53 protein-coding genes and 3 pseudogenes are annotated in these 56,451 nt (G+C 68.9%); 18 read left to right on the forward strand and 38 right to left on the reverse strand.

The features are described from left to right. Positions 1-16 precede the first annotated feature (16 nt). Both ABS361_20330 and ABS361_20335 read right to left on the reverse strand, forming a co-directional pair. Positions 17-994, reverse strand: a complete 978-nt coding sequence (locus tag ABS361_20330) for a DUF4892 domain-containing protein (protein XBY44338.1) — start codon at positions 992-994, stop codon at positions 17-19. Between the two features lie 126 nt (positions 995-1,120). Then, positions 1,121-1,633, reverse strand: a complete 513-nt coding sequence (locus ABS361_20335; protein XBY44339.1) for an RNA pyrophosphohydrolase — start codon at positions 1,631-1,633, stop codon at positions 1,121-1,123. Between the two features lie 393 nt (positions 1,634-2,026). Between ABS361_20335 and rsfS the strand changes: the two genes are divergently transcribed. The 5 genes from rsfS to ABS361_20360 all read left to right on the forward strand — a co-directional run bounded on the left by rsfS (position 2,027) and on the right by ABS361_20360 (position 7,357). Then, on the forward strand, positions 2,027-2,377 hold the full coding sequence (gene rsfS, locus ABS361_20340; protein XBY46969.1) for a ribosome silencing factor: 351 nt from the start codon (positions 2,027-2,029) through the stop codon (positions 2,375-2,377). A gap of 47 nt (positions 2,378-2,424) precedes the next feature. Continuing rightward, positions 2,425-2,907 carry a 23S rRNA (pseudouridine(1915)-N(3))-methyltransferase RlmH gene (gene rlmH / locus ABS361_20345; GenBank protein XBY44340.1) on the forward strand — a complete coding sequence of 161 codons (483 nt, stop codon included), beginning with the start codon at positions 2,425-2,427 and terminating at the stop codon, positions 2,905-2,907. 25 nt (positions 2,908-2,932) lie between these two features. After that, positions 2,933-4,519, forward strand: coding sequence for a peptidoglycan DD-metalloendopeptidase family protein (locus ABS361_20350; protein ID XBY44341.1), 1,587 nt, complete (start codon positions 2,933-2,935; stop codon positions 4,517-4,519). Between the two features lie 14 nt (positions 4,520-4,533). Then, complete coding sequence (locus ABS361_20355) at positions 4,534-5,853, forward strand: S41 family peptidase (GenBank protein XBY44342.1); 1,320 nt, start codon at positions 4,534-4,536, stop codon at positions 5,851-5,853. Between the two features lie 280 nt (positions 5,854-6,133). Continuing rightward, positions 6,134-7,357 carry a divergent polysaccharide deacetylase family protein gene (locus tag ABS361_20360; protein XBY44343.1) on the forward strand — a complete coding sequence of 408 codons (1,224 nt, stop codon included), beginning with the start codon at positions 6,134-6,136 and terminating at the stop codon, positions 7,355-7,357. A gap of 21 nt (positions 7,358-7,378) precedes the next feature. Here ABS361_20360 and ABS361_20365 read toward each other — a convergent pair whose 3' ends face one another. From ABS361_20365 to proB, 3 genes are all read right to left on the reverse strand, one after another. Next, positions 7,379-8,068, reverse strand: a complete 690-nt coding sequence (locus ABS361_20365; protein XBY44344.1) for a nicotinate-nucleotide adenylyltransferase — start codon at positions 8,066-8,068, stop codon at positions 7,379-7,381. A 68-nt stretch (positions 8,069-8,136) separates the two neighbouring features. Continuing rightward, a complete protein-coding gene (locus ABS361_20370) occupies positions 8,137-9,459 on the reverse strand; it encodes a glutamate-5-semialdehyde dehydrogenase (GenBank protein ID XBY44345.1) in 1,323 nt (440 codons plus the stop codon). After that, on the reverse strand, positions 9,459-10,580 hold the full coding sequence (gene proB / locus ABS361_20375) for a glutamate 5-kinase (GenBank protein XBY44346.1): 1,122 nt from the start codon (positions 10,578-10,580) through the stop codon (positions 9,459-9,461). The genes ABS361_20370 and proB overlap by 1 nt, the downstream gene beginning before the upstream one ends. 297 nt (positions 10,581-10,877) lie before the next feature. Between proB and ABS361_20380 the strand changes: the two genes are divergently transcribed. Next, complete coding sequence (locus ABS361_20380; protein XBY46970.1) at positions 10,878-12,605, forward strand: methanol/ethanol family PQQ-dependent dehydrogenase; 1,728 nt, start codon at positions 10,878-10,880, stop codon at positions 12,603-12,605. Positions 12,606-12,635: 30 nt separating this feature from the next. Here ABS361_20380 and ABS361_20385 read toward each other — a convergent pair whose 3' ends face one another. Then, the gene (locus ABS361_20385; GenBank protein XBY44347.1) at positions 12,636-13,589 is read right to left on the reverse strand and encodes a prephenate/arogenate dehydrogenase family protein; all 954 of its coding nucleotides are present in this window, start codon (positions 13,587-13,589) and stop codon (positions 12,636-12,638) included. Beyond that, on the reverse strand, positions 13,586-14,683 hold the full coding sequence (gene hisC, locus ABS361_20390) for a histidinol-phosphate transaminase (GenBank protein XBY44348.1): 1,098 nt from the start codon (positions 14,681-14,683) through the stop codon (positions 13,586-13,588). The genes ABS361_20385 and hisC overlap by 4 nt, the downstream gene beginning before the upstream one ends. Positions 14,684-14,991: 308 nt before the next feature. Here hisC and ABS361_20395 point away from each other — a divergent pair, with 308 nt between their 5' ends. Together ABS361_20395 and metW are read left to right on the forward strand one after the other, a co-directional pair. Then, positions 14,992-16,188: a homoserine O-acetyltransferase gene (locus tag ABS361_20395; GenBank protein XBY44349.1), complete on the forward strand. Its 1,197-nt coding sequence runs from the start codon at positions 14,992-14,994 to the stop codon at positions 16,186-16,188. After that, entirely contained in the window at positions 16,185-16,850 is a 666-nt protein-coding gene (gene metW, locus ABS361_20400; protein XBY44350.1) for a methionine biosynthesis protein MetW, read from the forward strand. The genes ABS361_20395 and metW overlap by 4 nt, the downstream gene beginning before the upstream one ends. 66 nt (positions 16,851-16,916) lie before the next feature. Here the strand turns inward: metW and ABS361_20405 are convergent, their stop codons facing one another. Both ABS361_20405 and ABS361_20410 read right to left on the reverse strand, forming a co-directional pair. Next, on the reverse strand, positions 16,917-18,236 hold the full coding sequence (locus tag ABS361_20405) for a pilus assembly protein TadG-related protein (protein ID XBY44351.1): 1,320 nt from the start codon (positions 18,234-18,236) through the stop codon (positions 16,917-16,919). A gap of 54 nt (positions 18,237-18,290) precedes the next feature. Continuing rightward, a pseudogene (locus tag ABS361_20410) lies at positions 18,291-19,090 on the reverse strand (class I SAM-dependent methyltransferase). Positions 19,091-19,269: 179 nt separating this feature from the next. On the opposite strand from ABS361_20410, the gene gloB reads away from it, so the two are divergent. After that, positions 19,270-20,064 carry a hydroxyacylglutathione hydrolase gene (gene gloB, locus ABS361_20415; protein ID XBY44352.1) on the forward strand — a complete coding sequence of 265 codons (795 nt, stop codon included), beginning with the start codon at positions 19,270-19,272 and terminating at the stop codon, positions 20,062-20,064. Positions 20,065-20,072: 8 nt separating this feature from the next. Next, entirely contained in the window at positions 20,073-20,522 is a 450-nt protein-coding gene (locus ABS361_20420) for a cupin domain-containing protein (GenBank protein ID XBY44353.1), read from the forward strand. 3 nt (positions 20,523-20,525) lie between these two features. Here ABS361_20420 and ABS361_20425 read toward each other — a convergent pair whose 3' ends face one another. Further along, complete coding sequence (locus ABS361_20425) at positions 20,526-21,398, reverse strand: EamA family transporter (protein ID XBY44354.1); 873 nt, start codon at positions 21,396-21,398, stop codon at positions 20,526-20,528. A 235-nt stretch (positions 21,399-21,633) separates the two neighbouring features. Here ABS361_20425 and ABS361_20430 point away from each other — a divergent pair, with 235 nt between their 5' ends. Further along, a complete protein-coding gene (locus ABS361_20430) occupies positions 21,634-22,521 on the forward strand; it encodes an EamA family transporter (protein ID XBY44355.1) in 888 nt (295 codons plus the stop codon). Between the two features lie 35 nt (positions 22,522-22,556). On the opposite strand, the gene ABS361_20435 is transcribed toward ABS361_20430, so the two are convergent. From ABS361_20435 to ABS361_20515, 17 genes and pseudogenes are all read right to left on the reverse strand, one after another. Continuing rightward, a complete protein-coding gene (locus tag ABS361_20435; GenBank protein ID XBY44356.1) occupies positions 22,557-22,994 on the reverse strand; it encodes a hypothetical protein in 438 nt (145 codons plus the stop codon). Next, entirely contained in the window at positions 22,981-24,087 is a 1,107-nt protein-coding gene (locus ABS361_20440) for an AMP-binding protein (GenBank protein ID XBY44357.1), read from the reverse strand. The genes ABS361_20435 and ABS361_20440 overlap by 14 nt, the downstream gene beginning before the upstream one ends. A 93-nt stretch (positions 24,088-24,180) precedes the next feature. After that, a complete protein-coding gene (locus ABS361_20445; GenBank protein XBY44358.1) occupies positions 24,181-24,690 on the reverse strand; it encodes a hypothetical protein in 510 nt (169 codons plus the stop codon). A gap of 153 nt (positions 24,691-24,843) precedes the next feature. Next, entirely contained in the window at positions 24,844-25,725 is an 882-nt protein-coding gene (locus tag ABS361_20450) for a 3-hydroxybutyryl-CoA dehydrogenase (GenBank protein XBY44359.1), read from the reverse strand. A gap of 347 nt (positions 25,726-26,072) precedes the next feature. Continuing rightward, positions 26,073-27,017 (reverse strand): electron transfer flavoprotein subunit alpha/FixB family protein, encoded by a 945-nt coding sequence (locus ABS361_20455; protein ID XBY44360.1) that lies wholly within the window; start codon positions 27,015-27,017, stop codon positions 26,073-26,075. A gap of 20 nt (positions 27,018-27,037) precedes the next feature. After that, positions 27,038-27,787 carry an electron transfer flavoprotein subunit beta/FixA family protein gene (locus ABS361_20460; GenBank protein XBY44361.1) on the reverse strand — a complete coding sequence of 250 codons (750 nt, stop codon included), beginning with the start codon at positions 27,785-27,787 and terminating at the stop codon, positions 27,038-27,040. A gap of 227 nt (positions 27,788-28,014) precedes the next feature. Further along, positions 28,015-28,743 carry a rhomboid family intramembrane serine protease gene (locus tag ABS361_20465; protein ID XBY44362.1) on the reverse strand — a complete coding sequence of 243 codons (729 nt, stop codon included), beginning with the start codon at positions 28,741-28,743 and terminating at the stop codon, positions 28,015-28,017. Between the two features lie 179 nt (positions 28,744-28,922). Continuing rightward, complete coding sequence (locus ABS361_20470) at positions 28,923-29,501, reverse strand: cob(I)yrinic acid a,c-diamide adenosyltransferase (GenBank protein ID XBY44363.1); 579 nt, start codon at positions 29,499-29,501, stop codon at positions 28,923-28,925. A 171-nt stretch (positions 29,502-29,672) separates the two neighbouring features. Next, complete coding sequence (locus ABS361_20475) at positions 29,673-29,864, reverse strand: twin transmembrane helix small protein (protein XBY44364.1); 192 nt, start codon at positions 29,862-29,864, stop codon at positions 29,673-29,675. A 117-nt stretch (positions 29,865-29,981) separates the two neighbouring features. Further along, positions 29,982-30,830, reverse strand: coding sequence for an SDR family oxidoreductase (locus ABS361_20480; protein XBY44365.1), 849 nt, complete (start codon positions 30,828-30,830; stop codon positions 29,982-29,984). A gap of 504 nt (positions 30,831-31,334) precedes the next feature. Then, complete coding sequence (locus ABS361_20485; protein XBY44366.1) at positions 31,335-33,014, reverse strand: acyl-CoA dehydrogenase family protein; 1,680 nt, start codon at positions 33,012-33,014, stop codon at positions 31,335-31,337. Positions 33,015-33,139: 125 nt separating this feature from the next. Further along, positions 33,140-33,439 (reverse strand): type II toxin-antitoxin system RelE/ParE family toxin, encoded by a 300-nt coding sequence (locus ABS361_20490; GenBank protein ID XBY44367.1) that lies wholly within the window; start codon positions 33,437-33,439, stop codon positions 33,140-33,142. Between the two features lie 6 nt (positions 33,440-33,445). Next, positions 33,446-33,625, reverse strand: a complete 180-nt coding sequence (locus tag ABS361_20495; GenBank protein ID XBY44368.1) for a hypothetical protein — start codon at positions 33,623-33,625, stop codon at positions 33,446-33,448. Between the two features lie 40 nt (positions 33,626-33,665). Beyond that, positions 33,666-34,550, reverse strand: a complete 885-nt coding sequence (locus ABS361_20500; protein ID XBY44369.1) for a DMT family transporter — start codon at positions 34,548-34,550, stop codon at positions 33,666-33,668. A gap of 223 nt (positions 34,551-34,773) precedes the next feature. Further along, complete coding sequence (locus ABS361_20505) at positions 34,774-35,577, reverse strand: Bax inhibitor-1/YccA family protein (GenBank protein XBY46971.1); 804 nt, start codon at positions 35,575-35,577, stop codon at positions 34,774-34,776. 157 nt (positions 35,578-35,734) lie between these two features. Further along, positions 35,735-38,310 (reverse strand): annotated as a pseudogene (locus ABS361_20510) (ABC transporter permease). Positions 38,311-38,362: 52 nt separating this feature from the next. Further along, positions 38,363-39,146, reverse strand: a pseudogene (locus ABS361_20515) (ATP-binding cassette domain-containing protein). Between the two features lie 233 nt (positions 39,147-39,379). On the opposite strand from ABS361_20515, the gene ABS361_20520 reads away from it, so the two are divergent. Further along, a complete protein-coding gene (locus tag ABS361_20520) occupies positions 39,380-39,976 on the forward strand; it encodes an arylesterase (protein ID XBY46972.1) in 597 nt (198 codons plus the stop codon). Positions 39,977-40,033: 57 nt separating this feature from the next. Here the strand turns inward: ABS361_20520 and ABS361_20525 are convergent, their stop codons facing one another. The 3 genes from ABS361_20525 to ABS361_20535 form a co-directional block, all read right to left on the reverse strand. Next, positions 40,034-40,357 (reverse strand): hypothetical protein, encoded by a 324-nt coding sequence (locus ABS361_20525; protein XBY44370.1) that lies wholly within the window; start codon positions 40,355-40,357, stop codon positions 40,034-40,036. A gap of 78 nt (positions 40,358-40,435) precedes the next feature. After that, positions 40,436-41,935: a phosphomannomutase/phosphoglucomutase gene (locus ABS361_20530; GenBank protein ID XBY44371.1), complete on the reverse strand. Its 1,500-nt coding sequence runs from the start codon at positions 41,933-41,935 to the stop codon at positions 40,436-40,438. Positions 41,936-42,074: 139 nt separating this feature from the next. Then, positions 42,075-43,226, reverse strand: coding sequence for a hypothetical protein (locus ABS361_20535; protein XBY44372.1), 1,152 nt, complete (start codon positions 43,224-43,226; stop codon positions 42,075-42,077). Between the two features lie 201 nt (positions 43,227-43,427). Between ABS361_20535 and ABS361_20540 the strand changes: the two genes are divergently transcribed. After that, complete coding sequence (locus ABS361_20540; protein ID XBY44373.1) at positions 43,428-43,712, forward strand: sulfurtransferase TusA family protein; 285 nt, start codon at positions 43,428-43,430, stop codon at positions 43,710-43,712. Between the two features lie 8 nt (positions 43,713-43,720). On the opposite strand, the gene ABS361_20545 is transcribed toward ABS361_20540, so the two are convergent. Both ABS361_20545 and ABS361_20550 read right to left on the reverse strand, forming a co-directional pair. Beyond that, on the reverse strand, positions 43,721-44,977 hold the full coding sequence (locus ABS361_20545) for a GTP-binding protein (protein XBY44374.1): 1,257 nt from the start codon (positions 44,975-44,977) through the stop codon (positions 43,721-43,723). 144 nt (positions 44,978-45,121) lie between these two features. Beyond that, positions 45,122-46,684 (reverse strand): D-alanyl-D-alanine carboxypeptidase family protein, encoded by a 1,563-nt coding sequence (locus tag ABS361_20550; protein XBY44375.1) that lies wholly within the window; start codon positions 46,682-46,684, stop codon positions 45,122-45,124. Positions 46,685-47,246: 562 nt separating this feature from the next. On the opposite strand from ABS361_20550, the gene ABS361_20555 reads away from it, so the two are divergent. The 5 genes from ABS361_20555 to ABS361_20575 all read left to right on the forward strand — a co-directional run bounded on the left by ABS361_20555 (position 47,247) and on the right by ABS361_20575 (position 52,001). Beyond that, positions 47,247-48,098 (forward strand): urease accessory protein UreD, encoded by an 852-nt coding sequence (locus tag ABS361_20555; GenBank protein XBY44376.1) that lies wholly within the window; start codon positions 47,247-47,249, stop codon positions 48,096-48,098. A 70-nt stretch (positions 48,099-48,168) separates the two neighbouring features. After that, complete coding sequence (locus ABS361_20560; GenBank protein ID XBY44377.1) at positions 48,169-48,471, forward strand: urease subunit gamma; 303 nt, start codon at positions 48,169-48,171, stop codon at positions 48,469-48,471. Between the two features lie 22 nt (positions 48,472-48,493). Beyond that, positions 48,494-48,799, forward strand: a complete 306-nt coding sequence (locus ABS361_20565; protein ID XBY44378.1) for an urease subunit beta — start codon at positions 48,494-48,496, stop codon at positions 48,797-48,799. 57 nt (positions 48,800-48,856) lie between these two features. Continuing rightward, entirely contained in the window at positions 48,857-50,569 is a 1,713-nt protein-coding gene (gene ureC / locus ABS361_20570) for an urease subunit alpha (GenBank protein XBY44379.1), read from the forward strand. A 205-nt stretch (positions 50,570-50,774) separates the two neighbouring features. Beyond that, a complete protein-coding gene (locus ABS361_20575) occupies positions 50,775-52,001 on the forward strand; it encodes an MFS transporter (protein XBY44380.1) in 1,227 nt (408 codons plus the stop codon). Between the two features lie 20 nt (positions 52,002-52,021). Here ABS361_20575 and obgE read toward each other — a convergent pair whose 3' ends face one another. The 6 genes from obgE to phaR all read right to left on the reverse strand — a co-directional run bounded on the left by obgE (position 52,022) and on the right by phaR (position 56,187). Further along, positions 52,022-53,065, reverse strand: a complete 1,044-nt coding sequence (gene obgE, locus ABS361_20580) for a GTPase ObgE (GenBank protein ID XBY44381.1) — start codon at positions 53,063-53,065, stop codon at positions 52,022-52,024. A 10-nt stretch (positions 53,066-53,075) separates the two neighbouring features. Next, the gene (locus ABS361_20585) at positions 53,076-53,630 is read right to left on the reverse strand and encodes a GNAT family N-acetyltransferase (protein XBY44382.1); all 555 of its coding nucleotides are present in this window, start codon (positions 53,628-53,630) and stop codon (positions 53,076-53,078) included. Next, positions 53,627-54,313: a GNAT family N-acetyltransferase gene (locus ABS361_20590; protein XBY44383.1), complete on the reverse strand. Its 687-nt coding sequence runs from the start codon at positions 54,311-54,313 to the stop codon at positions 53,627-53,629. The genes ABS361_20585 and ABS361_20590 overlap by 4 nt, the downstream gene beginning before the upstream one ends. A gap of 168 nt (positions 54,314-54,481) precedes the next feature. Then, positions 54,482-54,754 (reverse strand): 50S ribosomal protein L27, encoded by a 273-nt coding sequence (gene rpmA, locus ABS361_20595; GenBank protein XBY44384.1) that lies wholly within the window; start codon positions 54,752-54,754, stop codon positions 54,482-54,484. A 134-nt stretch (positions 54,755-54,888) separates the two neighbouring features. After that, the gene (gene rplU / locus ABS361_20600) at positions 54,889-55,200 is read right to left on the reverse strand and encodes a 50S ribosomal protein L21 (GenBank protein ID XBY44385.1); all 312 of its coding nucleotides are present in this window, start codon (positions 55,198-55,200) and stop codon (positions 54,889-54,891) included. Positions 55,201-55,611: 411 nt separating this feature from the next. Beyond that, positions 55,612-56,187, reverse strand: a complete 576-nt coding sequence (phaR, locus tag ABS361_20605) for a polyhydroxyalkanoate synthesis repressor PhaR (protein ID XBY44386.1) — start codon at positions 56,185-56,187, stop codon at positions 55,612-55,614. Positions 56,188-56,451 lie beyond the last annotated feature (264 nt).

Below are 56,451 nucleotides of genomic sequence, written 5' to 3' on the forward strand. Positions count from 1 at the left end.
GCAGAGCCGATGTGGATCAGCGCTTGACCAGCTCGACCCGGCGGTTCTTCGACCGACCGGTCTCGTCGTCGTTGGAGGCGATCGGCGCGGCCATGCCGGCGCCGAACGGGGTCAGGCGCTGCGCGGCAATGCCGTGGCGACCGGTCAGGTCGGCGACGACGGCGGCGGCGCGGCGCTTCGACAGGTCGACGTTGTAGTCGAAGCCGCCCTTGGCGTCGGTATGACCGGCGACGACCAGGGCGAGGGCGGGATCGGCCTTCAGCACCTTGGCGATCTCGTCGAGCGTCGGGCGCGACTCGGGCTTCAGTTCCGCCTTGTCGAAGTCGAACTGGATCCCATAGAGCCCGATATGGCCGGTCGCGGCGATCGACTGCGCCATCGCGCCGGCGTCGATGAACTGGATCTGGTCGCCCTGCATCGGCTTCAGGTCGGCGGCGGTCACGCGCACCAGCGGTCCGGTCTTCGAGGTGCCGACGAAGACGGCGGCGTAGACGTCGCCGGCGGGCCGGCTCGCCTTGGCGAGAAGGTAGCGCACGCCGTCGCCGTACCGATAGTTGACGTTGCCGTCGCCTGCGAAGGAGGCCATCCGGAAAGAGCTGCCGACACCCTTGAAGCAGGTCGCGTCGGCGCAGGCGAAGATCGGCTCGAAGCCTTTCGCCTTGAGCGAGGTTTCGTAGTTGCGCATGATCTCGAGCGCGGAGCGATCCTTCGGCGCGTCATAGCGGATACGGACGACCTTGCCCTCGACCTTGATGGCGTTGGCGTCGGTGAATTTCTCGCCATCGGCTTTCAGGTCGACGGGGCCGATCAGGAATTGCTGCTCGTCGAAGTCCGACGACGTGTAGCTGGTGATTTCGGCGCCGGCATAGCGGCCGACCAGCGGATGGTCCTTCGAGCCGGCGACATCCTTGGCGAAGGCCGACGCGGCGGAGACGGCGAGAACGAGCGCGGCGACGCGTGCGGCACGGCGACCGCCGGAAACGAACGACTTCATCTGCAATGCTCCAGGGTTCGACAAAACGTGCCGACACCATGATGCCATCAAGATGACGCGCGGCTGAACAGAAGCTTCACCACGTGAGGACGCCCCCTGCCGGCCGGCGTCTTGGTGCCGCCGTGCTCAGGGCGCCGCGAAGCCCCGGAACGCGTCGACGACCTTCTCATAGACCGGGCGCTTGAACGGGATGATCAGGTCGGGCAGGCGCTCCATGCGCTCCCAGCGCCATTCCGCGAATTCGACGTCGCCGGCCGGCGGGTTGGCGATGTCGATCTCGCGCTCGTCGCCCTCGAAGCGGAACGCGTACCATTTCTGCGTCTGGCCGCGCCACTTGTGCTTCCAGCGCTCGCCGACCACCGAGCGCGGGATGTCGTAGGCATACCAGTCGGGCGCTTCGGCGAGCAGGGTCGCGGAGCGGACGTTGGTCTCCTCCCAGAGCTCGCGCCGCGCCGCCTCCAGCGGATCCTCCCCCGGATCGATGCCGCCCTGCGGCATCTGCCATTCGTGGCCGGGCGCGACATGCTCGACCTGGCCTTCGTCGAAGCGGCGGCCGACCCAGACCAGACCTTGCGCGTTCAAGAGCATGACGCCGACGCAGGGGCGATAGGGCAGATCCTCGAAGGCGATCTCGGTCATCGTTGGCTCCGGTCTTGCGGGTTTCGGCTTCCGTCGGCGGCCTTGTCGAGGGCCTCCGCGGGTCGCGATCTCGTCTAGCCGATCCGCCGGCGCGGGTCACCTGAAAGCCTCGGCCATGCCAGATCGTGTGACAGAGAGCGTGGTTTCCGCGCATTACTGGCGAAAAAACGACTTGGTCGGTCGCCTGCCGTCGCGAGAGCGTCTTGAAACCATGGCGCCTCAGTCGCTATTCTGTGACGGTCGGAGCGATCCGATCGGCTTCGCGAGACCGGATCGTTCCGGTCGAGGCGGATGCCGCCCATGAAGGAGGTCACTCAGCTGACCATGGCAATCAGGTCGGAGGACGTGCGACCCGTCGCGGGTCTCGTCGATCCTTCGCGGTCCCCGGGCGAGATGCTCGATTCGGCGACCGTTTTGAAAGCCGTCCTCGCGAGCCTCGAAGACTCGAAGGCCGAGGACATCGTCTCCATCGACATCCAGGGCAAGTCGTCGCTCGGCGACGCCATGGTGGTGGCGTCCGGCCGGTCGCACCGCCACGTTGGCGCGATCGCGGACCGTCTCCTACAGGATCTGAAGGAGAAGGGCCTCCACGACATGCGCGTGGAAGGTCTGCCGCATTGCGACTGGGTGCTGGTCGACGCGGGCGACGTGCTGGTGCACGTGTTCCGCCCGGAAGTCCGCGGCTTCTACAACCTGGAAAAGATGTGGTCCGCCGAGCCGGCGGCGCCGCGTTCCCAGGCCTGAGACCGTCGCCGGACAAGGTCGTGCGACGGCGATAGGACGTTTTTCACTTGCGTATCCTCGTCGTCGCCATCGGCCGTATGAAAGCGGGACCGGAACGCGAGCTGGTCGACCGCTACGTCGAACGCGCGACCAAGTCCGGTCGCGTGATCGGGCTGGGGCCGGTCGAGGTTCGCGAGTTCTCCGAATCGCGCGCGCCCCGCGCCGACGACCGGCGCGACGAGGAAGCGCGTCTTCTGCTCTCGGCGGTGCCGGACAAGGCGACCCTCGTGCTGCTCGACGAGAACGGCCGCAATCCGTCGTCGGAGGAATTTGCCGCCGAGATCGGCCGCCGCCGGGATGCCGGCGTTCCGGCGCTCGTGTTCGCGATCGGCGGCGCGGACGGCCATGGCGCGGCGCTCAGGACGCGCGCGGATCTCACCATCGCCTTCGGCACCATGACCTGGCCGCACCAGCTCGTGAGACTGCTGCTCGCCGAGCAGGCCTATCGCGCGATCACGATCCTGTCCGGCCATCCCTATCATCGCTCGTGACCGCTTCGTGCGGGCTCTGGCCGGGATGCGTATGGTTGACGGAATCTTAACGCGTTCGGGCCGAGTTTCGGCCGGATGGACGGGCGCGATCGGCGAGGTTTCCGGCATGCGGCAGCGGCGAGCGGCGACGGCGAGGCGGGCGCGATGGGCGCGCCGGCTCGGCATCGCGCTGATCGCCGTGCAGGCGCTCGGGCCGGCGGCCCTGGCCCAGACCGGCGCCAAGCCGTCGGACCGCTTGCCGCTTCGCGACAGTGTCGCGCCCACGGATCCGACGCCGGGCGATCCCAAGTCCAACACTAGCCCGCCCCCGGCGGCATCCCCCGCGTCCGAGGCTCAAGCGCGCCGGCAGGCGGTCGAAACGGAGCTCGAGCGGATCACGCGCGACAGCGCGCTCGGCAAGGAGCGCGAGGCGCAGATCCGGCTCGAAATCGAGGCATTGGAGAAGGATCGCACGCGGCTCAACGAGCAGGTGCTCGCTGCGGCGGCGCGGCTGAAGGCGCTCGACAGCGATCTCGGCGCCCGCGAGACGCGCATCAAGGCGATCGCCGACGACGAGGCCAAGGTCAGGGCGTCGCTCGCCAAGCGGCGCGCCGTGCTGGCCGACGTGCTGGCGGCCCTGCAGCGCATCGGGCGCAAGCCGCCGCCGGCGGTGGTGGTGCGACCCGAAGACGCGCTCGCCTCGGTGCGCAGCGCGATCCTGATCGGCGCGGTGTTGCCGGAACTGCGCCACGAGGCCGAGGCGCTGGTCGCGGACCTCGAGAACTATACCAAGATCCGCGAGAAGGCGGTCGCCGAGCGCGACAAGTTTCGCGCCGATGCGACCTCGCTCGCCGAGGAGCGCGCGCGGCTGGAGACGCTGATGGAGGAGCGCCGGAAGGCGCGCGGCGAGCAGGAGCAGAAGCTCGCCGACGAGCGCCGCCGCGCCGAGGAACTGGCCGCCAAGGCCGGATCGCTCAAGGAGCTGATCGGCAAGCTCGAGACCGATATCGATTCGAGCCGCAAGGCTGCGGAAGCGGCCAGGAAGGCCGATGCCGACCGGCTGGCCAAGGGCGACGGAAAACCCGATCAAAAGACCGTGACAGCGTCGCTCGGCGACGCGGCCCGCCTTCAACCCGCCGTACCTTTCCCGGATGCAAAGGGTCTGCTGCCGTTGCCCGTCGGCGGGGCGATCCTGAAGAATTTCGGGGACGACGACGGAACCGGCGGCACGGTCAGAGGAATTTCCATCGCGGCGCGGCCCGAATCGCGCGTGACTTCACCTTGCGATGGCTGGATCGTGTTCGCTGGACCGTTCCGGTCCTACGGCAAAGTCTTGATTATCAACGGCGGCGGTGGATATCATATCGTTCTGGCTGGAATGGACCGGATCGACGTGGAAAACGGACAGTTCGTCCTCGCCGGCGAACCGGTGGGCGTGATGGGGCAGCGGCACGCCGCCGGAGCAGCAGTATCGACGTCCGGGTCACCGGACGGTGACAGGACGACCCAGCCGGGCGCCACCCAGCAGGGCTCCACTCAGCCGGTTCTCTACGTCGAGTTCAGGAAAGACAATACCTCGATCGACCCCGCTCCGTGGTGGGCTCGCTCGCGAGACGAAAAGGTTCGCGGATAATGCGCAAGCTGTCGATGTTGTTCGTGGGGGTCGCGATCGGTGCCGGTGCCGTGATCGGCGTCAGCCAAGGCAAGAGCCTGATCGCCGGCACCGCGAGCGCTGCCAATGCTGATATCTATCGCCAGCTCAACCTGTTCGGCGAAGTGTTCGACCGGATCCGGGCCGACTACGTCGAGCCGCCGGATGAGCAGAAGGTCATCGAGGCGGCGATCAACGGCATGCTGTCGTCGCTCGACCCGCATTCGAGCTACCTGCCGCCGAAGAGCTTCCGCGACATGCAGGTGCAGACGCGCGGCGAGTTCGGTGGTCTCGGCATCGAGGTGACGATGGAGGACAACGTCCTCAAGGTCGTGACCCCGATCGACGACACTCCGGCGGCCCGCGCCGGCGTGCGCGCCGGCGACATCATCCTGTCGCTCGACGGCGATCCGGTGCAGGGCCTGACCCTGAACCAGGCCGTCGACAAGATGCGCGGCCCGGTCAATTCGGCGATTACGCTCAGCCTCAAGCGCGAGGGCGTCAACGAACCGGTCGAGGTCAAGATCGTGCGCGACACGATCAAGATCAAGTCGGTGAAGGCCAAGAACGAGGGCGACATCGGTTATATCCGGATCACCCAGTTCACCGAGCAGACCTTCGACGGTCTCAAGGACGGCATCGACAAGATCAACAAGGACGTCGGCGGCGCGGACAAGGTCAAGGGCTATGTGCTCGACCTGCGTAACAACCCCGGCGGCCTGCTCGATCAGGCGATCGCGGTGTCCGACGCGTTCCTGGAGCGCGGCGAGATCGTCTCGACCCGCGGCCGCAACGCCGACGAGACGCAGCGCTACAACGCCCGCTCCGGCGATCTGACCAAGGGCAAGCCGCTGATCGTGCTGATCAACGGCGGTTCGGCCTCGGCCTCAGAGATCGTCTCCGGCGCGCTGCAGGATCATCGTCGCGCGACGGTGGTCGGTACGCGCTCGTTCGGCAAGGGCTCGGTGCAGACGATCATCCCGCTCGGCCAGAACGGCGCGATCCGCCTGACCACGGCGCGCTACTACACGCCGTCGGGCCGGTCGATCCAGGCCAAGGGCATCGAGCCGGACATCGAGGTGATGCAGGACAGCCCTGCCGACCTCAAGGGCAAGGACGACACGAAGGGCGAGGCCGGTCTGAAGGGCCACCTGAAGAACCCCGCCGACGCGGTCGAGGAGAAGTCCGGTTCGCAGGCCTACGTGCCGAAGGACGAAAAGGACGACAAGGCGCTCAACTACGCTTACGATCTCCTGAAGGGAATCAAGGTCAACAGCGCCTTCCCGCCCAATCCGAAGACGGCGATTCCGAACTGATCGTTCGGAGCCTCGCACGATAATCGGGACCGCCGGGCCGGGAACGGGTCGGCGGTCCTTTGATTCCGGGACTTTCGAGGCCGGGCGTCGGGATCGGCCGACCGCGCGAGGAGGGCGCGGGTCGCCGGGACCGGATGCCCGCCGATCGTCGATGCCGTTCGGAGCGGGGCGCGCGCTTCCGTGCGGCGCCGCGGTCGGCAGCGCGGGGGCCGGCGTCCGTGAGACGTCGGCGTCGGCTCGGCGGCGAAACTGGAACAGACCTGGGGCAGATCTGGAGCGCATGGCACGCGATCTCAACGAGCCGCTCGGCACGGCGAAGCGATTCAGCGGGTGGAAACGCGTTCCCTACGGCGTCATCGGCCTGTCGATCGTGGCACTGGTGGCGATGATCGGTGGCGTCTGGATCGCGCTGGTCAAGGATCCGCTCGGCGGCGAGCCGATGGCGGTCGTCCGGGTCGATCGCGGCCGGACCGGGATAGGGCCGAGCGACGTCGGCGTCAAGGACATGCCCGATCGCACGCGCAAGCCGGCCGCGGCCGCGCATGGCGGCGCCGAGACGGCGTCGGAGGCGACCGGTGGCGAGCATGCCGCAGCGCCGGCCGGCGCGGAGGCCAAGGCCGAGGCGGGCGCGCCGTCCGGGCAACTCGCGCTCGATCCGGAAGACGCGGCCCGGCGGGCGCCGGAGGTGGTCGAAGGCCAGCCGCTGACCACGACGCCGGTCGCCCGCGTCAGCGACAAGGGCCGCTACGGTATCCTGCCCAAGGTCGCGGCGGACGGCACGCGGCCGCTCGAAGTCTACGCGAGGCCGGCGCCGCGCCGGCCGTCGTCGCAGCCGAAGGTGGTCATGATCGTCGGCGGCCTGGGTCTCAGCCAGACCGCGACGCAGGAGGCGCTGCGCCAGCTGCCCGGCGGCATCACGCTCGGCTTTGCGCCCTACGGCGGCAGCCTCGATCGCTGGGTCGCGCGCGCGCGCCAGGACGGCCACGAACTGCTGCTGCAGATCCCGATGGAGCCGTTCGACTATCCCGACAACGATCCGGGCCCGCACACGCTGCTCGCCGGCGGGCCGGTCGAGCAGAACCCCGACAAGGTCCAGTGGCTCCTGTCGCGCGTGACCAACTACGTCGGCGTGATGAACTACATGGGCGGCAAGTACACGGCGACGGAAACGGCGCTGGAGCCGTTCCTGAAGGAGATCGGTACGCGCGGCCTCATGTACCTCGACGACGGCACGTCGAGCCGGTCGGTCGCCGTCCAGGTGTCGCGCAAGACGCGGACGCCGTTCGCGCGCGCCGATGTGGTCGTCGATCAGGTCGCGACCGACGCTGGTATCGACGCGCGCCTCGCCCAGCTCGAGCAGCTCGCGCGGACCAACGGCTCGGCGATCGGCGTCGCGAGCGCGTTGCCGATCACGGTCAAGAAGCTCGCGGAATGGGCGAAGTCGCTCGACAGCCGCGGCCTAGTGCTCGTGCCGGTGTCGTCGCTGGCGCGGTTCGCGGGGTGATCCGCCGCTGGCGGTAAGGCTTCAGAGCCTGTGGCCGTCGGCGCGCAGCGCCGAGGACGAGATCGGCACGCGCGGGGCATGCACGAAGACCCAGGCCGGCGCGGCGTGGTCGGCGAGCGAACGGGCATCGGCCTCCGCGAGGCGATAGCGGTCGAGCGCGCGGCCGGCCCGGCAGGACAGCGCGGCGAGCGTCGAGCCCGGGCGATCGACGATCGCGATCGGCATGGCGCTCGCGATGCGGCGCCAATGCTGCCAGCGGTGGAAGCTCGCCAGATTGTCGGCGCCCATGACCCAGACGAAGCGCACCTGCGGATGCGCGCGGACCAGACGGGCGACGGTCTGCCATGAATAGGTCGCGCCGAGCGAGGCTTCGAACGCGGTCACGACGACGCGGGGATTGTGCGTCAGTGTCCGCGCCGCGGCGATGCGGCGGCCGAGCGGGGCGAGCGCGCCGCGATCCTTGAGCGGGTTGCCGGGCGTCACCATCATCCAGACCCGATCGAGGCCGAGGCGGGCGAGCGCGGTCTCCGCGACATGCACGTGGCCGGCATGGGGCGGGTTGAACGAGCCGCCGAACAGCCCGATCCGCATGCCGGGCGTCGTCGGCGGGATGCGCAGGTCGGCCGCCCCGGCATCGCCGGAATAAAGCGCGGCTGCCGTCGCTCCCGTCGGGGGAGCGCCGGGCCTGTCGGAGGGCGGGGTGGCGGACATGGCCAAGTCGGAGCGGTCTCGGTCGGAGGGCGGCCGGTGTGGCGCAAGGAAAGAGCTCGAAACGCGCCTCAGGGGCGGGTCTGGCCGTCACCGTAGACGCAATATTTGAACGAAACGAGCTGGTCGACACCGACCGGCCCGCGCGCGTGCATCTTGCCGGTCGCGATGCCGATCTCGCCGCCGAAGCCGAATTCGCCGCCGTCGGCGAACTGGGTGGAGGCGTTCCAGGCGACGATGGCGCTGTCGACGCGGTTCATGAAGGCGGTCGCGGCCGCCTCGTCCTCGGTGACGATCGCTTCGGTGTGGTGCGAGCCGTAGGTCTCGATATGTGCGATGGCGGCATCGAGACCGTCGACCACGCGGACCGAGATGATCGCGTCGAGGTATTCGGTCGACCAGTCGGCCTCGGTCGCCGGCACGACGCCGGCGAGCGCGGCCGCGACGGCGCCGTCGCCGCGGATCTCGCAGCCGGCGGCGGCGAGATCTTGCAGGATCGGCCCGAGATGGGTCACGGCGACCGCGCGGTCGACCAGCAGGGTCTCGGCCGAGCCGCAGACGCCGGTGCGGCGCATCTTGGCGTTCAGCACGATCTGGCGCGCCATGTCGAGATCGGCGCCGGCATGGACATAGACGTGGCAGATGCCTTCCAGGTGCGAGAACACCGGCACGCGTGCCTCGGTCTGGACGCGCGCGACCAGGCTCTTGCCGCCGCGCGGCACGATCACGTCGATATTGCCGTCGAGCCCCGCCAGCATCTGGCCGACCGCCGCGCGGTCGCGGGTCGGCACCAGCTGGATCGCGTCGGGCGCGAGGCCGGCCTCGCCGAGGCCGGCGCGCATCGCCTCGACGATCGCGGCGGAGGAGCGGAAGCTGTCCGAGCCGCCGCGCAGGATCGCGGCGTTGCCGCTCTTCAGGCAGAGCGCGCCGGCATCGGCGGTCACGTTCGGACGGCTCTCGTAGATGATGCCGATCACGCCGAGCGGCGTCGCGACGCGGCGGATGCGCAGGCCGTTCGGCCGGGTCCATTCGGCGAGGATGCGGCCGACCGGATCTTCGAGGCTGGCGACCTCCTCGATGCCGGTCGCGACCGCGTCGAGGCGCGCCGGCGTCAGGGTCAGGCGGTCGACGAAGGAAGCGGCCATGCCCTCGCGCTTGGCATCGGCGACGTCTTCGGCATTGGCGGCCAGGATGGCCGCGGCGCGGGCGCGGATCGCCACAGCCATGGCCTTCAGCGCGGCGTCCTTCTGCGCGCGCGGGGCGACCGCGAGCACGCGCGCGGCCGCGCGGGCGCGCTGGCCGATCTCACGCATGACGGTCTCGACCGAACCGCTGCCGTTCAGGCCGCTGTCGTTCAGGCCGCTGCCGTCGATCACGCGGGCTGCATCCGCCATCACTCGCCCCTCAGAACCATGTCGTCGCGATGGATCATCTCCATCCGACCCGTATATCCCAAGATCGCCTCGATTTCATGGGTCTTGCGACCCAGGATCGCGCCGGCGTCGTCGGCATCGAAGGCAACGAGGCCGCGGCCGAGGAGTTCGCCCTCCGGGCCCTGGATCATCACCGTGTCGCCGCGGGCGAAGCGGCCTTCGACCCGCACGCAGCCGGCCGGCAGCAGGCTCTTGCCCTGCCTGAGCGCGCGCACCGCACCGGCATCGACCACGACGGCGCCGCGATCGTCGAGGCTGCCGGCGATCCATTTCTTGCGCGCCGTGACCGGGTTCTCCTCGGCGAGGAACCAGGTCGACGGCTCGCCCTTCGAGATGGCGGCGAGCGGGTTCATGCGCTTGCCGAGCGAGATCACCATCGAGGTGCCGGCGCCGGTGGCGATCTTGCCGGCCTCGATCTTGGTCTTCATGCCGCCACGCGACAGTTCCGAGCCGGCGCCGCCGGCGATCGCCTCGATCTCGGGGGTGATCTTCTCGACCACCGGGATCAGCGTCGCGTTCGGGTCGTCGTTCGGCGGGGCGGTGTAGAGCCCGTCGATGTCGGAGAGCAGCACGAGGCAATCGGCGCCGACCATGGTCGCGACGCGGGCGCCGAGGCGGTCGTTGTCGCCGTAGCGGATCTCGGAGGTCGCGACCGTGTCGTTCTCGTTGATGACCGGGATCGCGCGGCGCTCGAGCAGTGTGCCGAGCGTCGCGCGGGCGTTCAGATAGCGGCGGCGGTTCTCGGTGTCGTCGAGGGTGAGCAGCACCTGCGCGGCGATATAGCCATGGGCGCCGAGCACCTCCGAATAGGCGCGCGCGAGCGCGATCTGGCCGACGGCGGCGGCGGCCTGGCTCTCCTCGAGCTCGAGCGGGCCCTTGCGCAGGCCGAGCTTGCCGCGGCCCAGTGCGATCGCGCCGGAGGAGACCAGCAGCACCTCGCGGCCATCCTTCATCAGCGCGGCGACATCCGCCGCGAGGCTCGCCAGCCATGGCGCCTTGAGCTCGCCGGTCGCACGGTCGACCAGCAGGGCCGATCCGATCTTCACGACGATGCGGCGGTAGTCTTCGAGGCGGCGGATCATGGCAGAGGCAGTCTTCGGATGGGTCGGGGCTCTCGCGAGAGAGCGCATGGGCCGGGGACGCCACGCTTAGGCGCGATCGGGCCGCGGCGCAAGCGAGGCGGCATCGCAGCGGCCCGGCGTTGGACATGCTTCTCCATGTCGTTCCGGCGCCTTATTAAACGGCCACGTGTTGGTCGCCGATCCGGCCACGCTCGAACGGTCGTGGGGAGAGCTGCCTTGAACCGCCTGTGCGCCTTTATTTTGGCCCTCGCCGCAACGCTCTGCCTCGAAGGCGCATCGCCCGGCGCGGCCGGCGACCTGCCGGCAAAGCTCGCCGATCCCGGCCAATGGGCGATCCAGACCGGCGACTATGCGGCGACGCGATTCTCGAGGCTCGACCAGATCACCACGGCCAATGTGAAGGATCTCACACCGGTGTGGTCGTTCTCGACCGGCGCGCTCCGTGGCCATGAGGGCGGGCCGCTGGTCGTCGACGACGTCATGTATGTCCATGCGCCGTTCCCCAACATGATCTACGCGCTCGATCTCGACCACGACGGCCGCGTGCTCTGGAGCTACACCCCGCGGCAGGATCCGCAGACGATCGCGATCATGTGCTGCGACACGGTCTATCGCGGCCTCGCCTATGCCGACGGCCGGGTGTTCCTGCATCAGGCCGACACGACGGTGGTGGCGCTCGACGCCAAGACGGGCAAGGTGCTCTGGAGCGTCAAGAACGGCGACATCGCGCGCGGCGAGACCAATTCGGCGACGGTGCTGCCGATCCGGGACAAGATCATCGTCGGCATCGCCGGCGGCGAATATGGCGCGCGCTGCCACATCACGGCCTATGAGGCCGCGACCGGCAAGCGGCTCTGGCGCGCCTATTCGGTCGGGCCGGACGAGGATCTGCTCGTCGATCCCGACAAGACCACCGAGCTCGGCAAGCCGATCGGCAGGGATTCCAGCCTGAAGACCTGGTCGGGCGACCAGTGGAGACTCGGCGGCGGCTGCACCTGGGGCTGGTTCTCCTACGATCCGGAGCTCGACCTCTTCTACTACGGCGCCGGCAATCCCTCGACCTGGAACCCGATGCAGCGGCCGGGCGACAACAAATGGGCGATGACCATATTCGCCCGTTCGCCCGAGACCGGCACGGCGAAGTGGGTCTATCAGATGACCCCGCACGACGAATGGGACTATGACGGCGTCAACGAGATGGTGCTGTCGGAGCAGACGATCGACGGTCGGTCGCGCAAGGTGCTCAGCCACTTCGACCGCAACGGCTTCGGCTATACGCTCGACCGGGTGACCGGCGAACTGCTGGTCGCCGAGAAGTTCGAGCCGACCGTCAACTGGGCGACCAGGGTCGACATGGACAAGGCGAGCCCGACCTATGGCCGGCCGCTGGTCGACAAGCGCTACTCGACCGAGACCAAGGGCGAGGACGAGACCACGCAGGGCATCTGCCCGGGCGCGCCGGGCGCGAAGAACCAGGCGCCCTCGGCCTATTCGCCGCTGACCGGCCTCAACTACGTGCCGGTCAACCGGCTCTGCATGGACTACGAGCCGTTCCGCGTCACCTACACGCCGGGGCAACCTTACGTCGGCGCGACGCTGACGCTCTACGGGCCGAAGGAGGCCGACGGCCGGACCGGGCGTTTCATCGCCTGGGATCCGAAGACCGGCAAGATCGTCTGGGCGAAGGAAGAGCCGTTCTCGGTGTGGTCGGGCGCACTCGCGACCGCGGGTGGGCTCGTGTTCTACGGCACGCTGGAGGGCTATCTGAAAGCCGTCGATGCCAAGACCGGAGCGGAACTCTGGCGGTTCAAGACGCCGTCCGGCATTGTCGGCAATCCGATGACCTACACGCACAAGGGCCGGCAGTATGTCGCCGTGCTCTCCGGCGTCGGCGGCTGGGCCGGCATCGGCATCGCCGCCGGCCTCACCGACCCGCAAGACGGCTCCGGCGCGGTCGGCGCCTACCAGAGCCTCTCGAGCTACACCGCAATGGGCGGTGTGCTGACGGTGTTCGGGTTGCGGTGAGGGGGCGCCTTGCGGCCCTCGCGGCGGCGCTCAGGGCGCCGCCGCGTCTGCTTCTGCTGTGACCTTTTCCACCACCTGCCGGCCGAAGTCCGGGGCGGCGGTGTCCTGGCCGACGTCGATGATCGAGCGGCGGATTGCGCGGGTGCGGGCGAAGAGGTCGTAGAGCGCGTCGCCGTCGGCGTAGCGGATCGCGCGCTGGAGCACGAACAGATCCTCGATGAAGCGGCCGAGCATCTCGAGCACCGCGTCCTTGTTGTGCAGGAACACGTCGCGCCACATGGTCGGATCGGACGCCGCGATGCGGGTGAAGTCGCGGAAGCCGCCGGCGGAGAACTTGATGACCTCCGACTCGGTCACCTTCTCCAGGTCGGCGGCGGTGCCGACGATGTTGTAGGCGATCAGATGCGGGATGTGGCTTGTGATCGCCAGCACCATGTCGTGGTGCTCCGGCGTCATGGTCTCGACCTTCGAGCCCATCGCGGCCCAGAACCGGGCGAGCCGCTCGGTCGCGGCCTCTTCCGTGCCCGGCACCGGGGTCAGGATGCACCAGCGGCCGCGGAACAGCTCGGCGAAGCCGGCGTCCGGGCCGGAATGCTCGGTGCCCGCGACCGGATGCGCCGGCACGAAATGCACGCCTTCCGGAATGAACGGCGCCATCTGCTTGACGACGTCGCCCTTGACCGAACCGACGTCGGAGACGATCGCGCCCGGCTTCAGCGCCGGGGCGATCGCTTCGGCCACCGCGCCCGAAGCGCCGACCGGCACCGAAACGATCACGCAGTCGGCGCCGCGCACCGCCTCGGCCGGATCGGCGGAATAGAGATCGCCGAGGCCGAGCTCGCGAGCGCGGGCGAGCGTCTCGGGCCGGCGGGTCGAGATCGCGATCTCGCCGACCAGCCCGTAGGCGCGCGCGGCGCGGGCGATCGACGAGCCGATCAGGCCGATGCCGATGAGCGCCAGCTTGCCGAAGACGGGTTCCGTCACTTCAGGAACTCCGTCAGCGCGGCGATCACGTCCTCGTTCGCCTCGGCCGAGCCGATGGTGATGCGCAACGCATTGGGCAGGCCGTAGGCGTCCATGCGGCGCACGATGATGCCCTGCGACTGCAGGAACGCGTCGGCGTCCGGCGCGCGCCGTCCGTCGCGGTCGGGGAAATGGACCAGCACGAAGTTGCCGACCGACGGCGTCACGGTCAGGCCGATGGCGCTCAGCGCCTCGGTCACCTTCGGCAGCCAGGTCTCGTTGTGATCGCCGGCACGGGCGGCGAATTCGCGATCCTCGATCGCGGCCGCCCCGGCGGCGATCGCGGCGGCGTTCATGTTGAACGGCCCGCGATAGCGGTTCAGCGCATCGACGACGTGCTCGGGGCCGTACATCCAGCCGATCCGTAGGCCGGCGAGGCCGTAGATCTTGGAGAAGGTGCGCGCCATCACGACATTGTTCGACTGCGAGACGAGCTCGATGCCGCTCTCGTAGTCGTTGCGCCGGACGTATTCGGCATAGGCCGCGTCGAGCACGAGCAGCACGTGCGGCGGCAGGCCGGCGTGCAGGCGCTTGACCTCGTCGAACGGCAGATAGGAGCCGGTCGGGTTGTTCGGGTTGGCCAGGAACATGATCTTGGTCTTCGGCGTCACGGCGGCCAGCAGCGCGTCGACGTCGGCCGTGAAGTTCTTCTCGGGCACCTTGACCGGCGTGCCGCCGGCGCCGGTGATCGCGATCGGATAGACCAGGAAACCGTACTCGGAATAAACGCCCTCGTCGCCCGGTCCTACATAGATCGAGGTCAGGAGATGCAGGATCTCGTCGGAGCCGTTGCCGCAGACGATGCGGTCGGCGCCGAGGCCATGGGCGCGGGCGATCGCCTCGCGCAGCCGGGTCGCCGAACCGTCGGGATAGAACTCGAGCTTGGCGGCGAGGTCGCGATAGGCCTCGATCGCCTTCGGACTGGCACCGAGCGGCGTCTCGTTGGAGGAGAGCTTATGCAGCTTCGTGCCGCCCGTCGCTGTCGACTTGCCCGGAACATACGGGGCGATGTCGAGAATGCCGGACCTCGGGACGGGACGAACGACGCTGTTCATGGGGCTCTCCGCAGTGACACGCGGTCTGGTGGTCCATCAACCCCTCGGATGCCTGATCCATTCGCGGGAGTGATCGATCACACGTCTGATTGTGAGTGGTTCGGCTTCATGGGACGGGAGGGATCCACGCCCCGCGATCGAACCGCTCGGAAGGGCCTCTTCATAGGATCGGGGGCCGAGGAAATCAAAGAAAACATTGACACGGCGCCGAGGCGGCGAATAGCTGATCGCCCCGCGCGGCGACGCGTCCACGACAGGTGCTGTCGCGGATCCGATCCAGGCGACCGGCGCGGAACGGGATGCCGGCGATGACCGAACTTAGGCCGACCGAAGACACCGTTTCCCTGGCGCGGCGCCGCGAAGCCGACGATCCGTCGAGCCCGGTCGCGCGCTTCGGCACGGACCGCGCACTGATGCTCGACGCCGGCGTCGCCATCGCGCCCTGGCAGATCGCGTACCAGACCTACGGCGCGCTCAATGCCGACAAGTCGAACGCCGTGCTCGTCTGCCATGCGCTGACCGGCGACCAGCATGTCGGCAATACCCATCCGGTCACCGGCAAGCCGGGCTGGTGGACCTCGATGATCGGCCCGGGCAAGCCGATCGATACCGACCGCTACTTCGTGATCTGCGCGAACGTGCTCGGCGGCTGCCTCGGCACCACCGGTCCAGCCTCGACCAATCCCGCGACGGGTAAGCCCTACGGTCTCGACCTGCCGGTGATCACCATTCGCGACATGGTGCGCGCGCAGGCCGCGCTGGTCGACAGTTTCGGCATCGGCGAGCTGTTCCTGGTGATCGGCGGCTCGATGGGCGGCATGCAGGTGCTGCAATGGGCCGCCTCCTATCCGGAGCGCGTGTTCGCCTGCCTGCCGATCGCCACCGGCCCGCGGCATTCCTCGCAGAACATCGCCTTCCACGAGGTCGGCCGGCAGGCGGTCATGGCCGATCCGGACTGGCGCGGCGGGCGCTATCTCGACTTCGACGTCAGCCCGCGCAAGGGGCTCGCGGTCGCGCGCATGGCGGCGCACATCACCTACCTGTCGGAGGCGGTGCTGCATCGCAAGTTCGGCCGGCGGCTGCAGGATCGCGACAAGCCGACCTTCGGCTTCGACAGCGATTTCCAGATCGAGAGCTACCTGCGCCACCAGGGCATGACCTTCGTCGACCGTTTCGACGCCAACTCCTACCTCTACATGACCCGGGCGATGGATTATTTCGATCTCGCCGCCGACCATGGCGGCGTGCTCGCCAACGCCTTCAAGGGCACGAAGACGCGCTTCTGCGTGATGAGCTTCACCTCCGACTGGCTGTTCCCGACCACCGAGAGCCGCTCGGTCGTGCATGCGCTCAATGCCGGCGGGGCGAGCGTCTCCTTCGCGGAGATCGTCACCGACCGCGGCCACGACGCGTTCCTGCTCGACGAGCCGGAGATGTTCAAGATCGTCAACGGTTTCATTGCCTCGGCCGCGCGGGCGCGGGGCCTGAAGGAGGGCGCGCGATGACCGACCTCGCCCTCGACCCCGTCTCGGCGACCGTCGCCGCCCGTGCCGCTGCGCGCGGCGACCTGCGCGCGATCGCCGATCTGGTCGCGCCCGGCAGCCGCGTGCTCGACATCGGCTGCGGCGACGGCGCGCTGCTCGAACTGCTGGCGCGCGAGAAGCGCGTCGACGGCCGCGGCATCGAGCTCAGCCAGGCCGGCGTCAACGAATGCGTCGGGCGTGGTCTGTCGGTGATCCAGGGCGACGCCGACAGCGACCTCGTCTATTACCCGGACGATGCCTTCGACACGGTGATCCTGAGCCAGACGCTGCAGGCGACCCAGCGCCCGAAGGAGGTGCTGAAGCACCTCCTGCGCATCGGCAAGCATGCGATCGTGTCGCTGCCGAACTTCGGGCACTGGCCGATGCGGCTGCAGATCCTGTTTCGGGGCCGCATGCCGGTGACGGACAACCTGCCGGTCGCCTGGTACGAGACGCCGAACATCCACTTCTGCACGATCCGCGACTTCGTCGAGCTCACCAAGGAGCCCGACGTCGATGCGGTGATGGAGAAGGCGATCGCGCTCAATGGCGCCGGGCAGAAGATCTCGATCAACGCGCCGTGGTGGTTCTGGAACCTGTTCGGCGAGCAGGCCGTGTTCGTGCTCCGGCGCCGCAAGGCGTGAGCCGCGACGCTCTTCAGCGCTGACGGGCGGGCGCCGCGGCCCGCTCGCGCTGACGCATCGCCCGGATCAGTTCGTGATGCGCGGCGACGAGAAGTTCTGGAAGATCTTCACGAAGGCGTCCTTGATGCCCTGCGTGTCGCTGGCCTTCAGATAGAGATTGCCGGCGCAGGCGCGCAGCATCGGCTCGACGTCGTCGTCGCGGGTGCCACTGCCGCCGTGCTGGCTCGGCATGCCGAGGGTGGCGTTGTAGCCCCAGTCCCAGGCCATCGGCAGATACGGCGTGTGCACAAAGCCGACCGAGACGTTCTTGCTCGCGGCGGTCTTGCAGAAGCTCGTGTCGAGGACGTCGACCTGCGCCCGATAGGGCAGGTTCCAGGTCCAGAAACGGCCCGGATCCTGGACGCCGTCGGTCGCGATGATCAGCAGCTTCTTCGCGGTGGCCTGCGTCGAGCCGTCACCGCCGGTGCCGACCGCGTTGAGCATCGCCGTGATGTTTTCGTTGAAATGGGTCGCGCCGTCGCTCTCGCCCGAGGACGATGGCGTCGAGGGGTAGTTGTTCTGGATCTGCGTGAAGTTATAGGTGATCGTCGCGAGCTGGTTGAGGTTGACGTCGAAACCGTAGAGCGCCAACCGGATTTTCGGTGTCGGCGAGTTCGACTGGGTGGCGACCTGGATCAGGTTCTGGATGCCCTGGTTCACGATCTGGAACCGCAGCGAGATATTGTTGGCAATCGCGTAGCCGTAGCTGTCGGTCCACTTGCCGTTCACCCAATAGGACGACGAACCGTCGTGGCAGGCGAAGGCGCAGCCGGTCTTGCTCATCAACTGGTCGATGTCGGCCTGGCTCGCGCCCAGGGCCATCGAGCCGGAGGTATCGATCATCAGGTAGACGTCGATGTAGGGGGGCAGGCTCGAGGTCGCGGAGGACGAGCCCGAAATCGTGGTCGAGGCCATGCCGATGAGATTGCCGAAGATCAACGGCACGGTCGCGGTGTATGTCGCCTTGGCGGTCAGGGTCAGATTGGCCTGGGTGACGACCACGCTGTAGGTGTACGTTGCGTTATTGCCGACGGTGGCATTCTGAACGAAGGTCTGCTCGCCGGTCGACTTTCGGGTGGCGAGGGTCGGACTCGTGCCGGCATTCTGGGCGACGGCGGCCAGCGCGGCGCTGTCCGCGGCCTTGTCGAGCCGGGTCTGCGCCGAGGTCATACGCGTGTAGTCGATGGCCAAGCCACCGACCATGATCAGCGGCAGGGCCAGCAATCCGAATGTGACGGCAACATTGCCGCGTTCGGACCGCCACAATCTTTTCACGATGTTTCTGATGACAAGCACCTGGTATGATCCGCTTGGTCGCCTGGCGGAGTCTTGCCATCGAAAATTCACTAAATCATTGACGTCATCTTCGAAATTCGGTGCTTCCGCTTGGGTATATGCAGGTCAGCACGTCGCCGGCGGCGTCGTGTCGGGGTCGGGCCGGGCCGCACGGCCGACCGGCGTCGGCGAGATGCCGTTCGGGACCAGCACCGGCACCGGCCGAAACAGCGGCAAAAGCCTTGCACGGGTTCGCGCGCGTGCCGGCAGGCCCTGGTAGAGCTGCTTGGTCGCCTCGACGATCACCACGCCCGACAGGGCCGGCCAGAGCCGGCCGCCGACACGCTCGAAGGCGACGCCGGAGCGGATCAGGAACGACCGTTCGAACGGCGCCATGTAGAGCGCGCCGGTCCAGTCGATCGGCGAATAGAGCGTCTCCTTGAGCAGCCGGTCGAGCTGGCCGCGCGAGAACGGCCGGCCGTGGCCGAACGGCGTCGTTTCCATGCGGGCCCACAATCCCGAGCGGTTCGGCACCACGGCGATCAGCCGGCCGCCGGGCGCCAGCACCCGCCAGACCTCGCGCAGCACGTCGGAGGGTTTTCGGCCATCTCCAGGCAATGGACGAGCAGCGCGCGGTCGATCGAGGAATCGGGCAGCGGCAGCGCATCCTCGTGGACGAGCGCGGTGGCGGAGGGCCCTTCGGAGGGCCAGTTCACGACGCCCTGCGGCGCCGGCATCAAGCCGATGACGCGCTCGGCCTGGTCGCGGAACGGCCGGAGATAGGGCGTGGCGTAGCCGAGACCCATGACGCGGTCGCCGGCGACCTTCGGCCACATGGCGGTCAGCCGGGCGCGCAGCACGCGGCGGACCAGCCGGCCGAGCGGCTCGCCGTAAAAGTTCCTCAGATCGACGACGTCCAGATACATGGGGGCTGTTGTTCCCTGTGCCTTCGGATGTTCGTCTCGTCGAAACCGGGGCCCGACGAAAATCTGTCTTGCTCGGAACGCCTGCCGCGTCGTCGTGATTCAGCCGCGGGGCGCTGCCATGATGGCCATGTTCGTACCGCGATGTTACGTAATCACCAAACCCGTGGAGACCAGACACGATGCTCGAGGAAAACGAGGCGTCATCCCCCATCGCGATCGAGGTCTTCCGGCTGCGCGAGGACAATGCCGGGGTGATCCTGCGCTCGAAGGCGAGCGGACGGGTCGCAACGATCGATGCGCCGGACGCCGAGGCGGTGGCGGCGCGGCTCGACAAGGCCGGGCTCCGGCTCACCGACATCTTCGTGACGCATCACCACGGCGACCACGTCGAGGGCATTCCGGCGCTGAAGGCCCGCTACGGCGCCCGCGTGATCGGCGCCCGCGCCGATGCACACCGGATCGCCGATCTCGATCTCCTGGTCGCGGAAGGCGAGAGCTTCGATTTCGGCGGCGATGCCGTCACCGTGCTCGAGACGCCCGGCCACACGGTCGGGCACATCAGCTTCCATATCCCGTCGGCGAAGGCCGCCTTTGTCGGCGATACGCTGTTCGAGATGGGCTGCGGCCGGCTGTTCGAGGGCACGCCCGCGGAGATGTGGGCCTCGCTCGGCAAGCTCCGCGGCCTGCCGGCGGAGACGCGGCTGCACGTCGGACACGACTACGGCATGACCAACGTGCGCTTCGCGCTGTCGGTGACGCCGCACGATCCGCAGCTCGAGGCGATCCTGGCCGAGAAGAAGGCGGCGGGTCCCGGCGGCTTTTTCGCCGTGACCACCGTCGAGCGCGAGATCGCGATCAACCCGTTCCTGCGGGCCGCCGATCCGGCGTTCCGCGCGGCAGCGGGTTTCGGCGCCGATGCGGATCCGGTCCAGGTGTTCGCGGTGCTGCGCGAGAAGCGCAACTCGTTCCGGTGAGGGCGGCGATGCAGGATCTCAGTGCGGCGCAGATCGTCGACATGCTCGGGCTCGCCCGCCATCCGGAGGGCGGCTATTTCCGCGAGACCTATCGCGATCCCGACGGCGTCGATGGGCGCAGCCACTCGACGGCGATCTATTTCCTGCTGCCGGCCGGCGAGGTCTCGGCGTGGCATCGGGTCGATGCGGTCGAGACCTGGCACTGGTATGCCGGCGCGCCGCTGGCGCTGACGGTCTCGGAGAACGGCCACGATGCGTGGTCGGTCCGGCTCGGCGGCAATCTCCTCGGCGGCGAGCGGCCGCAGGCGATCGTGCCGAAGAACGCCTGGCAGACCGCCGAGAGCCTCGGGGCCTGGACGCTGGTCGGCTGCACGGTGGCGCCGGCGTTCCGGTTCGAGGGTTTTGAACTGGCGCCGCCGGACTGGCGGCCGCGGCCGCGCGCCGGCCGGTCCGACTGATCGTCAGGATCGCTTGAACAGCAGATCCTTCGAGGCGACGAGCGCGCCGCCGGTGATCAGCACGGCGGCCGCGACGATGATCGAGGTGAAGGCGCCGTAGCCGGCGAGGATCAGGAACAGCGTCGACAGGAGCGGCGACAGATAGCTCGCCGCGCCCAGGATCTGGATGTCGCCGCGCTTGACGCCATGGTCCCAGACGAAGAAGGCGAGGCCGACCGGGAACAGGCCGAGCCCGACCACCGCCGCCCATTGCACCGCGCCCTGCGGCCAGACGGTCGTCTCCCAGGCGAGGTGGCAGACCAGCGACAGCGCGGAGGTGGCGAGACAGAAGCCGGCGACGGCGGCGGTCGGCACCGAGCCGAACCGGCGCGAGGCGACCGAGTAGCTCGACCAGGTCAGCGCCGAACCGATCGCCGCGACATAGCCGAGCGCATGTTCCGGTGCGATCGACAGGCTCTTGCCCTTGGTGACGATCAGCGCCGCGCCGGCGAGGCCGAGCAGCGCGCCGATCACATGGTGCGGCTTCAGCCGCTCGCCGGGCAGGAAGCCGGAGAACAGCACGATCAGCAGCGGCCAGGTGTAGTTCACCAGATTGGCCTCGACCGGCGGGGCGAGGCGCAGCGAGGTGAAATAGAGGAAGTGGAAGCCGAACAGGCCGCCGACGCCGAGCGCCCAGACGGGCCAGGGCTGCCGCAAGGCGCCGGCCCGGCCGGTCGCGACCAGGATCGCGGTCGCGGTGATGCCGGAGATGCCGAAGGCCATCGCGTTCATCTGGAAGGCCGGGACCGTGCCGGAGGCGGCGGCCATCAGGCCGAGCAGGGACCACATGCCGACTGCCGACAGGCCTATGAGGGTCGCGAGGGTGCGGGGCGTCATGGGTGGAGGTTGCTCGGGTCGGAATTGTCGTTGGCGAGGCGGGGCGCGATACGGCCGTTCCATAGCGGAACCATGGATGCCCGTCGATGTTTCAAGGGCGCCACGTATGTGAAATTGCGCGGGTGCTCCGCGCGAGGGCAGGATGGCTATGGATTGGGCAGCCGGCTACGGTCGCGGTCCCGATCCCGTCCACGTTCGCCGCGCTCCCGCGCGCGGCCCTCATCCGGAGCCCGGCATGTCGCCCCGCGATGTCATCCTCGCCGTCGTGATCGCCGCCGTGTGGGGGCTGAGCTTCGTTGCCGTGAAGCTCGGCGGCGAGGGCATGCCGCCGCTGCTCGCCTCGGCGGGGCGCTTCTTCCTCGCCGCGGTGCCGGCCGTCTTCTTCGTGCCGCGCCCGAAGACGCCGTTCCGCACGCTGTTCGGCTATGGGTTTGCGATCGGCGTCGTGCAGTTCGGGTTCCTGTTCGTGGCGATCCGGCAGGGCATGCCGGCGGGGCTCGCCTCGGTGGTGATCCAGATCCAGGTCGCCTTCACGATGCTGCTCGCCGGCTTGTTCCTCGGCGAGCGCCCGACCCGGCTGCAATATATCGGCTGCGGCGTCGCCATCGCGGGCATCGTCGTGCTGGCCTTCGCGCGCGGCGGCCACGTGCCGCTGGTGCCGTTCCTGATGACGGTGCTCGCCGCGGTCGGCTGGGCCTTCGGCAATCTCGTCACCAAGCGGGCCGGCCGCATCGAGATGATCCCGTTCGTGATCTGGTCGAGCCTGATCCCGCCGATCCCGCTCATTGCCCTGTCGCTGCTGCTCGACGGACCGCAGGCCTTCGCAGACGCGCTGACACACACGTCCATGGGCACGGTGATCGCGATCGCGAGCCTCGGCTGGATCGCGACCGACTTCGGCTTCGGCATGTCGGCGGTGCTCTTGTCGCGCTATCCGGCTGCGATGGTGTCGCCCTTCGCGCTGCTCGTGCCGGTCTTCGGCATTTCCGGCGGCATGATCTTCCTCGGCGAACGGTTCGGGCCGGGCGTGTTCGTCGGCTGCGCCATCGTGCTTGCCGGCGTGGCGATCAACGTGTTCGGCCCACGCATCGTGACCTGGCTCCGGCCGCGGCGAGCGGCGTGAAGCATCGCCCGGAGCGTGGCCGGGCGCCCCGTTGATCAGGCCCGAAGTGCGCGGCGGAGCACCTTGCCGGAGCCGGTGCGCGGCAGTTCCTCGACGAAGACGTAGCGGCGCGGGCGCTTGTAGTCGGCGAGGCGATCGGCGGCGAGCGCCTCGAGCCCGGCGGGGTCGGGCGTCGCGTCGGCGCGCGGCACCACGAAGGCGGTGACGATCGAGACCTCGCCGGCGCGGGTCTCGACGACCGCGACCTCGGCGACGTCCGGGTGCTCGGCCAAAGCGCGCTCGACCTCTTCCGGCGCGACCCGATAGCCGAAGGCGTTCATCTGGTCGTCGGCGCGGCCCTCGTACCAGAGGTAGCCGTCGGCGTCGAAACGGGCGAGGTCGCCGGTCAGGAACCAGTCGCCGCGAAACGCCGCCGCGGTCTCTTCGGGCAAATGCCAATAACCGAGCATCAGGCCGGGGTCAGAGCGATGCACGGCCAGCACCCCGTCTCGCCCGCGGGCAGCGGCGTCGCCGCGTCCGGCGCCTCCTCATCCCCGGCAGCACCGCCACGCGGCGGCCGGCCTGGGGCTTGCCGGGACTGCCGGGGCGGGTCGGCACTTGCGGGCCGGACGAGACATAGGTCGAGATCTCGCTCATGCCGAGCGCCTCATAGAGCGGCCGGCCGGTCGCCTCGAGCCAATCGCGATGCAGGGCGGGCTTCAGCGCCTCGCCGGCGGTCAGACCATGGCGGAGCGCGGGGAAGCGGTCGGGCGTGATCGCGCCATACTTCAGGATGCGCCGATAGAGCCCCGGCACGGCGGCGAACAGCGTCGCGTCGGTCGCCTCGAGAATATCCGGCCATGCCTCGGGTGGCCGGTCGCCCAGATGCACGATGCTGGTCGCGCCCATGGCCCAGGGGTCCATCAGGCCGGCGCCGAGCGTGTAGGTCCAGTTGAAGGCGCCGGCGTGGAACAGCCGGTCTTCGGGCAGCAGGCCGTACCAGCCGTCGATCATCGGCCGGCGGCCGAGGATCGCACGTTGCGCATGGGCGACGCCCTTCGGCCGACCGCTGGTGCCCGAGGTATAGACCAGGAAAGCCAGGTCGTCGGCCCCCGTGTCGGCGAAGTCCGCGGCCGCGGCCGCGAACAGCCACTCGATCTCGGCCGGGCCGAAGACCGTTGCTATCCCGGGGTCGGAGGGCATCGCGCCGGAGCCGTCGCCGAGCACGAGCCGCGCACCGGAATCGGCGAGGATCAGGTCGACCTCGCGTTCGGTGAGCTGCGTCGAGGTCGGGATCGGCGCGAGGCCGGCGGCGATCGCGCCGAAGAACAAGAGCGGGAAGGTCGAGGTGTTGCCGACCCGGAGCAGCACGCGTTCGCCCGGTCGCAGGCCCGTCTCACGCAGGCCACCGGCGACCCGGCGGACGGCTCCGGCGACCGCGCCATGGCTCCATGTCTCGACCACGCGGGCCGCGGGGCCCTCGACGACCACGAGCGCGGGCTTGTCGCGGCGCGCCTCGGCGTGCGCGAGACAGTGGCGGGCGAGATTGAAGCGGCTCGGGATTTCCGACAGTGCGGGTGCATTCATGGCCGGGATCATGCCCGGACGACACGGGCTCGGCCAGTCGCACCTTGGTCGCGGTTGCGGATGTCGTGGCCTCGGGGCGCTTTCGCGGCGCGCTCAGGCGACGACGTTCACCGAGCTGCCGGGCGCTGCAGGGGGCGTGGTCGTCGCGGCCGAGCTCGTCGCACTGGCGGTCGTCGACGAGGTGTCGGTCGCTGCTGCCGGCGTCACCGTCGTGGAAGCCCCCGTGGCGGTGGTGGAACTGGCGGCGGTGGCCGAGGAACTCGCGGAGGTTGCCGTCGTGGAAGAGGAACTGGCCACATCGGTCGAGCTCGACACGGAAACGCTGGAGCTCGATGGCGTCGTCGGCGCGTTGATCAGCGCCTGCGTGCCCTGCAGATCCTTGAGCGCTGCATCGATCTTCTTCTGCTGCTCGGCCGCGATGCGCTTCTGGGCGACCTTCCAGCCGTTGGAAACCGAAGACGCGCCGGCATTCTGCAGCGTGCCGAACAACGCCAAGCCGAGGCCCGCGACCTGGCTGTCATAGCTGTCCAGCACCTGCTTGTTGTAGGCGCGCAGGCGAGCGTTCTGGGCTCGGTAATAGTTGTAGAGCGACCCGACGGCCATGACTGCTCCGGCGCACGACGCGGTGATGCAGGATCACTGTCGGCCGGTAGCGTCAACGATTGGTTAATATCGGGCCGCGCCGTCCGGTAACGATTGCTCAATCGTTACCGGGATCGTGCGAAGCAGCATCGATCCGCCGCCGCGCGGATCGGCTCAGCGGGTCGGGACCGGGCGCTCGCCGCGATAGTCGTAGAAGCCGCGCTGGGTCTTGCGGCCGAGCCAGCCGGCCTCGACGTATTTCACCAGGAGCGGGCAGGGGCGGTACTTCGAATCCGCCAAGCCTTCGTAGAGCACCTGCATGATCGACAGGCAGGTGTCGAGGCCGATGAAGTCGGCGAGCTGCAGCGGGCCCATCGGGTGATTGGCGCCGAGCCGCATCGCGGTGTCGATCGCGTCGACCGATCCGACACCCTCGTAGAGCGTGTAGATCGCCTCGTTGATCATCGGCAGCAGGATGCGGTTGACGATGAAGGCCGGGAAGTCCTCGGCGACCGTCGAGGTCTTGCCGAGGCGGGCGACGAAGCGCTTGCAGAGGTCGAAGGTGTGGTCGTCGGTGGCGATGCCCCGGACCAGCTCGACGAGCTGCATCAGCGGCACAGGGTTCATGAAGTGAACGCCGACGAACTTCTCCGGCCGATCGGTCGCGGCGGCGAGCCGCGTGATCGAGATCGACGAGGTGTTGGTGGCGAGCAGCGCCTCGGGCTTCAGCACCGGGCAGAGCTGCTGCAGGATCTTGCGCTTGATCTGCTCGTTCTCGGTCGCGGCCTCGATCACGAGGTCGCAGTCGGAGAGGGCATCGAGATTCTCGGCCGCCTTGATCCGGGTCAGCGCCGCGACGCGTTCGGCGTCGCTGAGGGCGCCCCGATTCACCTGCCGGGCCATGTTGCCGTTGATGGTCGCCAGACCCGATTGGATCCGCTCGGGCGAGATGTCGTTGAGCGCGACGTCATAGCCGGCGACCGAACAGACATGGGCAATGCCGTTGCCCATCTGACCGGCACCGATCACGCCGACTTTCTTGATCTCGAACGCCATGACGGTTCCGGTCTCCGTTCCAACCGACAAATCTCTCAGAGCCTGAGCACCGCGCGGTCCAGCCGGACACGACGCGGATCAGCGCTCTCGATCACCCTCTCGTCCCCGGACATTCCGGCTGAGCGAGCGGGCGCATTCTTCCTCGGGCGTCAGCGAACGGCAAGTGTCGCGCGATCATCCGATAAGGGCATTGCATCGCAGCAACAGAGGTGTTCGGCAAGCCCTTGTTGCTGCGGTCGGCCGCCGAGATCGGGAGGCCAAGCTCGCGCCGCCGATGTCGCATCGACGTCGCGTCGAGGGAGATCGCGCCCGATGGCCGGGCGCGATCCCGATCGCGTGGTCTCGGCTCAGCGGCCGAGCTTGCCGAGCTCGGCCGCGAGCTCGGGCAGGGCGGTGTAGAGGTCGGCGACCAGGCCGTAGTCGGCGACCTGGAAGATCGGCGCCTCTTCGTCCTTGTTGATCGCGACGATGACCTTGCTGTCCTTCATGCCCGCGAGATGCTGGATCGCGCCGGAAATGCCGACCGCGACGTAGAGCTCGGGGGCGACGACCTTGCCGGTCTGGCCGACCTGCCAGTCGTTCGGGGCGTAGCCCGCATCGACCGCGGCGCGCGAGGCACCGATGGCGGCGCCGAGCTTGTCGGCGACCGGCTCGATGTAGGTCGTGAAGTTCTCGCGGCTCTGCATCGCGCGACCACCGGAGACGATGATCTTGGCCGAGGTCAGTTCCGGACGGTCGGACTTCGACAGCTCCTCGCCGACGAAGGTCGACAGGCCCGGATTGGCGGCGGCCGAGACGGTCTCGATCGCGGCCGAGCCACCCTCGCCGGTCGCCTGGAAGGCGGCGGTGCGGACGGTGACGATCTTCTTCGGATCGGTCGACTGCACGGTCTGGATCGCGTTGCCGGCGTAGATCGGCCGCTCGAACGTGTCGGCGGAGACAACCTTGGTCACGTCGGAGATCTGCATGACGTCGATGAGCGCGGCGACGCGCGGCAGGACGTTCTTGGCCGCCGAGGTGGCCGGGCCGACGATGGCGTCGTAGCCACCGGCGAGCGACACGATCAGCGCCGCATAGGGCTCGGCCAGGCGCTGCTCGAGCTCGTCGGCCTCGGCGAGGAGGACCTTCGAGACGCCCGAGAGCTTGGCGGCGGCTTCGGCCGCGCCGCGGGCGTTCTTGCCGGCGACGAGCACATGCACGTCGCCGCCGATCGCCAGCGCCGCGGTCAGCGCCTTGTTGGTGGCGTCGCGCAGGGTGGCGTTGTCGTGTTCAGCGATGAGAAGAACGGTCATGGTGGTCAAATCCTTCCTTCTCAGATCACGCCGGCTTCGTTCTTGAGCTTGCCGACCAGATCGGCGACCGAGCCGACCTTGACGCCGGCCTTGCGCGCCGGCGGCTCGACGGTCTTGAGCACCTTGAGGCGCGGCGCCACATCGACGCCGAAGTCCGCCGGGGTCTTCTCGTCGATCGGCTTCTTCTTCGCCTTCATGATGTTCGGCAGCGACGCGTAGCGCGGCTCGTTGAGGCGCAGGTCGGTCGTCACGATCGCCGGCAGCTTCAGCGCGATCGACTGCAGGCCGCCGTCGACCTCACGGGTGATGGCGAGCGTCTCGCCCTCGACGGTCAGCTTGGAGGCGAAGGTGCCCTGGGCCCAGCCGAGCAGCGCGGCGAGCATCTGGCCGGTCTGGCCCATGTCGTCGTCGATCGCCTGCTTGCCGAGGATGACGAGGCCCGGGGCCTCGGCCTCGACGACGCCCTTGAGGATCTTGGCGACGGCGAGCGGCTCGGTGGTTTCGTCGGTCTTGACCAGGATGCCGCGGTCGGCACCCATGGCGAGGCCGGTGCGCAGCGTCTCGGCGGCCTGCGCCGGGCCGATCGACACGACCACGATCTCGGTCGCGACGCCCTTTTCCTTCAGGCGGATCGCCTCTTCGACGGCGATTTCGTCGAAGGGGTTCATGGACATCTTGACGTTGGCGAGATCGACGCCCGAGCCGTCCGGCTTGACGCGAATCTTGACGTTGTAGTCGACCACCCGTTTCACGGGCACCAGGATCTTCATGGGCGAGGTCTCCGTGGAGAAGCCGGTTCGGCCGGCTATCGTTCGCGATCGACGCTCGTAGCCTACCCTATTGGGCAACACTTTTCCGAGCGCGACACGTTGAAGGTGGCGCGGACGCTAATGACGAAGAGGGGGCGAGTCAATTCGCCCGAAAGGCGCAAATTTTGCGGTGCGGCATCGGCGCGCGGTCCGATGGCCGCGGGGCTCCCGCCGGTGCGCCGCCCGGCTCACGCCTCGGCCCGCGTGAGTTCTTCGGCGCGGGCGAGATCCAGCCCCCGGTCGAACAGCGGTACGCCGGCGCGGCGGAACAGCACCACCAGCACGGCGCCGGAGATGAGGCCGCCGACATGCGCCCACCAGGCGACGTCGTCCTCGGTCTGCACCGCGACCATGTAGACCTGCATCAGGGCCCAGAAGCCGAGCACCATCCAGGCGGCGAGCGGCAGCGGAAGCCGGCCGAGCGCCAGCACCCAGACCTTCACGCGCGGATGCAGCAGGAGGTAGGCCGAGACCACCGCGGCGACGGCACCGGAGGCGCCGACCAGCGGCAGGTCGGAGGCCGGGTGCGCGATCACATGGGCGAGGCCGGCGAAGGCCGCCGATAGCAGGAAGAACAGCGCGAAGCGCACATGGCCCATCGCATCCTCGACATTGTCGCCGAACACGAACAGGAACAGCAGGTTGCCCAGCAGATGCATGAAGCCGCCGTGGACGAAGGCGTAGGTCGCCAGCGTCCAGTGCGGCGCGACCAGATCGTAGATCTTCGGCAGCCGGCGCGTGCCCTCGATGACGCTCGGAATCACGCCGAACGACACTTCGATCCCCTGCTGTCCGCCATAGACCCAGCCGGTGAAGCCGATGCCGTAGACGATCAGGTTGAGCGCGATGATCGTCCAGGTGACGAAGGGCACCCGGATATGGCGCAAGGGATTGAAATCATAGAGTGGAACGAACATCGGCGAGCCCCGTCCGATCCGGCGCCGACCTCGATTCGTGGGCGCCGTGGTTCAGCCTGAGCCAACCATGCTTCAGCACGACCGTCGAGGTCGGCTTGCGCGCAGCAGCGCAGCGCCGGGGCCCGACCGGACCGGTCGGGTCTATGCCTGCGCGTTCGGCCGGTCTCGCCGCGCGAGGCTCAGCGGTTCTGGCCGGGCACCCAGAGCACGTCGGCCGCGCCGCAGCCGTTGACCCAGCGGCTGGCGACGAAGAAGAAATCCGACAGCCGGTTCATGTACTTGAGCGCGGCCTCGCCGACAATCTCGTCCTCGGATTTGGCGAGCGCCACCATCAGACGCTCGGCGCGGCGCGAGACCGTGCGGGCGAGGTGCAGGTAGGCGGCGGCCGGGCTGCCGCCGGGCAGGACGAAGGAGCGCAGCGGCTTCAGATCGGCGTTGAGCGTGTCGATGTCGGCCTCGACGCGCTCGACCTGCGCCATGGTGACGCGGATCGGCGTCCAGGCGAGTTCCTTGCCCTCGGGCGTGGCGAGATCGGCGCCGAGATCGAACAGGTCGTTCTGGATCCGGCCGAGCATGGCATCGACCGCGGGATGGGCCGTCGCCGTGTGCAGCCGTGCTAGACCCACTGCGGCGTTGGTCTCGTCGACCGTGCCATAGGCCTCGATGCGCAGGTCGAACTTCGGGCGGCGCTCGCCGGTCGACAGCGCGGTGGTGCCGTCGTCGCCGGTGCGGGTGTAGATGCGATTGAGGACGACCATCGGGGTTCTCGTCGGATCAGTTCTCGTCGGATCGATTTTGCGGGCCCGCGTCTTACGAGGCCGGCCGAGGCTCGGACCATCGCCGATCCCGCTCGCACAGAAAAGGGCAAGGGGCGGACCGATCGTCGCGGCGGGCTCGGTCGGGCCGGCGCTAACGGCCGCGCCGGCGGCTCAGCGGTCCATCAGCGCGATCGCGATCATGATGATGACCAGCGCGATCGCCTGCAGGCCGATGCGCCAGCGCATCAGCGTCTGGCTGGTGTTGGCGCTGCCGCCGCGCAGCAGATTGAACAGGCCCATGGCGAGCACGATGATGACCGCGCCGATGGCGAAGGGAACGAGGTGGTAGAAGAAGCCGGCCATCGGAGTGCACTCGGTTGCGCGAAGGGGCGGAGGGATCATGGGCCGAAACGGCGCAGCGGAACCTAGCGCGGCGATGCCGGCTCAGAAAGGTCGTGCCGCATCACTTTCGTCGAGCGCTCATGCCTCGGCGTCGGACAGCCGGCCGAGCAGGGCCGAGCGCCAGCGCTCCGGCAGGAATCGGCGGGCGAGGCCCATCACGTGCGTCGGCAGGGTCACGGCATAAGCCGGGGCCGGGTTCGGGTGTTCCAGCGCGACGACGAGTTTGGCGACCACGGCTTCCGGTCCGAGCTTGAAGCGGCTCGCGCCGCCGCGCGCCATGCGCTCCAGCCGGCGCCGGTATATGTCGCGATGAGCGGAGGCATCAATGTCGATGTTGGCGTGGAACATCGCCATCGCATTGGGCACGAAGCGGGTCGCGATCGGGCCGGGACGGATCGAGACGACCTTGATGCCGGTGCCGTCGAGTTCCAGCCTGAGCGTGTCGGTCAGGCCTTCGAGCGCGTGTTTCGAGGCGTTGTAGGCGCCGCGGTACTTCATCGCGATGATGCCGAGAACCGACGAGCACTGCACGATACGGCCCTCGCCGGCGGCGCGCATGGCCGGGATCACGCGGCGGGTCAGGTCGTGCCAGCCGAAGAGATTGGCCTCGAACTGCATGCGCAGCACGTCGGTGGTCAGGTCCTCGACTGCGCCCGGTTGGCCATAGGCGCCGTTGTTGAACAGGCCGTAGAGACGGCCGTCGGTGCGGGCGAGCACGGTCTCGGCGGCAGCGGCGATGCTGGCGCCGTCGCGATAGTCGAGGAACAGGGCCTCGACGCCCGCGGCCTCGAGGGCGCGGAGATCCTCGTCCCGGCGGGCGGTGGCGAAGACGCGGTAGCCGCGCGCCCGGAGCCCGATCGCGGCGGCGTGGCCGATCCCGGAGGAGGCGCCCGTGATCAGGATGCTGCGAGGCACGGCGGCGGTCATCGGGATCTCCTGGCGCTGAGACGCGGTCCGCGCCGGCGTCGGCCTGCGGTCGGCTACGCCTCTAGCACGGGAGACGGTGGCACGGGAGCCTTTGGCCAGGGAAACCGGGGTCATGAATCAAAACCGGCCGACGTTTCCGTCGGCCGGTTTGAAATGGAGTATGCGATGACCGTGTGTGTCTGGACATTGCCAAAGTCACGGCAAGCTGACAAGCGATAGTGCATCGGAAGGTAAACGCAGGCGGTGCGGGGACGTTAACGTCGTTAACCACGCCGCGACCCGTCGCTCGACGCAGTTCTTGCGTCGCTCGCGCCAGCGTTGAAAAGAAAAAGGCCGGTCGAGCGAGAGCTCGACCGGCTTGAGAGAAGGTAACGGACGGGATCCCCTGAACCCGAACCGTGACGCCATCATCGCTTTTGCAGCAATAATGCCAACCCCTGGATTTTCAGGGGGCGACTGTCCGTTGCGGCTCGCCTGAGGCTACCTCTGCGGCCGGTGCTCGCGTCAGTTGCCGCTATCCAGCAGGCGGCGCGCAATCACCTGCGCCTGAATCTCGGCCGCGCCCTCGAAGATGTTGAGGATGCGCGCATCGCAGAGCACGCGGCTCACCGGGTATTCGAGCGCGAAACCGTTGCCGCCGTGGATCTGCAGCGCGTTGTCAGCCGCAGCCCAAGCGACGCGGGCGCCGAGCAGCTTGGCCATACCGGCCTCGACGTCGCAGCGCTTGTCGTGGTCCTTCTGACGGGCCGAGAAATAGGTCAGCTGCCGGGCGATCATCACCTCGACCGCCATCATGGCGAGCTTGTCGGCGATGCGCGGGAAGTCGATCAGCGGCTTGCCGAACTGCACGCGCTCCTGCGCATAGCGCAGGCCGAGGTCGAGTGCGGACTGGGCCACGCCGACCGCGCGGGCGGCGGTCTGGATGCGGGCGCTCTCGAAGGTCTGCATGAGCTGCTTGAAGCCCTGGCCCTCGACACCGCCGAGCAGATTCGCCGCCGGCACCTCGAAGCCGTCGAAGCCGATTTCGTATTCCTTCATGCCGCGATAGCCGAGCACCTCGATCTCGCCGCCGGTCATGCCCTTGGCCGGGAACGGGTTCTCGTCCGTGCCGCGCGGCTTCGGGGCGAGGAACATCGACAGGCCGCGCCAGTCGGTGGTGTCCGGGTTGGTGCGGGCGAGCACGGTCATCACGTCGGCGCGGACCGGATGGGTGATCCAGGTCTTGTTGCCGGTGATCTCATAGGTCTCGCCCTTCTTCACCGCACGCGTGCGCAGCGAGCCGAGGTCCGAGCCGGTGTTCGGCTCGGTGAACACGGCGGTCGGCAGCACTTCGCCGGAGGCGATCTTCGGCAGCCATTCGGCCTTCTGCGCCTCGGTACCGCCGCACAGGATCAGCTCGGCCGCGATCTCGGAGCGCGTGCCGAGCGAGCCGACGCCGATATAGCCGCGGGACAACTCCTCGGAGACGACGCACATCGACTCCTTGCCGAGGCCGAGGCCGCCGAATTCCTCCGGGATGGTCAGGCCGAACACGCCGAGCTCGGCGAGCTTGCCGATCACCTCGAGCGGGATATAGGCGTTCTCCAGGTGCCACTCGTGGGCGTGCGGGATCACCTCGTCGAGGGCGAACTTGCGCATTTCCTCGCGGAACTGCTCGTAGGTCTCCTCAAGGCCGGTGTCGCCGATGGTGATGGCGCCGTCGAGCGACTTCATCGCCGCGACGAGGCCGGCGCGGTTGGCGGCGGTGTTGCCGCTCGCGATCATCGCCTCGACGTCGGCGATGCGCGCGGCGGCGGCGTCTTCCGCCGTCAGGCCGAGATCCGACAGGCGGACGATCTCGCCCTGGCTCATCGGGATGCCGCCGAAGATCTGGCCGAGATATTCGCCGAAGGCGATTTCGGTGATCAGCCGCTCGATCTCGCCATAGCGGCCGAGGCCGGACATGCGTTCGGCATAGGCCGCCATCTCGCGCAGCGATTCCGCATAGGTCGCGAGCCAGGCGAGGCCGTGGGCGGCGCGCTGCTCGGCATCGACGAGCGCGGAGGAGATCTTGCCGTCCTTGGTGACCTTCGCCCGCACGCGATCCTTCGCCTTGGCGACGAGGCCGTCGACGGCGGCGACGATCGCCGGATAGGCGGCGAGCGGTTCGAACGCGGCGGTGGGGCGAGCGGCGGCGAGCGACATGGTTTTCCTCCCGGGGCAGCGGTCCGGCGACCGGTCATTCAATCTGTTGCAGCGCGGGAGAATAGGTACGCGTCGGTTTTTCGCAATGCGCCTTAAGGAGGCGAAACAGCGCAGGGACGCGAGGTTCAGGGCAGCTCGATCTCGTCGTAGTCGAGAGGCTGGCGACGCGTGCTGTAGATCCGAAGGATGTATAGCGCCTCGTCCCGGATCGTATATGGGATCACAAACCCATAACGCGGTTCGACCACTTCCCGGACCAGTGGATGCGGCGTCGCTCGCCCCGACATCGGCTCGTCGCCGAGATTAAGGATCCGTCGCTCGAGCGCAGCCGCGACATTCGCGAGCCCACGTGGGCTGATAGAACCAAGGTGGACCCGAAGATCGTCGAGGTCGCGCTTCGCTGGCCGGCTGAACACGATCCGCATTGGATGTCAGCGCTTCGGGCCGAGATCCGGTTGCGGTGACGGCTTCTCGTCGGCGGTTCCCCAACTGCGGAGCCAGTCGAACACCTGCTCGGAGGAATGGCCGACACCGCTTTCGATCGAGCGCAATGCTTCGTCGAGTTCGTCGCGATAGCGATCGTCATTCCGGTGGCGCGGCGCGAGGGGCATGATCCGCCTCCGAGGGTTGGCTTCGGCCAGTTTAGACCCATCACCCCCGGCTGGCCAGCGCCACGCCCAACGCCGTCACCGCCATGCCGACGATCTGGATCGGCACCAGGGTCTCGCCGACCAGGAGATAGGCCTGCACGGCCGCGGTCGGGGGGACGAGGTAGATCAGCGTCGCGGCGCGGCTGACCTCGCCGGTGCGGATCAGCAGCAGCAGGAGGCCGATGGCGCCGATCGACAGGGCCAGCACCGACCAGGCCATGGCGCCGATCGCGGCCGGGGTCCAGTCGATGCGCAGGTGCTCGAAGCCGAGCGCGAGCGGGATCATCATCAGCACCGCGCCGGCATATTGCAGCGTCGCGACCACGCGCAGGTCGGCGGTCGCGACATGGCGCTTCTGATGGAAGGTGCCGACGGTCACCGCCACCATCGAGACGACGTTGACGGCGAGCGGGCCGGCGACGGGGGCGAGGTTCGCGGCATTGATGGTGGCGAGTTTCGGCTCGAGCGCGAGCAGGATGCCGGCGAGGCCGAGGCCGAGGCCGGCCCAGCGCTTGCGCGAGATCGTCTCGCCGGCGAGTGCGGGGGCGAGGCAGGCGGTGAACAGCGGCTGCAGGGCCGCGATCAGGGCCGAGAGCCCCGCCGGCACGCCCTGTGCCACCGCCCACCAGACGCCGGCCAGATAGAGCGCGTGGATCAGGACGCCGGAGAGCATCGCATGGCCGAGCGTCTTCGGATCGCGCGGCCAGGGCGCACCGCTCGCGACGGAGATGCCGGCGAGCAGCACGCCGGCGATCGAGAATCGCACGAGCAGGAAGGTCAGCGGCTCGGCATGGGGCGCGGCGACGCGTGCGACGACCCAGCCTGTCGACCACAGGAACACGAAGACGGCGGGAACGAAGGCGAGCAGGACCGGACGACTGATCATTCTCTCGGTCTAGACGGTCCCGCCAATGCCGACAACGATCGCAAACGGATCATGACCTATGCCGCGCGCGGAGATCGCCCGGTCGATCCCGGTCCGGTGGCAAGCCGGTCGCAGACCGGGTGCGCCTGAAACCGAAGAACCTGAAACCGAAGCCCTGAAACGGAAGAGGCGCGGGCTCGCGCCCGCGCCTCAATCCGAGGACCTTGTCCTGACCGGCCGAGGATCACTCCTGCTTCTGGCCGAACAGCTGCAGCAGCATCATGAACAGGTTGATGAAGTTCAGGTACAGCGACAGCGCACCCATCACGGCCGAGCGGCCGATGGTCGCCTCGTCGGCGCCCTGGATGGCGTAGATGTACTCTTCCTTCAGGCGCTGCGTGTCGTAGGCGGTGAGGCCCGCGAACACGAGAACGCCGATCACCGAGATCGCGAACTGCAGCGCGCTCGAGGCCAAGAAGATGTTCACGAGACCGGCGATGATGATGCCGATCAGGCCCATCATCAGGAACGAGCCCATGCCCGACAGCGAGCGCTGGGTCGTGTAGCCGTAGAGCGACAGACCCGCGAAGGACGCGGCGGAGATGAAGAACACGCGGGCGATCGACGCATGGGTGTAGACCAGGAAGATCGTCGCGAGCGACACACCGACGAGCGCCGCGTAGAGCCAGAACACGCCCTGGGCCGTGGTCGGCTGCATGCGGTCGACGCGGAAGCCGAGCAGGAACACGAGGCCGATCGGGGCCAGCATGATCACGTACTTCAGCGGGCTGACGAACAGGGCGTAGCCGACCTGCGTCAGCGCCATGCCGCGGCCGACGTTGGCGACCGCGTCGGCGGCGCCAGGCGTGGTGACCGACAGGCTGTAGACGATCATGGCCGCGAGGCCGGTGATCGCAACGCCGATCGCCATATAGTTGTAGATCGAAATCATGTACGCGCGCAGGCCCTGGTCGATCCCCAGGTCGCTCCGCGTCGCGGTCGAGCCGAACCGCGCCTGCGGGTTGGTGTAGTTCGACATCGTCGAAATCCTCTCGAAGGGTCCATCCTCGGATCGCCGTCACATTGACGGCAATGGGAATATGGTTCGGGACCGTGACGTTCGCAAGGCGGCGATCGTCCGATGGTCAGGAAAATGTCAGCAATTGTCCTGATCGCATGGCGCAAGGTAAACGGAGCGCGAGCCCTCAGGGGTCGCGCAGCAGGATGGTCGGCTTCTCCCGCAGCGCCCGCCACGTGCCGATGAGGCCGAAGCCGACGGTGGCGACGAGCGCCGCCAGGATCGTGACGACCGCGGTCGTGGGCGAGAAGGCGAAGGAGAGCCGCATGACCTTGGTCAGCACGTACCATGCGGCGCCGGTGCCGGCCGCGAGGCCGAACACCGCGGTCGCGGCGCCGAGGAGCGCGAATTCGAGCCCGAAGGCGCTGACGAGCCGGCGCCGGGTGGCGCCGAGCGTCTTCAGGATCACCGCATCATAGAGCCGGCGGCGCTGGCCGCTCGCCAAGGCGCCGGCGAGCACCAGCACGCTGGCGATCACGGTCACGCCGGCCGCGACACGCACGCCGAGCGAGAGTTTCGTGATCATCTCCTCGACCGACTGGAGCGCGTCCTTGACCCGGAGCGAGGTGATCGCCGGATAGGTCCTGGTCACGGTCCGGAGCAGCGCCAGTTCCTGCTCGGCTGTGCCGCCGCCGGGCCAGGTGACGGTCGCGAGCCGCGTGACCGGCGCGCCCTTGAAGGTGTTCGGCGAGAACACCATCACGAAATTGATCGCCAGACTGTCCCACTCGACCTTGCGCAGGCTCGCGATCGTCACCTCGAATTCGCGGCCGAGCACGTTGACGGTCAGCTTGTCGCCGAGGCCGAGATGAAGACCCTTGGCGAGCTCGGAGTCGAACGAGACGAGCGGCGGGCCGGCGTAGTCCTTGGCCCACCATTGCCCGCCGACCAGCGTCGAATGCTCCGGCAGCGTCTCGGAGAAGGTGATGCCGCGATCGCCCGAGAGCACCCAGCGCGCGTTGGGCTCGACGTCGGTCTCGGCCGCCGGCGCGCCCTTCAGCGCGACGATGCGGCCGCGCAGCATCGGCACTTCCTCGATCGTCGCGCCGCGGGCCTCGCGGCCGATCAGGTCGCGGAAGGCGGCCGCGTCGCGGCTCGGCACGTCGAGGAAGAAGAAGCTCGGCGCCTGTTTCGGCAGCTGGACGTCAGTTCGGCGCGCAGGCCGTAGTCGATGCCGGCGAGCGCGACCAGCAGCGTCAGGCCGAGGCCGAGCGACAGCACGACCGAGGGCGTCAGGGCGCCCGGCCGGTGGATCGCCGCGATGGCGAGGCGCCATTCGGTCGAGTGGAGATGCGGCATGCGGCGGGCGAGCGCCATGATGCCGAGCCCGACGCCGCGCAGCACGACGAAGGCGCCGATCAGAGCGCCCAGATAAGGCACGGTGATGCGCGGATCGTCGGAGAGCGTCAGCACGAGCCCGACCAGCGCGGCAAGCACGACCGCCGTCATGATCAGGTAGCGCCGCCGTGGCCAGCGGCGCGCGGTCTCGACCGCACCGCGAAACAGTGCCGTCGGCGGCACGTCATGGGCGCGGCCGATGACCGGCAGCGCGAAGGCTGCCGCGGTCAGGAAGCCATAGGCGACCGCGAGCAGGAGCTCGCGCGGGTAGACGGCGGCGCGGGCGCCGATCGGCACGATGTCGGCGAGATAGGCGCCGATCGCGATCGGCAGCACCGAGCCGAGCGCCAGCCCGATCGCGATGCCGATGCCGGCGAGCATCATGACTTCCAGCGCGTAGACCTTGAACACGAAGCCGCCGGTCGCGCCGAGGCACTTCCAGGTCGCGATCACCTCGCGCTTGCGGTCGAGATAGCTCCTGACCGCGTTGGCGACGCCGACGCCGCCGATGACCAGCGCGGTCAGCCCGACCAGGGTCAGGAACTGGGTGAAGCGCTCGATGTTCGCCTTCAGGCCCGGCGCGGCATTGGCGCGCGAGCGGACCTCCCAGCCGGCCTTGGGGAAGGCGACTTCGGCCTGTTTTTCGATGGCGGAAAGCCGGGCCTCGTCGGCCGGGCCGTCGACGCGGACGCGGGTGGTGAAGCGGATCAGGCTGCCGGGCTGGACGAGATCGGTCGCGGCGAGCGCGTCGCGCGTGATCAGCAGCCGCGGGCCGAAACCGATGCCGCCGGCCGCCTTGTCGGGCTCGGCCGTGATCACGCCGGTGAGCGTCAGCGTCGCAGCGCCGAGCGCGATGCGGTCGCCGACCTTGAGATCGAGCCGGACGAGCAGCGCCTGTTCGGCCAACGCGCCGAACGAGCCGTCCGGCTGTTTCGCGGTCAGCGCCTTCCAGTCGCCGCCGCCTTCGACCTCGAGCCGGCCATAGAGCGGATAGGCGGCGTCGACCGCCTTCACCTCGGCGAGCGCCTGGTCGAGGGTTTCCGGCTTGCGCGCCATGGCGCGCAGCGTCGCGACTTCGGACGCGGTCCCCAATTTGGCGAGAAAGGCGCGCTGGTCGGCGTCGGGTGGCACATGCAGGAGCGAGAAGGCGATGTCGCCGCCGAGCAGGGTCTGGCCTTCCTCGGCGATGGTGGTGGTCAGCGCCCGGCCGATCGACAGCACGCCGGCGATCGCCATGACGCCGAGCGCGATGCAGGCGATGAAGATGCGGAAGCCGGCGACGCCGCCGCGCAGCTCGCGCAGCGCGAAGCGGAAGGCGAGCGCGAGGCCGGGGGGCGTCACCGGCGGCGGGGCGAAACTCGGCATCGGGCGCGATCTCGTGCGGGAGGGGCGTCAGGGGAGCGGCGCGGTCGGCCGGTCAGGCGGGTTCGGCGACGGCGACCCGGCCGTCGGCGACGTGGGCGACGCGGTCGCAGCGCGCGGCGAGCGCCGGATCATGGGTGACCAGCACCAGCGTGGTGCCGCGCTTGCGCTGCTGCTCGAAGATCAGGTCGGCGATCTGCTTGCCGGTCGCCTGATCGAGATTGCCGGTCGGCTCGTCGGCGACCAGGATCGTCGGGTCGGTCGCGAGTGCGCGGGCGATGGCGACGCGCTGCTGCTCGCCGCCGGACATTTCGGAGGGATAGTGGTTCACCCGGGCGCCGAGGCCGACGGCGGTCAGCTCGGCGCGGGCGCGCTCGAAGGCGTCGCGGCGGCCCGCCAGTTCGAGCGGCACCGCGACATTCTCGAAGCGCGGTCATGGTCGGCACCAGATGGAACGACTGGAACACGATGCCGACCGAACGGCCGCGGAACAGCGCCCGGCCGTCCTCGTCGAGCGGGGTCAGATCCTGATCCGCGACGACCACCCGACCGCGATCGGGCCGCTCCAGCCCGGCGAGCACCATCAGGAGCGTCGACTTGCCGGAGCCGGACGGGCCGACCACGCCGATCGACTGGCCGGTCGCGACCTTGAGGCTCGCGCCGCGCAGGATGTCGACGCGGACGGCGCCCTGGCCGAGGCTGAGGTGGACGTCGTCGAGGTCGATCGCGAGCGGGGCGGCGGCTGTTGAGGGCAAGGGGCACCTGCTTGTGTGGATCCGAACGGCGGGGCGGGGCATTAGGGACCGGGCATTAGCATCGAAGACACACGGCGGCATCATGGCAGCCGGCGTCGGTCGATGCGGCGGCGCCCGGCCGTCGGCCTTGCTCCGGCCGCATCCGATGCTCACATGGTGCGGCACCCGGTTCCGATCCAGTCCGGTTTCGGTTCGGCCCGTTTCCAAACAGCCAGGTTCGATTTCAGACGGAGATCATCGTGACGCCCGACGCGCCCCTCTTCCCGTCCCGCCGCATCGTTCTGGCGAGCCTCGCCGGTCTTGTCGGGGCTGCGGTCGTGAGCCGTGGCGCAAGGGCGGCGGGCCGACCGGTCAAGCTCGTCGCCTTCGGCGACAGCCTGACCGCCGGTTACGGCCTGCCCGACCCCGACGGCTTCACGAGCCGGCTCGAGGCGGCCTTGCGGGCGAAGGGGCATGCGGTCGAGGTCGTCAATGCCGGCGTCTCGGGCGATACGACCGACATGGGCCTCGCACGGCTCGACTGGTCGGTCCCGGACGACGCCGACGCGGTGATCGTCGAACTCGGCGCCAACGATGCGCTGCGCGGCCTGCCGCCGGCGGCGGCGCGGGACAATATGGATGCGATCGTCGGCCGGCTCCGGGCGAAGAAGCTGCCCGTGCTGGTCGCCGGCATGTATGCGCCGCGCAATCTGGGCGAGCCCTATGCCAAGGCCTTCGATCCGCTGTTCGCGGCCATTGCCGAGAAGCACGGGGCACTGCTCTACCCGTTCTTCCTTGACGGCGTCGCCGGTGACCGCACGCTCAACCAGCCTGACGGCATCCATCCGAACGCGGCCGGCGTGAAGATCATCGTCGAGCGCATCCTGCCGAAGGTCGAGGAGCTGCTGGGCCAGGTGAAAGCGAAGGCCGGGTGATCGAGCAAGGCTTAAGCGGCGCAAACGGCCCCGTGTGATCGGGCGCCGCGCCCGCCATCACTTCTTGCCGTCGTAACGCTCCTTCGCCTCCGACGCAGCCCAGGCGGCGCGGGCCTGGTTGTCGGGCAGGATGCCCTGGACGCGGCAGAACCAGGCGAAGCTGACCGGGTCGAAGCGGATGCGCATCACGCGGACGCCTTCCGACTGCGCCTTGGCTTCGATCGCACGGGCCTCGTGCAGCCATTCGTCATAGGTGTCGAACAGGTCCTGCGGGTCGATCATCATCGCGCGCGCGGCCACGTACTGGTCGCGCTTGAACCAGCAGAAGCCGTAGACCTTCATCGGGGGCGCCTCGGCCTTGGCCGCGCCTGCATTCGCCATTGTCGTTCTCCTGAGACGATCGAGGCCGCGCGTGGGGCGCGCGCGCACGGCCTCGACGGCCGATCGGTCCGGATCGGATCAGATCGTCTGGTTGTAGGCGCCGACTTCCGGGTTTTCGCGCAGCACCGCGTCGACACCCTTGAACATCTCGTGCAGGCGCGCCTCGGAGACCGGGCTCTCGACCACGACGACGAGCTCCGGCTTGTTCGACGAGGCGCGGACGAGGCCCCAGGTGCCGTCGGCGGTGACGATGCGCACGCCGTTGACGGTGACGAGGTCGGTGATCGGCTGGCCGCCGACACTGCCGCCCTCGGCCTTGAGCTTCTCGAACCGGGCGACGACGCGCTTGACGACCTCGTACTTCACCTCGTCGGCGCAATGCGGCGACATGGTCGGCGAACCCCAGGTCTTCGGCAGCGCGTTCTTGAGGTCGGCCATCGACTTGTCCGGGTTGCGGTCGAGCATGTCGATGATCGCGATCGCCGAGACGAGGCCGTCGTCGTAGCCACGGCCGACGGGGGCGTTGAAGAAGTAGTGGCCGGACTTCTCGAAGCCGGCGACGGCGCCGAGCTGGTTGACGCGCCGCTTGATGTAGGAGTGGCCGGTCTTCCAGTAGTCGGCGTGGACGCCGTTGGCCTTCAGGACCGGGTCGGAGGCGAACAGGCCGGTCGACTTGACGTCGACGACGAAGGTCGCGTTCGGCACCAGCTTCGACAGGTCGCGGGCGAGCATGACGCCGACCTTGTCGGCAAAGATCTCGTCGCCGGTGTTGTCGATCACGCCGCAGCGGTCGCCGTCGCCGTCGAAGCCGAGGCCGATGTCCGCGCCGGTCTCCAGGACCTTGTCGCGGATCGCATGCAGCATCTCGAGGTCTTCGGGGTTCGGATTGTAGCGCGGGAAGGTGTGGTCGAGCTCGACGTCGAGCGGCACGACCTCGCAGCCGAGCGCCTCGATGACCTGGGGCGAGAAGGCGCCGGCCGTGCCGTTGCCGCAGGCGACCACGACCTTGAGCTTGCGCTTGATCTTCGGGCGGTTGGTGAGATCCGCCATGTAGCGCTCGGCGAAGCCGTTCTCGAACACGTAGGAGCCGCCGCCGATCAGGTCGAAATTCGCGCCGAGCACGATCTCCTTCAGCCGGCTCATCTCGTCCGGGCCGAAGGTCAGCGGGCGGTTGGCGCCCATCTTGACGCCGGTCCAGCCGTTCTCGTTGTGCGAGGCGGTGACCATCGCCACGGCCGGCACGTCGAGGGCGAACTGGCCGAAATAGGCCATCGGCGTGACCGCGAGGCCGATGTCGTGCACGCGCACGCCGGCGGCCATCAGGCCGGAGACCAGCGCCATCTTGATCGAGGCCGAGTAGCCGCGGAAATCATGGCCGGTGACGATCTCGCGCTTGACGCCCATCTCGCCGAGCAGCGTGCCGAGGCCCATGCCGAGCGCCTGCACGCCCATCAGGTTGATTTCCTTGCCGAACAGCCAGCGCGCATCGTACTCGCGGAAGCCGGTCGCCTTGACCATCGGCTCCGACTCGTAGGCGTAGGTGTTCGGTACGAGCTGCGGCTTCGGCTTCGGGAACATGGGAAATCCTGACCTTGGAAAGAGAAAGCGATTGAAGTCGTATCGGTGGGCGCCGCTCGCCGAGCGGCTTGGTGTCTGACCGGCCCCGTCACCGCGCCGACGAGGATTGCGGCCGAATGTCCCGTTTTGGGGGGCGCCGTCAAGGGGGGACGGCGTTCCGACGGGGCGGCGGCGCAAGATCGGACGGCACAGACGGCTCCCAGGCGCCATCGGGCGATAGATGCGCGTTCGGACCGGTCAGGAGCCATTGGTCGCCGGTGATTGCGGCACCGGCGTGGAGAATGCGCTTCGCGCCCTTGTCGTCGAGCCGTTCGGCGATCGTTATCTGACCCTCGCCGGCCGGCCGGAGCGCGAGACGGCACGCGAAGGGCGAGACGGGCAAGGATGGCCGAGGCGGGCGGCCGAGCGCGCCCTCGGCCTCGCCGCGGCCGATCAGCGGCAACCCATCGATGAGCGGCAGGTGCCAGCGGTCGCGGCGCAGCGGGCGCGGTGCGGCCGGCTGGATTGCGAGGTCTTCGCTTCCGACCGGTTCGGCGATCGCGCCGCCTGCGGTCCAGACCGCGAGGGCTGCGACGAGCGTATCGAGGGCGCTCGCGCCGGGTGGCAGAGCGAGACGGTCGCCATCCGCGAGATCGAGGCCGGTGGCGAGCGCATGGCCGAGGGCGAGCACCCGGCGATGGGAGATCCGGACCGCGGCCGGTGCTTCGACCGGGCCACAGGGGACGACGAGCGCGGTGGTGTCGGGGCGGAGCGGTCGGCGATCGAGGCGTTCGAGCGGCGTCTCGGAGAAGCCCGCGAGCGCCTCGTCGATGCGCATGTAGGCGAGGTGCGGCGTGCCGTCGACCCAGACCTGCGCCGGCGATCGGAGATGAGGCACGGCGGCCTCGAACCCGTCGAGCCAGGCGGGCGCGAGCAGCACATGCGGTGCGGCGAGCGCGGTCAGCCAGCGGCCGAGCGCGTCCGGCGTTGCGGTTTCCGGCACCGGCGCGGCCGCGGCGCCGGCCATGGCGAGGCCGAGGAGCGCGGCGGTTCTCTGCGGACCGGCCGGCATGACGACGGCCACGCGCGCGCCGCGCCGACCCTGGTCGGCGGCCGCGCCGGCGACGATGGCGAAGCGGGCATAGCGATGGGCGAGCCCGGCGATGTCGGCGAGCGTCCAGACCGGCGCATGAGCCTCGGCGTCGCCCACGATCCAGGCCGGCGCTTCCGGTCGCTCGGCCGCAAGCGCCTCGATCTCCTCGCGCAACGTGCGCGTCCGATCGGCGAGGACCGGCCGGATCGCCGCTGCCATCCGGCGGCGCATCCGGAACGCGCGCCATTCGCGCGCGAGCCGGGTCGGGAGGGATGAGCCAGTGGACGGACCGGCGCGTGGCAGGCTGATCGGTGGCAGGGGCGATCCTCTGCGGAAGGGTCCTTACGGCCGGATCGGCCGGGCGGCTTGCCGATCTCGGGGATAGCTGGCAGGGGAGGGGCCGACAAGAGGCCGCCGACCATGCAAGACGCGACGAACGACGCTCCGCCGCCCCGCGAACTCGACCTGCGCGGGCTGAAATGCCCGTTGCCGGTGCTGCGCGCCCGCAAGGCCTTGGCCGGGATGCTGCCGGGCGAGCGGCTGGTGGTCGAGGCGACCGATCCGATGGCGGCGATCGACATCCCGCACATGTGCCACGAGGACGGCCACGAACTGCTGTCGCAGACACGCGCGGAGCGCGTGCTGCGCTTCGAGATCGCGGCCGGTCCGGCGCGAGACCCAGAGGGCGCCGCCTCGGCCGATTGAGGCGGGTCTCAGCCGAACGTGCCGGAGAAACCCGAGATCCGCAGCGGATTGTCGACCATCGCGGCGGTATCCGGCGTGTCGGGCGCCAGCGCGCCGACGAAGGCGTCGAACATGCGCTTCACGAAGCCCTCGTCGAGATCCTTGGTGATGAAGACCAGCCGCGTGCGGTGGTCCTCGTCCGGCCAGCCGGCGAGCTGCGCCGGCGGATGCATCACATGCTGGACCAGATGCAGCACCAGCGGCCGCTCGGGATCTTCCAGGAGCTTCACCACGCCCTTCATGCGCAGGAGCTTCGGGCCGTGCGCGGAGCGGAGCAGGTCGAGGAACAGGTCCAGCGCTCCGGTCGCCACCGGTTGATCCGTGGTCAGGCAGAAGGCGCGGATGCGCTGATCGTGCCGGTTCGGATCGTGGTGGTGATGGTCGTGATCGTGGTCATGATCATGATGGTCGTGGTCGTGATGGTGGTCATGGTCATGATCGTCGTGCACATGCGTGCCGGCGAGATGACCGCCGCCGGAGAGACGCGCCTCCAGCCGCCGGCGCTCGCTCTCGCGGTCACGATAGGCTTCTTCCGCCAGCCAGCGCTTGACGTCGGCCGACTTGGCGTCGGCGTTCCAGAGACCGGCCTCGATCAGCGCGGTCGCGGTTGCCTCGCCCCTGGCGGCGTCGAGGATCGGCGCGGCCGGATTGAGGATCTTCAGCCGGGTGGCGAGCACGACGAGCCTGGCCCGGTCGGTGTCGGGGACGAGATCGGTCTTGGTCAGCACGATGCGGTCGGCGACCGCGGCCTGCTTGACCGCCTCCTCCTGCGCGTCGAGCGTCGCCATGCCGTTGACGGCGTCGACCAGCGTGACGACGCCGTCGAGCCGGTAGCGCTGCAGCAGGTAGGGGTGGCGCATGATCGTGTGCAGGATCGGCGCGGGATCGGCGAGGCCGGTCGTCTCGATCACCACGCGGTTCAGGGCGTCGATCCGGCCGTTGTCCCGCGCGCGCAGGAGATCCTCGAGTGTGCGCACAAGGTCGCCGCGGATCGTGCAGCACAGGCAGCCGGAGGAGAGCTCGACGATACCGTCGTCGGCCTTTTCGACCAGCACGTGGTCGACGCCGACCTCGCCGAACTCGTTGATGATCACGGCGGTGCCGGCGAGCGCCGGATCCTTGAGCAGCCGGTTCAACAGCGTGGTCTTGCCGGCGCCGAGGAAGCCGGTGAGGACGGTCAGCGGGATCGGCGCGGGCGGTATCGTGGGCGGGGCGCGGTCGGACACGGGTGGTTCTCCGGAATTGGGCCGTGCCCCATGACGGCCGGTGAGGACGGCATCGCAGCCGTCGGATGGTTCGCTGCCGCCGAGCGCCGGCTTTTCGGCGTCGCTCGGGTGTCGGCCCAGTCGCTGGCGCTCAGTCGCTGGCGCTCAGCCGTCGGTGTTCTTGCGCTGCCGCTTGTGCGGCGTGGCGAGCGACTTGGCCGGGGCCGCGGCGAGATCGGACGGCTTCGGCCGCGGGATCGGCAGGCCCTCGGCGATCGGCTGTGCGGCCTGTGTCGGCGTGGCCGCGGCGGGGGCGCCGCCGAGCTCGGTGATCCGCAGCGGCCGGCCGTCCGAGGGCGGCAGGCTCGCCGCGACGCCGGCGCTCGAATTGTTGTTCACGACCGGGATGCTGGCGCCCTCCGGGGTCGACTGGAACAGCGAGAAGGCGCGCGCGGCGACGCTGCCGCGACCGGGATCGATCTCGGGAGTCTCGCCGGGCCGGATCGCGCCGGCGGCCGGCGCGGCTTCGGTGGCGGCGGCGACGGAGTTGCGCGGCTGGGCCTGGCCGGAAAGTGCCTGGCCCGGAAGGCCGGGCACCGGCGCGGTCGGCGCCATGGCGAGCGCGGTGGTCGGCTGGTTCGGCAACGGGTCCGCGCCGCCGGTCCAGACCTGAACGACCGGGCCGATATTGAACGGGGCGGTCAGGTAGGACACGCGCGTCGGCGTCGTGCGCCCGGCCTGGCCGGGACGGACGATGTCGCCCTGCTTGGCGCCGGCGCGGGCCTCGACGCGCAGCACGGGATCCTCGCCGATATCCTCGACGTCCGGCGTCTTCTTGCGCTTCTTGCCGCAGATCTCTTCCTTGATGTCCTTGACCGGCTGGCCGGCCTCGGGGCCGCGCGGCATCCGATCGATGGTCTCGCCGTCGGCCAGACCGCCGAAGAGCCCGCCGCCGGTCGGCTTGTCGAAGGCCTGCGTGAAGAGCTGCGCGGCGAGTTCCGCGCGCGCTCTCGCCGAGGGCGAGCCGAGCACCACGCCGACCAGCTTGCGGTCGCCGCGCGTGACGGTGGCAACGACGTTGAAGCCCGACGAGCAGATGAAGCCGGTCTTCATGCCGTCCGTGCCGGGGAAGCGGTCGAGCAGGTGATTGTGGTTCTTGATGATCTCGTTGCCGATCTGGATGCCGGGGATGCGGTAGAGATCGGTGCGCTCGGGGAAGTCGCGCAACAGCGCGCGGGCGAGCACGCCGAGGTCGCGCGCGGTGGTCCACTGGTTCGGGTCCGGCAGGCCGTTCGGGTTGTTCCAACGCGTCGCCGACATGCCGAGCCGGCGCGCGGTGGCGTTCATCTCGGCGACGAAAGCCTCCTTGGAGCCGGAGACCGATTCACCGAGCGCCCAGGCCATGTCGTTCGCCGACTTGACCATGATCATCTTGAGCGCGTTCTCGATCGTCACCACCGTGCCGACCGGAAAGCCCATCTTGCTCGGCGGCAGCTTGGCGGCCACCGCCGACATCACCACCGGCGAGGTCGGCCGGATCCGGCCCGCGCGCATCGCCTGCAGCGTGACGTAGGTCGTCATCAGCTTGGTGATCGAGGCCGGATACCAGGCCTGATCGGCATTGTGCTTCGACAGCACCTCGCCGGAGCGGACGTCGAAGATCAGGTAGGCACCCGCGCCCGGGGCCGCGCCGGCCGGCGCGCTCGCGAGCGGCAGCAGGGTGGCCAACGCCGCCAGCGTCATCGTTGCGCGGCGCGCGAACCGGAGTGCCGTACGGCCGATCGGCGACGTGGGCGCAGGGTCCGGGAGGTTGGCCGGACGGGCGACAGAGAGGCGGGTGGCAGAGAGGCGGGCGGCAGTGGACCGGGCGCGCTGCGACGGCTTGATCACGATCTCGATGTCTCCCGCAGGTGCCGCGGATGGCCCGGTGGTGTCCGAGCCTCTTCAGATAACCGATTTGCCCGGTTTCGTCCAAGTGGCGGCACGATCGGCGCAAGCCCTGGTCTGCGCAACGACGGCTCCGGCCACGCCGGCATCGCTGCTCAGAAAATGGGCATTCGCCCTCTCGTCAGAACGGAGAGCGGCGGCGAAGATCACCATGAAACGGTCGACATTGCGGCGAACCGATTTGGCCCCCGTCTTGCTCCGTACTGATCCGGGGATAACGGGCCGTGTCGGCGGCCGCCGATCGCGCCGCGTGGATGCGGTCGAGCGGAGCCGGGCAGTATCAGGGGCGAGGATGGATCTGGGCATCGCAGACGTCGGGAGCGCGAAGGTCGGGAGCGCGAGCGTGGGCGTAGGGGGCGTGGGCCGGGCCGGCTTCGGGTGCGCCACGCGGCTCGAACGCGCACGCGGCACCGCCGAGGTCGCCTTCGCGGTCCGCGACGGCGCGACCCGCGCGCGCCGTCTCTATCAGGAGGGGCAGGCCAAGATCCGCATGCCGCGCACCCATGAGACCTCGCCGACCGCCGTCTTTCTGAATACGGCCGGCGGCATCGCCGGTGGCGACGCGCTCGCCTTCTCGGCGATCTGGGACGACGGCGCGGCGGCCACAGTCACTTCGCAGGCGGCCGAACGGGTCTATCGCGCGACCGGAGCGGCCGAGACCGGCCGGATCGACAATCGTATCGTCGTCGGTGCCGGCGCCTCGGCCGAATGGCTGCCGCAGGAGACGATCCTGTTCGACGGCGCGCGGCTCGACCGGCGTCTCTCCGTCGACATGGCCGCCGACGCGCGGCTCCTGATGGTGGAGACGGTGTTCCTCGGCCGCGCCGCGATGGGCGAGCGGGTCGAGCGCTGCTTTCTCGCCGACCGGTTCGAGATCCGCCGCGCCGGCCGGCTCGTCTATGCCGACGTGCTCCGGCTCGACGGCGATGCGGCCGCGATCCTCGCCGGCCCCGCGACCGGCGGCGGCGCGATCGCGACCTCGACAGTGCTCCTGATCGCGCCGGATGCCGAGAGCCGCCTCGACGCGTGCCGCGAAATCGTCGAGAGTTTCGAAACGGAAGCCGGCGTCAGCGCCTGGGGCGGCCTGCTCGCCGTCCGCCTCGTGTCGGCTTCCGCCCGGACGCTCCGGGCCGAGCTCGCGACGCTGCTCGAAGCTCTGCGCGGCCGGCCGCTGCCGCGACCCTGGTTCTGTTGACGATCCCGCCGCCCGGTTCCGACCGCCACTCCCTCCGCTTCCCCGATAGACGAAAGTTCCGAGAGATCCGATGAACCTGACGCCCCGAGAGAAGGACAAGCTGCTCATCGCCATGGCCGCGATCGTCGCGCGCAAGCGGCTCGAGCGCGGCGTGAAGCTCAACCACCCGGAAGCGATCGCGCTGATCTCCGACTTCGTCATGGAAGGCGCGCGCGACGGCCGCTCGGTCGCCGAGCTGATGGAGGCCGGTGCCCATGTCGTGACCCGCGATCAGGTGATGCCGGGCATCGCCGAGATGATCCACGATGTCCAGGTCGAGGCGACCTTTCCGGACGGCGTGAAACTCGTCACCGTCCATGAGCCGATCCGCTGAACGAAGCTTCGGAGCCCTTCCCATGATCCCTGGTGAAATCATTCCGGCCGAAGGCGAGATCGAGCTCAACGCCGGCCTGCCGACCGTCACGCTCGATGTCGCCAACACCGGCGACCGGCCGATCCAGGTCGGCTCGCACTACCATTTCTTCGAGACCAACCCGGGCCTGTCGTTCGACCGTGCCCAGGCCCGCGGCATGCGGCTCGACATCCCGGCCGGCACGGCGGTGCGCTTCGAGCCCGGTCAGACCCGCAGCGTCACGCTGGTGCCGTTCGGCGGCAAGCGCGAGGTCTACGGGTTCCGGCAGGCGGTGATGGGGAAACTGTGATCCGCCGCCGTTTGGTTTCCTGCTTCATTTCCATCTTCTTCCGGGGCTAGCCTCACCATGTCCACCAAGATCTCCCGCGCCGCCTATGCCGACATGTTCGGGCCGACCGTCGGCGACAAGGTGCGGCTTGCCGACACCGATCTGATCATCGAGGTCGAGAAGGATTTCACCACCTACGGCGAGGAGGTGAAGTTCGGCGGCGGCAAGGTCATCCGCGACGGCATGGGCCAGGCGCAGACGACCCGCGCCGAGGGCGCGGTCGACACGGTCATCACCAACGTGCTGATCGTCGACCATTGGGGGATCGTGAAGGCCGACGTCGGCCTCAAGGACGGCAAGATCGTCGGCATCGGCAAGGCCGGCAATCCGGACGTCCAGCCGGGCGTCGACATCATCGTCGGGCCGGGCACCGAGGCGATCGCCGGCGAGGGCAAGATCCTGACCGCCGGCGCGCTCGACACCCATATCCACTACATCTGCCCGCAGCAGATCGACGAGGCGCTCTATTCCGGCGTCACGACCATGCTCGGCGGCGGCACCGGCCCGGCGACCGGCACGGCGGCGACCACCTGCACGCCCGGCCCGTGGCATCTGAAGCGCATGCTGCAGGCGGCGGAAGCCTTCCCGATGAACCTTGCCTTTGCCGGCAAAGGAAACGCCGCGCTGCCGGCCGCTCTCGCCGAGCAGGTGCTCGCGGGCGCCTGCGCGCTGAAGCTCCACGAGGACTGGGGCACGACGCCGGCGACGATCGACAACTGTCTGGCGGTAGCCGACGACTATGACGTGCAGGTGATGATCCACACCGACACGCTGAACGAGTCGGGCTTCGTCGAGGATACGATCGCCGCCTTCAAGGGCCGCACGATCCACGCCTATCACACCGAGGGCGCGGGCGGCGGCCATGCGCCTGACATCATCAAGGTCGCCGGTCTCGCCAACGTCATCCCGTCGTCGACCAACCCGACCCGGCCCTATACGCGCAACACGCTCGACGAGCATCTCGACATGCTCATGGTCTGCCACCACCTCGACCCGTCGATCCCCGAGGACGTCGCCTTCGCCGAGAGCCGCATCCGGCGCGAGACGATCGCGGCCGAGGATATCCTGCACGACATGGGCGCCTTCTCGGTCGTGTCGTCGGACAGCCAGGCGATGGGCCGCGTCGGCGAGGTGCTGATCCGCACCTTCCAGACGGCGCACAAGATGCGCCAGCAGCGCGGCCGGCTGCCGGAGGAGACCGGCGACAACGACAATTTCCGCGTCCGTCGCTACATGGCCAAGGTCACGATCAATCCGGCGATCGCCCATGGCCTGTCGAAGTATGTCGGCTCGGTCGAGGTCGGCAAGTTCGCCGACCTCGTGCTGTGGTCGCCGGCCTTCTTCGGCATCAAGCCGGATCTGGTCTTGAAGCTCGGCACGATCGCGGCCGCGCCGATGGGCGATCCGAACGCCTCGATCCCGACGCCGCAGCCGGTGCACTACCGGCCGATGTTCGGCGCCTTCGGCAAGGCCTTGTCGCAGTCGGCGATCACCTTCGTCTCGAAGGCGGCCTACGAGGCCGGCATCGCCGAGAAGCTCGGCCTCGACAAGGTCGTGCTGCCGGTCGAGAACACGCGCGGCGGCATCGGCAAGAAGGCGATGATCCTCAACGACGCGACGCCGGACATCGAGGTCGACCCGGAGACCTACGAAGTCCGCGCCAACGGCGAGCTGCTCACCTGCGAACCGGCGACCGAACTGCCGATGGCGCAGCGCTACTTCCTGTTCTGATCGCGGAGGTAGATCGACGACGGCGCGGCGGCGCCGTCGGGGCTTCCTGGCCGGCGACGGCGCGAGCTGCACGGTCGTCGCAGAGCAGGTCCCGCCGGCTCGGATGGCTCCGGGCGGCATCGACGATTCCGGACCCGCACCGGCTTCTCTATAACGGGCGCTCCGCTGCCGGCCGTTCCGGCGGCGCGTCACCGCCGGTTCGCCCTTGCATTCGCCCGTCTCCCTCGCGCCGCCGCGCTTCCGGACCATCGCCGTCCTGGCCGTGACCCAGCTGATCGCCTGGGGCACCACCTATGAGATGCCGGGCGTGCTCGGCCGGATCATGGCGCGCGACATCGGGGTCGCCAACGAACTGGTCTATTCCGGCCTGACGCTCATGATGCTGACCGCGGCGCTGCTCGGGCCGACGGTCGGGCGGCTGCTGGTGAGCCATGGCGCGGCCAAGGTTCTCGCCGCCGGGTCGCTCGCCTTCGCCGCGGGGCTCGTGCTGCTCGCCGAGAGCCGCGGCATCGTCGTCTTTCTCATCGCCTGGGGTGTGATCGGGGTCGGTGGCGGGCTCGGCCTGTCGACGGCCTGCTATGCCGCGGTGGTTGAGCGGCAGGGCGTCGATGCGCGCCGCACGATCGGACTGCTGATGGTGCTGACCGGCCTTTCGGCGGGCATCTTCTGGCCGATCCTGGCGACCCTCGAACAGGCGATCGGCTGGCGGCACACCTGCCTCGTCGCGGCCCTGCTCAATCTTGCGATCGGCGTTCCGCTCAATCTGTTCGCGCTGCCTCGGCCGCTCGTCTCCGGCAGTCCGGAGGCGCTGGCGACCACGGTGCCGCCGCTCGAGCTGTCTCCGCGGGATCAGTCGATTGTGTTCGCCGTCATCGCGGTGGTGACGACGCTGTGCAGCTTCGTGACCTTCGGTCTGTCGCCGTCGCTGCTCGAGCTGTTCCGGCAGGCCGGGGCGTCGGGCGGGCTGGCGCTGCAACTCGGTTCGGCGCGTTCGGTGCTCGGCATCATGGCGCGCTTCGCCGATGCGATGGTCGGCGCGCGCGGGACGCCGGTCGTGACCGCGACCGCGGGGCTGGCGCTGATCCTGATCGCCTTGCCGTTCCTGGCCATTGCCCGTGGAGAGACCGGGCTGCTCGTCGCCTTCGTGGTGCTCTACGGCTTCGGCGCCGGCATCACCACGGTCGCCCGCTCGGTACTGCCCCTGTCGTTCTTCTCGGCCGGGGAATACGGCTGGCGCGCGAGCCGCCTGTCGCTGCCGCAGAACCTCGCCAATGCGCTGGCGCCGGTGATCGTCACGGCGCTGCTCGATCGCGGCGGGCTCGGCAGCGTGCTTGCTGTGATCACGGTGCTGATCGTGATCGCGCTCGGTGGCTTTCTCTGGCTCCGGCGGATCGAGAAGACCCGCCGCCCAGGTGCCGTCACGGCCAGCTGAGCGCGCGGATCAGGCGGCCTTCACGGCCGCCAGGGCTGGATCTTGTCGGCCGGCACGTCGAGATCGAGCTCGGCGTCGGCGTTGTCGATCGCGCGCAGCAGGGCCTTGAGCACCTTGTCGGTGTTCTCGCGGGTCGCCGAGGAAAGCACGATCGGCGTCTTGCGGGCGGCCTTCTTCAGCGCGGCGAGCTTCTCGACGCGCTCCTCCTCGCTCAGCGTATCGGCCTTCGACAGCGCGACGATCTCGGGCTTCTCGTCGAGGCCGTTGCCGTAGAGCTTCAGCTCCTTGCGCACGACCTTGTAGGTCTTGCCGACGTCGGCCTCGTTGGCGTCGACCAGATGCAGCAGCACGCGGCAGCGCTCGACATGGCCGAGGAAGCGGTCGCCGAGGCCGTGGCCCTCGTGGGCGCCCTCGATCAGGCCGGGAATGTCGGCGAGTACGAACTCGCGCGTGTCGACGCGCACGACGCCGAGGCCGGGGTGCAGCGTCGTGAAGGGATAGTCGGCGATCTTCGGTTTGGCCGAAGTCACGGTCGCCAGGAACGTCGACTTGCCGGCGTTCGGCAGGCCGACGAGGCCGGCGTCGGCGATCAGCTTCAGGCGCAGCCAGAGCCAGCGCTCGCGGCCTTCGAGGCCGGGATTGGCACGGCGCGGCGCCTGGTTGGTCGGCGATTTGAAGTGGGCGTTGCCGAAGCCGCCGTTGCCGCCCTCGGCGAGCAGCACGCGCTGGCCGATCTCGGTCATGTCGGCGACCAGCGTCTCGCCGTCCTCTTCGAGGATCTCGGTGCCGACCGGCACTTTCAGCACGATGTCGGCGGCCTTGCCGCCGGCGCGCTGGCGGCCCATGCCGTGGCCGCCGGCCTTGGCCTTGAAGTGCTGCTGGTAGCGATAGTCGACCAGCGTGTTGAGACCGTCGACGCATTCGGCCCAGACATCGCCACCGCGACCGCCGTCGCCGCCATCCGGGCCGCCGAACTCGATGAATTTCTCGCGCCGGAACGAGACGCACCCCGCGCCGCCATCGCCGGAGCGGATGTAGATCTTGGCCTGGTCGAGAAATCGCATCGTGTGGGTCTCAGAGTTTTCGGCTCGCGACGAGCCGGGTATCGATATGAAGCACGCTCTCGCCGCGCGCAATGGAATGCACCATGTGCCGACCGACGATCTCGAAGCCGAGGCGCTTCTGGATCGCCAGCGACGCCTCGTTGCCGACGAAGACCCCGGAACGGATCTCCGCCAGCCCCATCGCGCCGAAACCATGGGCGACCACGGCCGTGGCCGCCTCGGTCATCAGCCCGCGGCCCCAATGAGCACGATCGAGCCAATAGCCGAGCTCGGTGGTGTCGTCGGATTGGCGCAGGCCGATGCCGCCGACGAGCCGGCCGCCGAACAGGATCGCGAAGCCGGGCGATGCCGGTCCCGCCTGCCGCGACGCCTCGACGAAGCCGGTGGCGTCGTCGCGCGTATAGGGATGCGGCACGCGCGCCAGCCAGCGCGCGACCTCGATGTCGCCGAGCGCCCGGGCGAGCGCGTCGGCATCGTCCAGCTCGTAGGGGCGCAGCGTCAGCCGCGCCGTCCGGAGCGTGACGGCCTCGTCCGGCGAGGCCGCCGCGATGGTCGTGCTCGTCATCCGTCGCACCCGACGAGTGCCGGCGGCGTCAGCGTCGGGCCGGCGGTCTCGGTCACGTCGGCGGCGCGCCACAGCCGCAACGACTTCCAGACCGAGCGCTCGAGCCGGAACCGGTCGACCGGCACCATGCCGCGATGGAACAGCGAGGGCCCCATGCCCTGGTCGACATACTGAAAGCCGCACTTCTCCAGCACGCGCCGGGAGGCGCCGTTGGTGACCCGCGCGGCACCGGCGACCGACGGCGCCTCGAAGCGCTCGAAGGCGAGGTCGACCATCGCCTGGGCGGCCTCGGTGGCGAGGCCGCGGCCCCAGAACGGCCGGCCGATCCAATAGCCGATCGAGAACTTCTCACCGTCGCGCGGCATCAGGCTGATCGTGCCGATGAACGCCGGATCCTCGCCCTTCAGATAGACGCCGAAGTTCACGCGGGACGGTGTGATCTCGGTGTTGTCGATGAAGGCGAGCGCGTCGTCGAGCCCATACGGGTGCGGGAGCGTGGAGAGATTCTCCGCGACCGCCGCGTCGTTGGCGAGCGTCGCGACCATCTCGGCATCGTCACGCGTCGGCTGGCGCAGCACCAGCCGGCGTGTCTCGATGACGAGCGTCGCGAGATCGTCAGCCGCGGCGACCGCGGCGGTGGGCAAGATGGGCGGGAAACTGGTCCCGGAAGACTGCGATGTCATGGGGCACTTCTCCGTGCTCTTGAGTTCCGGCCGAAAACGCCGAAAGGGAAGATGGCGCCCCATCTCCCCTTTCTCGCCGGACCCTTTGAGGGCCTGAGAAGTGCGATGATCGGATCATCACCGCCGGGTCGCTGGGACGCCGGCGATGAGATCTTTCATCTTGCCGGCTTACTCCGCTGCCGCCGCCATATTCGGCGCTACGGAGATATACGTACGGCCGTTCGCTTTCGCATCGAAGCGAACACGGCCCTCGACGACGGCAAAAATCGTATGATCCTTGCCGATGCCGACGCCCGCGCCCGGATGCCACTTGGTGCCGCGCTGACGAACGATGATGTTGCCCGGGATGACGGCTTCGCCGCCGAACTTCTTGACGCCGAGGCGACGGCCGTCGGAGTCGCGGCCGTTGCGGGACGAACCGCCTGCCTTCTTATGAGCCATGGAACTGCTCCTTCGAACTCATGGCCCGCGGGCGCGGATCACATCAGGATCCGGCTGGCCGCGCGGGCGCTCTCAAACCTTGTTCGAGGCTAGCTTAGCTTCGAACCGTGCTTCGATCAAACCCCGAGTGCCGCTCAGGCGCGGATCTCGGTGATGCGGACCTTGGTGAGGTCCTGGCGATGGCCTTCCTTGCGGCGCGAGTTCTTGCGGCGGCGCTTCTTGAAGATGATCACCTTCTTCGCCCGGGTCTGCTCGACCACTTCCGCCGAAACCACGGCACCGGCGAGGGTCGGCGCGCCGACCTTCACATCGGCGCCTTCGCCGACCATGAGAACTTCGTCGAAGGAAACCGTCTGGCCGGCCTCGGCCTCGAGCTTCTCGATCGTGATAACCTGCTGGGCGGCAACGCGGTACTGCTTGCCACCGGTCTTGATGACCGCGAACATCGTCTTCTTCCGTTCTTCTCGGATGACGGCACGAGGCTCCCGCCCGGCACCGCCGACCCATACCACGCGCCCTTCGGCGCCGCACGAAACGACCACGCTCCGGATCGCTCCGGAGGGACCTCGACAGCCGCTGGCGGGTGTCGTCGGGCGGGCTTTCGCGGCTGAGACCGGCGATCTGATCCGATCGTCCGGCGCCGCTGCCTCGGACAGCGCAACAAGCCGGGTGCTGGACCCGGCTCTCGCGAATGGTGCGGTTATAAGGAGGATCGGCGCGCTGTCAATCGAAACCGCGCCGGAAGCTCGCGAATTCCGGCCCCGTGCTGCATCGGAGCGATGTGCGGGACGGATCGCGACTGCCGCCGTCCCGTGCCGGGCGGCGGAGCGGGCGCGATGCCGGTCGCCGATCGGGCTTCAGCCCTTGTTGGCGATCGCGTCGAGGCGCTTCTGCATCTCGGCAACCTGCTGCTTCAGCGTGTCGAGCTCGGTGCCGCCGGCGCCTTCCTCGGTCTTCGGGCGGGCGGCCGCGTCGACCCCGGCGCCGAAAGGCGGCAGGAACATCCGCATCGCACGCTCGAACATCTCGGAATTGCGCCGCACCTGTTCTTCCATCGCCTCGAAGGGCGTGGCGCCGAAGGCCTGGCTCATCTGCTCGCGCAGCTTGGTCTGTTCGCGCTTGAAGCTGTCGATCGAGAATTCGAGATAGCTCGGCACCAGATTCTGCATGCTGTCGCCGTAGAAGCGGATCAGCTGGCGCAGAAAGGCGATCGGCAGCAGGTTCTGGCCCTTGTTCTCCTGCTCGAAGATGATCTGCGTCAGCACCGAACGGGTGATCTCGTCGCCGGACTTGGCGTCGAAGACCACGAAGTCCTCTTCGTTCTTGACCATCTCGGCGAGGTCTTCGAGGGTGACGTAGGTCGACGTTCCGGTGTTGTAGAGGCGCCGGTTCGCGTATTTCTTGATGATCGTGGGCTCTTCGGTCTTCGCCATCTTATCCCGATCCTTGCCGCCGCCCGCCGGCTCGGGCTCCAGGGCCATCGAGCCGGGACGGACGCATTTTCTCCCGACGGGGGGAGATTAGGGAGTTTTAGTGGCTGACGACAAATGTTTTTTTGCGGCCGCGAAGGGCTCCGTCACGGTGTCGCATCGACGCCGTATCTACCGTTGCGGAAAGTAATGTCGCGGATATTTGCGTATTTACCTCTCGGAAACGCTGATCTCCGAAAACATAGGCGCGATATAATTAGACATTTG

The sequence above is a fragment of the Ancalomicrobiaceae bacterium S20 genome, from assembly GCA_040269895.1.
Taxonomy (GTDB): domain Bacteria; phylum Pseudomonadota; class Alphaproteobacteria; order Rhizobiales; family Ancalomicrobiaceae; genus Methyloraptor; species Methyloraptor flagellatus.

What these genes read in the sequence shown, in the direction of transcription:
- ABS361_20330 (XBY44338.1), bottom strand. Translation starts at nt 994, where the DNA reads ATGAAGTCGTTCGTTTCCGGCGGTCGCCGTGCCGCACGCGTCGCCGCG.
- ABS361_20335 (XBY44339.1), bottom strand. Translation starts at nt 1,633, where the DNA reads ATGACCGAGATCGCCTTCGAGGATCTGCCCTATCGCCCCTGCGTCGGC.
- rsfS (XBY46969.1), top strand. Translation starts at nt 2,027, where the DNA reads ATGCTCGATTCGGCGACCGTTTTGAAAGCCGTCCTCGCGAGCCTCGAA.
- ABS361_20350 (XBY44341.1), top strand. Translation starts at nt 2,933, where the DNA reads ATGCGTATGGTTGACGGAATCTTAACGCGTTCGGGCCGAGTTTCGGCC.
- ABS361_20355 (XBY44342.1), top strand. Translation starts at nt 4,534, where the DNA reads ATGTTGTTCGTGGGGGTCGCGATCGGTGCCGGTGCCGTGATCGGCGTC.
- ABS361_20360 (XBY44343.1), top strand. Translation starts at nt 6,134, where the DNA reads ATGGCACGCGATCTCAACGAGCCGCTCGGCACGGCGAAGCGATTCAGC.
- ABS361_20365 (XBY44344.1), bottom strand. Translation starts at nt 8,068, where the DNA reads ATGTCCGCCACCCCGCCCTCCGACAGGCCCGGCGCTCCCCCGACGGGA.
- ABS361_20370 (XBY44345.1), bottom strand. Translation starts at nt 9,459, where the DNA reads ATGGCGGATGCAGCCCGCGTGATCGACGGCAGCGGCCTGAACGACAGC.
- proB (XBY44346.1), bottom strand. Translation starts at nt 10,580, where the DNA reads ATGATCCGCCGCCTCGAAGACTACCGCCGCATCGTCGTGAAGATCGGA.
- hisC (XBY44348.1), bottom strand. Translation starts at nt 14,683, where the DNA reads ATGAACAGCGTCGTTCGTCCCGTCCCGAGGTCCGGCATTCTCGACATC.
- ABS361_20395 (XBY44349.1), top strand. Translation starts at nt 14,992, where the DNA reads ATGACCGAACTTAGGCCGACCGAAGACACCGTTTCCCTGGCGCGGCGC.
- metW (XBY44350.1), top strand. Translation starts at nt 16,185, where the DNA reads ATGACCGACCTCGCCCTCGACCCCGTCTCGGCGACCGTCGCCGCCCGT.
- gloB (XBY44352.1), top strand. Translation starts at nt 19,270, where the DNA reads ATGCTCGAGGAAAACGAGGCGTCATCCCCCATCGCGATCGAGGTCTTC.
- ABS361_20420 (XBY44353.1), top strand. Translation starts at nt 20,073, where the DNA reads ATGCAGGATCTCAGTGCGGCGCAGATCGTCGACATGCTCGGGCTCGCC.
- ABS361_20425 (XBY44354.1), bottom strand. Translation starts at nt 21,398, where the DNA reads ATGACGCCCCGCACCCTCGCGACCCTCATAGGCCTGTCGGCAGTCGGC.
- ABS361_20430 (XBY44355.1), top strand. Translation starts at nt 21,634, where the DNA reads ATGTCGCCCCGCGATGTCATCCTCGCCGTCGTGATCGCCGCCGTGTGG.
- ABS361_20440 (XBY44357.1), bottom strand. Translation starts at nt 24,087, where the DNA reads ATGAATGCACCCGCACTGTCGGAAATCCCGAGCCGCTTCAATCTCGCC.
- ABS361_20445 (XBY44358.1), bottom strand. Translation starts at nt 24,690, where the DNA reads ATGGCCGTCGGGTCGCTCTACAACTATTACCGAGCCCAGAACGCTCGC.
- ABS361_20450 (XBY44359.1), bottom strand. Translation starts at nt 25,725, where the DNA reads ATGGCGTTCGAGATCAAGAAAGTCGGCGTGATCGGTGCCGGTCAGATG.
- ABS361_20455 (XBY44360.1), bottom strand. Translation starts at nt 27,017, where the DNA reads ATGACCGTTCTTCTCATCGCTGAACACGACAACGCCACCCTGCGCGAC.
- ABS361_20460 (XBY44361.1), bottom strand. Translation starts at nt 27,787, where the DNA reads ATGAAGATCCTGGTGCCCGTGAAACGGGTGGTCGACTACAACGTCAAG.
- ABS361_20465 (XBY44362.1), bottom strand. Translation starts at nt 28,743, where the DNA reads ATGTTCGTTCCACTCTATGATTTCAATCCCTTGCGCCATATCCGGGTG.
- ABS361_20470 (XBY44363.1), bottom strand. Translation starts at nt 29,501, where the DNA reads ATGGTCGTCCTCAATCGCATCTACACCCGCACCGGCGACGACGGCACC.
- ABS361_20475 (XBY44364.1), bottom strand. Translation starts at nt 29,864, where the DNA reads ATGGCCGGCTTCTTCTACCACCTCGTTCCCTTCGCCATCGGCGCGGTC.
- ABS361_20480 (XBY44365.1), bottom strand. Translation starts at nt 30,830, where the DNA reads ATGACCGCCGCCGTGCCTCGCAGCATCCTGATCACGGGCGCCTCCTCC.
- ABS361_20485 (XBY44366.1), bottom strand. Translation starts at nt 33,014, where the DNA reads ATGTCGCTCGCCGCCGCTCGCCCCACCGCCGCGTTCGAACCGCTCGCC.
- ABS361_20490 (XBY44367.1), bottom strand. Translation starts at nt 33,439, where the DNA reads ATGCGGATCGTGTTCAGCCGGCCAGCGAAGCGCGACCTCGACGATCTT.
- ABS361_20495 (XBY44368.1), bottom strand. Translation starts at nt 33,625, where the DNA reads ATGCCCCTCGCGCCGCGCCACCGGAATGACGATCGCTATCGCGACGAA.
- ABS361_20500 (XBY44369.1), bottom strand. Translation starts at nt 34,550, where the DNA reads ATGATCAGTCGTCCGGTCCTGCTCGCCTTCGTTCCCGCCGTCTTCGTG.
- ABS361_20525 (XBY44370.1), bottom strand. Translation starts at nt 40,357, where the DNA reads ATGGCGAATGCAGGCGCGGCCAAGGCCGAGGCGCCCCCGATGAAGGTC.
- ABS361_20530 (XBY44371.1), bottom strand. Translation starts at nt 41,935, where the DNA reads ATGTTCCCGAAGCCGAAGCCGCAGCTCGTACCGAACACCTACGCCTAC.
- ABS361_20535 (XBY44372.1), bottom strand. Translation starts at nt 43,226, where the DNA reads ATGGCAGCGGCGATCCGGCCGGTCCTCGCCGATCGGACGCGCACGTTG.
- ABS361_20540 (XBY44373.1), top strand. Translation starts at nt 43,428, where the DNA reads ATGCAAGACGCGACGAACGACGCTCCGCCGCCCCGCGAACTCGACCTG.
- ABS361_20560 (XBY44377.1), top strand. Translation starts at nt 48,169, where the DNA reads ATGAACCTGACGCCCCGAGAGAAGGACAAGCTGCTCATCGCCATGGCC.
- ABS361_20565 (XBY44378.1), top strand. Translation starts at nt 48,494, where the DNA reads ATGATCCCTGGTGAAATCATTCCGGCCGAAGGCGAGATCGAGCTCAAC.
- ureC (XBY44379.1), top strand. Translation starts at nt 48,857, where the DNA reads ATGTCCACCAAGATCTCCCGCGCCGCCTATGCCGACATGTTCGGGCCG.
- obgE (XBY44381.1), bottom strand. Translation starts at nt 53,065, where the DNA reads ATGCGATTTCTCGACCAGGCCAAGATCTACATCCGCTCCGGCGATGGC.
- ABS361_20585 (XBY44382.1), bottom strand. Translation starts at nt 53,630, where the DNA reads ATGACGAGCACGACCATCGCGGCGGCCTCGCCGGACGAGGCCGTCACG.
- ABS361_20590 (XBY44383.1), bottom strand. Translation starts at nt 54,313, where the DNA reads ATGACATCGCAGTCTTCCGGGACCAGTTTCCCGCCCATCTTGCCCACC.
- rpmA (XBY44384.1), bottom strand. Translation starts at nt 54,754, where the DNA reads ATGGCTCATAAGAAGGCAGGCGGTTCGTCCCGCAACGGCCGCGACTCC.
- rplU (XBY44385.1), bottom strand. Translation starts at nt 55,200, where the DNA reads ATGTTCGCGGTCATCAAGACCGGTGGCAAGCAGTACCGCGTTGCCGCC.
- phaR (XBY44386.1), bottom strand. Translation starts at nt 56,187, where the DNA reads ATGGCGAAGACCGAAGAGCCCACGATCATCAAGAAATACGCGAACCGG.